This window comes from Streptomyces niphimycinicus (genome assembly GCF_018883605.1).
Classification (GTDB): Bacteria; Actinomycetota; Actinomycetes; order Streptomycetales; family Streptomycetaceae; genus Streptomyces; species Streptomyces niphimycinicus.
The window spans coordinates 1-50,801 of the sequence record NZ_JAHLEM010000028.1; the positions used below are offsets into that span (position 1 = coordinate 1).

Here is a 50,801-nt window from a genome sequence, read left to right on the forward strand (position 1 = left end):
ACGCCCGAATCGCACCGGACTTCATCGAGGCCGCTTAGCCCTCCGGGCTTGTCTCCTCGCGGATGATCCGCTGGGCCACGGCGAAGGCGGAGTTCGCGGTCGGCACCCCGCAGTAGACGCCGGTGTGCAGCAGCACCTCCTTGATCTCGGTGGGGGTCAGCCCGTTGCGCAGCGCGGCGCGGGTGTGGAAGGCGAGTTCGTCGAGGTGGCCGCGGGCGGCGAGGGCGGTGAGGGTGACCACGCTGCGGGTGCGCCGGTCGATTCCGGGCCGGGTCCACACCTCGCCCCAGGCGTAGCGGGTGATGAAGTCCTGGAAGTCGCCGGTGAACTCGTCGGTCAGGGATTGCGCGCGGTCCACATGGGCGTCGCCGAGCACCTCGCGGCGCACCTTGATGCCCTGGTCGTACGCGTCGGAGCGGGCGTCCAGCAGCGGCTCGGGCACATTGTGGCCGCCGTATTCGACGATCTCGGCGCCGGGCGGTACCGGCGAGAGCACGGGCTTGACCGGGGGCGCGGGGATCGCGGTCATCCCGGTCGGGTGGTCCGGGGACTGCCAGGAGCTGGAGAAGTGGCGCACCAGCAGATCGGTGACGGCCATCGGCTGTTCGACGGGGGTGAGATGGGAGGCGCCGGGGACGAGCGCGAGCCGGGCGTCGGCGATGCCGGCGACCAGGACGCGGGCGTCGGCGGCCGGGGTGACCTGGTCGTCGGCGCCGACCACCACGAGGGTGGGGATGCCGATCCGGCTCAGCTCGGCGCGGATGTCGAAGGCGGCGAGGGCCTCGCAGGCGGCGATGTAGCAGCCGGGGTCGGTGGTGCGGACCATCTGGACGGCCCAGTCGACGATGGCGGGCTGCGCGGCGGCGAAGGCGGGGGTGAACCAGCGCTCGGGGGTGGCGCGGGCGATCGGGTCGAGGCCGTTGGTGCGGACCACGACGCCGCGCTGCCGGAAGGAGTCGGCGGTGCCGAAGCGCGGGGAGGCGGAGACGAGGGCGAGTGAGCCCACTCTATGGGGATGTCGGAGCGCGAGTTCGGCGCCGATGGCCCCGCCGATCGAGCAGCCCGCGTAGCCGAAGCGCTCGATCTCGAGCTGGTCGAGGGTGGCCAGCAGCCGGGCGGCCAGCTCGGCCACGGAGGGGGCCGGATGGGCGGGCGCGCCGCCGTGGCCGGGGAGGTCGAAGCGGAGGACGCGCCAGTGGCGGGAGAGCTCGGGTATCTGGCGGTCCCACATATGCCATGTAGCGCCGAGGGAGGGACCCAAGACCAGGACCGGAGCCTCTTCTGGCCCGTTGACCAGGTATTTCAAGGTGGTCCTGTCTTCTTCACTCACGCTCACACGCTCCCACATCTCACAGCCGTCTCACACACCGCCGTCCTGGGCACTGTGGAGACCGCCCCATGTGGTGGCCGCTCCACGAAGATCCTCAACGTCCGGTTTCACGTACCAACGCTTGGTGGTCTTGACATTGGTGTGCCCCGCCCATCGTGCCAGGAGGTGATCCGGCACGCCATTATTGGCCAGGTAGGTGAAGCACGACGCACGGGCGTCGTAGAGGCGCACACGACGTAGCCCGGATTCCTCCATGAGCTTGTATGCACGGGTGCGGAGTTGCCTGGTGGTGTGGACTTCTCCGACGGCATTTACGCACATGTAGCCGGAGTCCACGCAGCCCGTTCCCAGGGTCAATTTCTCAGCCGCCTGGAGAGCCTTGAACTTCTTCAAGGCATCCTTTACCGGGATGGGCAGAGGGAGAATGCGTTCCCCCGCCATGGACTTGGTGTCCTTCTCCACCACTGTCTTGTTGCCCATCATCGTGCGCGTGTTGGCCACGGTAAGGGTGTCGTTGTTCAGGTCGATATCCAACCATCGGAGTGCAACCAATTCCGCCGGACGGAGTCCCATGAGGGAGAGAAGGAGCGGAGCATAGAGTCTGTCTCCACTCACCCCCTGTACGAACGTGTGAACTTCCGAGACGTTCCACGGAATGATTTCAGCCTTAACCTTCCGCTCAGCCTTTCGAGCCTTACGGGGAATACTGAGTTCCGATGCAACGTTCACGTTCACGAGTCGCTTAGTCTTGGCTCGATTCAGAACGTCTTTGAGCCGCGCAAGGCTCATGTCCACGCTCGTTACTCCGAGACCTGTTCCGGCCTTTGGCCCCCGAACACGACCGCACCGGAGAGCCCAGAGAATCCATGCTTCTACGTCTTCCTCGGTAAGCTCTTGGAGCTTGATGCTTCCGAGCTTTCCCCGAACCCTGTCCAGAGTGGTTCGGTAGTTGTAGATGGTGGTCTCTTCCAGATCTTCCGCCTTCTTTTCCAACCACTGATCAATCCACTGATTGACCGTAAGCAGATGGGGTGGAACGAAGGTTCCCGTGTTCTTTTCGTTCTCGATACGGGAGATCTCCGCCTTTACCTCTTTCGACGTGTCCTTAGTGATGGTGAGTTGCTTACGCTTCCCGTTATCGTGAAAGCCGATGTCGATTACCGCTCGATACCGGATCTTCCCGGAAGCTAGGACGATCTTCTTCGGTTCGGGCATGCCCCCACCTCTCAGAGTCTATGTAGTACCAGGCAGAGAGTACGGGCCATCTCACAGCTTCTACAAACTTTGGCCGCTCAAATCCCCCTGATCTGCGAATTCTTGAGCACAATCGTGTTGGACCAAACCGGACTACCACGAGTACCGGCAAGGGGTCCCTTATAGACCAAGTCCTACAAGCTCGTAACAGAATCTTGTTGAGTCGCTCTGATCGGGCGTGATCGACGTGCTGCCTCGACCGTTCGCGTCGTGTGACGACTCAACCGTGGATCGTGGACGACAGCTTGCGGGCGCTGATCGAACCGTTGCTGCCGCCCTGGCCCGAGCGGCCACCCGAGGCCGAAACCGGTACCGGACCGGCTATGCCTGCAAGGCATCTTGCACGTCCTGCACCGGGAGATCGTCTGGCAACCCCTACCCTTGAAGCTGAAGTTCGGCTCCGGACAGACCTGCTGGCGCCGCCTGGGCCGCTGGCAGAAGGTTTGGGTCTACGAGCGTCTCCGCTGCATCCTGCTCGCCGAACTGAACGCGGCCGGCGAACTCGACTGGACCCGCGCGTGCGTAGATGACTCTCACGTGCGTGCGAAAGAGGGGGATTCTACGACCGGCCCGTCACCGGTCGACCGGCGGAAGACGGGCAGCAACTACCAGTGTTGCCGGACGCTGATGCTCAACTCAGCTGCGGCATCTCGCTGCTTGATGTCTCTCGCATGTCGTGCGTTTACCAGAAACTTGGAGAGACTTGGGGCCAGCGGAAGCTCGTGCTGATCGTCGCCTGTTCCCTCTGCACGGTTGGCCATGGGCATTGTCGTCTCAGTTCCCGTCATCGGCATGCGCAGCACCGATACCCTACGCGGTGACCGACGGTTGGTGAGAACCGGAGTCGAAGGCATGCTTACGGTGATGGGTTCGTGTTTGAGCAGTGGCTGAGTTCGAGCAACAGGTGGTCGAGGGCGGTTCGGCTGGTTTGCGTGCTGGCGCTTAGCGGGAGCCCACGAGTCCGTACTCATAGTTGAGGATTTCCGGGCCAGGCCAGTTACGGCTCGGCCAACGCCTTCCTGGACGCCCTGGCGCACCACCGCGGTGACACCACGAGCTTCGGCTGGACCTCCTGGCGCGGCCAGGGCATGGCGGTGAACGAGGTCGTGGACCTGGAGCTGCGCGAGCGGGGCGTCACGACATCTCGCTGCCGGAGGCGTTTGCGGCGTGGGACCACGCGGCGCGCCGGGGGACCGGGCACTTCCCGGTGCTGCGCACGATCCCGCTGGAGGCCGGCACCGAACCGCTGCCGCTGCTGCGGGAGATCGGCACGGCGGAGCCCGCGGCGGCCGGTGCGGACCAGGGAGGCGACCTCTTCGCGGGGCTGTCGGACGAGGAACTGCACGCGCGGCTGACCGAGGAGATCGTCGGGCAGATCGCCGGCGAGATGCGGCTGCCGGTGGCGTCGTTCGACGTGCGCCGCTCGCTGGTGGAGGCAGGGCCTCGACTCGGTGATGACAATGGTCATCCGCAGGCGGCTGGAGAAGCGGTTCGGCCACAAGCTGCCTGCCACGCCGCTGTGGCACCAGCCGACGGTGGTGGCGATCAGCGAACACGTCGCGGAGTTGCTGTCGGCGCGATGACCCACCGCACGCCGAACTGCCCCCTCTCCGGCCGGAGAGGGGGCAGTTTCAGTCGGGTGCCGGAGTGAGCGGGCCCGTCACCAGATTCCGCACTGGTGGATCCACTTGCTGTCGAGCACGTTGCCCTGGGTGTCGCGGACCTCGACCGTGTAGTCCCAGCCGCCGAAGGGCCTCTCGTCGACACGCCAGGTCCCGTCGGCCTTGACGACGAGGGTGTCCTCCGCCACCGGATAGTCGCCGAGGTGGCGGACGACGATGGTCTGGCCCGGCATGTAGCCGCTGCCCCACGCGTCCACCGAGTACGAGTAGCAGTCCAGGTAGCCGTCCGTCTTCAGCGCTGACGCCGACGCCGGGGTCGCGGCGAAGCCCGTCAGGGCCAGGGCCGCCGCCGCGGCGATGCCGGCCGCTTTGATGGTGCCTAACATCCGAGAACTCCTTCTTCGAGACTCCGGGAAAGTGTGCGCCGGGATCGTAAACCCCTGTCCCGGAATGTCAGGGCGTGGTCGGGTGAATTGCACCGGATTGCGGTCGGTGAAGCACTGCGTATCACCTGCGACTTTCACTGGTCGCTTAAGGGCCTTCCGGGGGTTTCGCCGCGAACCTAGTACTCCAGCCGCAACACCGTTGATTTAGCGCTTTGACCTGGCTTTCAAGCCGTCTTCCATCACCGTGACCTCGGCTTCGAGGGTGTAGTGCTGAGCGGTGGCGGGGTGCTGGAGGGAGTTCTTGCTGTACTTGCTGGTCGGGTTCTTTCAGGTTCGGGCCTTGGCTCGCTGCTGGCGGCGGGCGGGAAGGAGGCTGTCCAGGACGGCGTGGCCGATCGCACCGACCAGGGTGACCTCCCTGGGAAGGATCCCAGCGGCAGTGGTGACCTGGTCGCGGGCGGTCTCCAGCGCGATGGTGAAGCTGATCCGGTCCGGGTCGAGAGTCGGCCGGCTGGCGGCGGCGTCGGCGGTGATCCGTATGAGGGCCTGGTAGGCGGTCAACAGGGCGTACACCTCCTGGTCGACCTCCCGCGGGCGGTGCGAGCGCAGGACGCGGCTGTCCAGCATCGTGGCCTTGATCAAGAAGTACGTGGTCTCGGCCTGCCACCTCTCGTGGTAGAGAGCGACGAGTTCGCGGGCGGGGTAGCGGGCGGGGTCCGTGAGGCTGGTCGCCAGGCGCCACTGCTCGCGGCGGACCGTGCCGTCGGCGTAGGTCACGGTGATCCAGGCTTCGACAATCCGCACCGGCAGCTTCCCCATGCCGAAGGTCGACAGGTAGGAGCCGTCAGGCAGCCGCTTGATGATCAGCGGGATGCGCCTGGCTCCGGACCGGCACAGGAACTCTGCTCCGGTGGACCGGAGTTGGAGCAGGAAGGGGTAACCGTCGAAGCCGGTGTCCAGCAGTACAAGCATCCCGCTGGTCAGCCGATCGAGCATCCGCTCGGCGTAGGTGGTCTCGCCTGTGGTCTCCGGGCCGAAGGCGGCGGCGAGCACCGCCCGGGTGCCGCACTCGATGAGTACGAGCAGTCGCAGCAGCGGGTAGCCGAACTCCACGTCCTCGCCCTTGCGCTTGCGTTTGGCGTGCCGGGCGGCGATCGGTTCGCTGTCGGGAAGGTGCAGGCTGGTGCCGTCGATGGCCACCAGCCGCAGGCCCCGCCAGAACGCGCCGGGAGTACGTGGTCCGGCTACCGGCCCGGCCAGCGTCTCAAACAATGCCTGGAACGGTGCGGCTCCCACCCGGCGACGTGCCCGGCACAGCGCCGAGGTACACGGCCGCACCAGGGCGAGGGCGTCCAGGCTCGCGACGAGTTTGCTCCACACCGCTCGGTAGCTGCACCGCTCGAACAGTGCCAGCGCCAGGACGAAGTACACCACCACTCGCGAGGGCAGCAGCCTGACCCGCTTCTGGACCGTGCCGGTCTCTTCCAGTACCGCATCGACCAGGGCGAAGTCCACCACCTGGGTCAACTCCCCGAGGTGTCCCGGCGCGAACACGCCCTTGGCTACCGCGATCTCACGGGTGATGACAGACTGCTCCTGCAACGGAACTCCTTGATCAACTCTCTTGGCAGAAGGTTGATCTATCGGAGTTCCGTTGCGTCGTTCAACCCCCTTGACACGTCACCGCCAGGCCAAAGTCAACGGTGTTGCGGCTGGAGTACTAGTCTCGAATTCTGTCCGGCCTTTGCGGCCCAACTCGATGGGAGATGCACGCATGCTCAACAGAGTCGTGATCGTGGGAGGCGGTACGGCGGGTTGGATGACCGCCTCCTATCTCAAGGCCGCTTTCGGCGACCGGATCGACATCACGCTGGTCGAGTCCGGGAAAGTCGGCACCATCGGCGTTGGGGGAGGCGACTTTCAGCGACATCCGGCACTTCTTCGAGTTCCTGGGGCTCAAGGAGAAGGACTGGATGCCGGCCTGCAACGCCACGTACAAACTGGCGGTGCGGTTCGAGAACTGGCGGGAGAAGGGCCATTACTTCTAACCCGTTCGAGCAGATGCGGTCGGTCAACGGCCATCCGCTGACCGACTGGTGGCTCCAGGGCGGTCCCACCGGACGGTTCGACAAGGACTGCTTCGTGATGGCCTCGGTCATCGACGCCGGGCTGAGCCCCCGCAGGCTCGACGGCACCCTGCTCGACACCCCGTTCGACGAGAACGCGGAGGAAATGCAGGGCCTGACGATGTCCGAGCACCAGGGCAGGACGCAGTTCCCGTACGCGTACCACTTCGAGGCCGCGCTGCTGGCCAAGTACCTGACGAGGTACGCCGTGGAGCGCGGTGTCCGGCATGTGATCGACGACGTCGAGGAAGTGGACCTCGACGAACGGGGCTGGATCAGGTCGGTCCGTACGGCCGGGCACGGTGCGCTCACCGGTGATCTGTTCGTCGACTGCACCGGCTTCCGCGGCCTGCTGCTGAACAAGGCCCTCGAGGAGCCGTTCATCTCCTACCAGGACACCCTGCCCAACGACAGCGCTGTCGCGCTCCAGGTCCCTATGGACATGGAGCGGCGCGGTATACGTCCGTGCACCACGGCCACCGCCCAGGACGCCGGCTGGATCTGGACGATCCCGCTGACGGGCCGGGTCGGCACCGGCTACGTCTACGCCAGGGACTACGTCTCCCCCGAGGAGGCCGAGCGCACCCTGCGCGAGTTCGTCGGCCCCGCGGCGGCCGACGTCGAGGCCAACCACATCCGGATGCGCATCGGCCGCAGCCGCAACTCCTGGGTGAACAACTGCGTCGCCGTCGGGCTGGCCAGCGGGTTCGTCGAGCCGCTGGAGTCGACCGGCATCTTCTTCATCCACCACGCGATCGACCAGCTCACCAAGAACTTCCCCGGCGCCGACTGGCACCCCACCCACCGCGACCGGTACAACGACGCCGTCGCCCACGTCATGGACGGCGTACGGGAGTTCCTGGCCGTGCACTACGCCTCGGCCAAGCGGTCGGACACGCAGTACTGGCGTGACACCAAGACGCGCCCGCTGCCGGACGGGCTCGCCGAGCGCATCGAGAAGTGGCGCACCCAACTGCCGGACAGCGAGACGGTGTACCCCTACTACCACGGGCTGCCGCCGTACTCGTACATGTGCATCCTGCTCGGCATGGGCGGCATCGACCTCAAGCCGTCGCCCGCGCTCGCCCTCGCCGATCCCAGCGCGGCGCATCTGGAGTTCGAGGCGATCCGGGAAAAGACCGAGCAGCTCACCAGGACGTTGCCCGCGGCCTACGACTACTTCTCCCAGCTTGGCTGACGCTCCGTGGCGGGCCCGCCACGGCGGGCCTCTCGCGGGCGGCCGTACGGCAGGAAGCGGAGCGCGATGAGCGAATCGACCATCCGGACCGAGCTCTTGGCGACCCCCGACGCGTTCCGGACGCTGATGAGCGGCTTTCCCACGGGGGTCGCCGTTGTCACCACGACCGACGCGGCCGGCGTACAGCGCGGAATGACCTGTTCGTCCCTGTGCGGAGTGTCGTTGGAGCCGCCGGTGCTGCTGGTGTGCCTGCGGGCCGGCAGCCCCACGCTGGAGGGGGTGCTGGACTCCCGGACCTTCGCGGTGAACCTGCTGCACGCCGACGCCCGGCCGACGGCCGAGCTGTTCGCCTCAGGTGATGCGCAGCGCTTCACCAAGGTCGCCTGGCAGGCGGACCCGCAGGCCGCGGGGCCGCATCTGGTGCGGGACGCGCACACCGTCGCGGACTGCGCGGTGCTGTCGGCCCAGCCGGTGGGCGACCATGTGACGGTGTACGGGGAGATCCGCAGGGTCACCCGGCGAGGTGACCGGATCCCGCTGCTGTAGGCCTGAGGCAGTTCCGGCCATGGCCGGAGCACTGACCGCCGGCGTCCGCTCGCACAGCCGGCCGCCGAGCAGCGCCAGGCCCAGGGGCGTCACCGTGTGCAGCACTTTGTTCCGTAGCCGACGCGTGGTGATCAGCCCCGACTGGCGCAGTACGGCCGCGTGCTGGCTGGCGCCCGCCGACGAGATGCCCAGGCGGGTGGGAGCTGGCCGGTGGTGCAGGCGGCCGTCATCAGCACCCGCAGCGCGGCCGCCCGGGTCTGGCCGACCAGGGCGCCGAGGGCCTGCACGTCGGGCTCCGGGCCGCCCCACAGATCGGCGGCCCGGTTGCCGACGGGCGGGGCGGCGAAGACGAGCGCCGCCATGCCGGTGCCGGGTCGCACTCGACGACCCGGCCGACCTTGCCGGGCAGGAACACGGAGGGACACAACAACATGCCCCGGCCGTCGAGACGGATCTCGCGGTCGGGGCCGTCGGGTATCTCCAGGGCCGAGCCGGTCCACACGATTCTGGGATGCAGCGTGGCGAGCAGCTCCTCGACGCCGCCGGTCATGATGATCCGGCCGCGTGCCTCGCACTCGGCTTCAAGCCGTTCGCCGATGCGGTCCCAGTACGGGACGATCGCCGCCCGCCACACGTCCACGGCCAGCCGGAACGCGTCCGCGCGGGTCAGCCCCACAGGCGGCCCGCCGCTCGTCACCGGCCTGCGCTCCAGCAGGAACAGCAGGTCGTCCGGGGCGTCGACGGTGCGCGTCAGCCGGGCCGAGGTCGTCCAGGGCGGGGTCTGCAACGGCAGACGGCGACGGGCCTCGTCACGCCACCGCGCATAGCCGGCATGGCCGGATCCGGTCAGCACACCGAGCGCGAAGGCTCCCTCGGCGACCGGGCCGAGCGTGCTCCGCAGCCGGGTGCGGGCCAGGTCCGCCGCGGGGAAGTGAACTCTCTGCATGCTCGCCCCTGGTGGTGGTGATGAGCGGGCCGCCCGCGGACGACCCGCTCGGTCAGAAGCCGGGTGCCGACGCCGGGGCCCGGAGGGTGCCGAGGTAGGGATGCCACAGATGGCCGGGGTTGCCCTCCACCTCCGCAACGATCTCCCGCATCGCCGCGAGGGCCTTGGGCTCCTCCCCGTCGTAGACGTCGCCCTGGAGCATCTTCAGCACGTCGACGCGGTAGCGCGGGTCCTGGACGAAGGCGGTGTCGAAGCCCGCGCCCCCAAGACCAACCGGGTCCGCTTCGACAGGTACTCCGGCCCGGGCTTCACCGACCTGGCCCGATGATCACGGTCCCCGGCCGCGCGGCGGGCTCTCACCGCTGGACGCGGGCTGGTCCGACCCTGCTCGACGCGTCGTCCACGGCGCGCGGAGGGGCGAACGCCGCAGACGACGACACGGCTGGGCCGTAGCTTCGCGAACCCGGATCTCCTCAACCGGCGGACGGAGCTACGACGCATGCTCCCTCACATGCGCGCCGCGAACGTCGGGGTGGCGAATAGCTGGATGTACACCCCCGCAGCCCACAGAGTGCCATCCGGGGCACCGGAGAGTTCGTACACGTTCGTCACGTAGTAGCCGGTCGTCTCGGGGACACGGGTGACCTCTTGCCACCCGGTGCCGGTCCAGCGCAGGATTCCGGAGCTGCTGTTGCTGCTGCCCAGTCGGAGCCCGGCGTACAACGTCCCCTTGGCCCAGGCCAGTTCCCCGATCCCGGTCGCACCCGGCACCGTCACATCCGCGCCGCCGGTCCAGGCGGTGCCGTTCCAGCGCAGCACCGTCGTGCCCGCGGTGGCCCACACCTCGCCCGACGGACCGGCTGCGATCTCCTCGATGGCGGCGGTGCCGGACGGAACCGGCACTTCCCTCCACGACGTGCCGTTGTAGCGGGTGACGTAGCCGCGGCAGTTGCTGCCGCCCACGGTCGTGCAGGTCCGACCGGCGGCCCAGATCTCGTTGGCCGATTTCACGTACAAGGAAGTGAGTTCGGTCTTGCTGCCGGACGTGGGAGTTATCTTGGTGACCTGCCAGCTGCTGCCGGTCCAGTGGCCGATCGTGCCCGGGAGCGCGGACGCCGACGACGCATCGGTTCCGCCGACCGCCCAGACGTCGGTGGCCGATACGGCCTTGATGGCCTGGAAGCTCACCGTCGCGTCGGCGGGCGAGCGGGTCTCCCAGGCCGTGCCGTTCCAGTGGTTGCCGACGCTGGCCGCACTCACACTCTGGCCGATGACCCAGAAGTCGTTTGCGGACGTGGCGGTCCAGACCCCGTCGTCGTTCGTCTCGATGTTCTGGCTCGAGGACAGGGCCGGGAGTAACGTCCATGAGTTTCCGTCACGGTGCCAGAATCTGGCGACCTCGCCCGATCCGGGATCACCGCCGGGGTAGCTGCCGCTGCGGGCGAACACCGTGTCACCGTCGCCGGCGAGGAAGGCGTCGAACCATCGCGAGCTGTCCGGGTCGGCGACCGCCGTCCAGGTGTCGGCCGCCGCCGTGGGGCCCGCGGCGAGGGCCATGGCCGCACCTGCCGCCGCCAACAGGACCGTTGCCCTGCGCAGCCTGGCGACCACGCCTCGCATGTGACTGGATCGTCGAGTGAACACTGCTTTCCTCCTTGATGGGGCCTGAGTCGGGGCGGCGCCACGGGCTCTAGCCCGGGCCGCCCTCGTCCGGGCCGATCTTTCGGACACTTGCTACGTGCCGCCTATAGGAACTCCTGCATGCGGCGCCGTCAGTGCACCCCTTTCGGCTCGCGGTCCCCACCCACGGGGACGTCCTCGCTCCGCGAGCGCAGGCGGAGTTGTTCCTCCTCGGTGTACTCGACGCGCCTCATGGCCAGCCGCAGCAGCGGCGGGGCCATCACCGAGGTCACCACGGCGATCAGGACCACGATGGTGTACGTGGCGGCGTCCATGATGCCCAGCCGCAGGCCGACCATCGCGACGATCACCTCGATGACGCCTCGGGCGTTCATCCCGGCGCCGAGTGCCAGCGCTTCCCACTTGCTCAGCCGGCTCAGCCATGCGCCCAGGTAGGCGCCGGCGAACTTGCCGAGGACCGCGATGACGAGCACGAGCAGAGCCGCACCCAGCACCTCGGGACGGGACAGCGCCCTGAGGTCGACCCTCAGTCCCGCGGTCGCGAAGAACAGCGGAGCCAGTGCCGCGAGGACGACGGTGCGGAGCGCGGCCGTGCGCGCGGCGGTGAACTCCTTGCTGGAACCGATGAGCGTGCCGCACACGAAGGCCCCGAAGACCGCCTCGAGTTTCAGCGACTGGGTACCGGCGGCGGCGAGCAGGATCAGCGCGGTGACCACCGCGACGGTCTGCTCGGCGGAACCGCTGCTGAGCCGCAGAGCGGTGCGGACCAGGGGACGCCCGATCACCACCGCCACGAGCAGCACGATCAGCATGCGCACCAGCGTTAGGGCGATGTCGTCGGCGCCGAGACCGCCCACGGCCATCGCGGAGACGATCGACAGCATGAACCACCCGAAGGCGTCGTCGATCACGCCGGCCATGAGCGTCAGCTGGCCCACGTTGCGATGAATGAGGTTCATGTCCATGAGCGTCTTGGCGATGACGGGGATCGCGCTCACGCACATGGCGACGCCCAGGAAGAGCGCGAAGACCGTGGTGTCGGATCTGTCCGGAGCCAGCACATGCGCCAGCGGGTACCCGACGGCGACGCCGAGCCCGAGGGGGATGAGCAGTCCGGACAGGCTGATCTGCAGCGCCGCCCGGCCACGGCGGCGCATCGACGCGAGGTCCATCTCGGCACCGGTGAGTCCGACCAGGAGCAGGACGGCGATCTGACCGACGGCATCGAGCAGATGCATCTGCTCCGGGTCGGCCGGCAGCAGCCAGCCGGAGATGTCCGGAGCCAGCCACCCCATCAGCGAGGGCCCCAGCAGGACGCCCGCGGTCAGCTCCCCCATGATCGCGGGCATGCCCATACGGGCGGTGAGGCGGCCCAGCACGACAGCCGCGAACAGGAGCACGCCCACTTGGAGCAGGAAGACGAGAAGCATATGGGATTCCATGGAAGGTACCGGTGCCGCCATCGAAACTCCTCTGAAATGTCTTCACCCCATGGGGCCCGTACCTGAATCAGCCGAACGCCTCGGAGACCCATTTTTCGTCGTAGATGGTGTCCAGATAGTGGTGGCCCAGATCCGGTGAAATGGCGACTGCCGTCAATTTCTCCGACGCATCGTTGGCCGTCAGCCAGTCGAGTGCGCCATGGACCACGGTTCCGGTGGAACCACCGAGCAGAAAGCCATGTCGGACCAGCTCGTGACATGTTCGGATCGTGTCGGCCTCGGAGACGTGCACCACCGCGTCGACGCACGAGGTGTCCAGGATGGCGGGGCGGACGCTGGTGCCGAGCCCCGGAATCATGCGGCGCTCTTCGGGCTCTCCGAATGTCACCGAACCGACGCTGTCGATGGCCACGATCGTGACGGAAGGACGCGTCTCCCGGAAATACCTGGCACAACCCATCAGCGTGCCGGTGGTGCCCGCTCCGATGAAGAGCACGTCGATTTCGGGGAAAGCCTTGGCTATCTCCTGGGCCGTGGTCCTGTAGTGCCCCATCCAGTTGCCCGCGTTGGCGTACTGGTTCAGCCATCTGTAATCGGGACGATCCGCGCACAGCCGCCGGACGTGGGCGAGCCGGGCCCCGAGGAATCCGTTCTGCGGATCCGGGTCGGTGACGACGTACACCTCGGCGCCCAAGGCTTCCATCACCTGCCGCGCCGAGCGGTTGCAGCGGGTGTCCGTGACGCAGATGAACCGGTAGCCCCGCCGCGCGGCCACGATGCTCAGCGCCACGCCCATGTTTCCCGAAGAGGATTCCACCAGGGTGTCGCCGGGGGCGAACCGGCCCTCCCGCTCCCCCTCGTCGACCATCTCAACGGCCGCTTTGATCTTTATCGAGCCTGCAAAGTTGAACCCTTCACACTTGAGCATGATCCGACGACCGGTCATTTCAAGGAGGTCGATGTAAAGGTCGCCGACGTTGAACCCCAGTGGATTTGAGACAATCATGGTCACGTCGACATCGTCCCGCCCGGCTCCATAGAGAAGCTATACGAACGCAGCGGATAGACATGGTAGGGAGAAAATATAGACCCCCCGGGCAGCGTGGGTCCCCAGCCTTTTCCAAGGAAGGGAGAGACCGATGGTCGGCGACCGGGAATGGTCCCCCCTGGAGCTCACTCCGAACGCGATCGGGGTCTCTCCGGGGCCGGAAGGACTGGTGGAGTACCTGGCGGCCACCGACCTTCGCGAACAGCTGGTGAAGGCCAAGGCAATCGTGTTCCGGGATTTTCGTCTCAGTCCACGCGATCTCGAATCGAAACTGGATCTCTTCCTGCCCAATCGACTGGCCTATGTGCACGGGAACTCGCCGCGAACCAAGGTGGGAAAGAACGTCTACACCTCCACCGAGTACCCCGCGGAATTCACCATCTCCATGCACAACGAACTGTCCTACTCGCACCACTGGCCCACCCGGCTGCTCTTCTTCTGCGAGCAGGCGCCGGCCATCGGCGGTGCCACTCCGGTGGTGGACAGCACACGGTGGCTGGCCGCCCTGGACGACGATGTGCGCGACGCCTTCCGCGGCGGTGTCCGCTACACACAGAACCTCCACGGCGGCGCGGGCCTGGGCAAGAGCTGGCAGGACACGTTCGAGACCGGGAAGCCGGACGAAGTGGAGGAGTTCCTCGCCCAGGCCGACGCGTCGTGGGTGTGGAAGCCCGACGGCGGCCTTCGCGTCAGCCAACTGCGCCCTTCGACCCGCAAGCACCCCGTCACCGGCGACGAGGTCTGGTTCAACCAGGCGGACCAGTGGCATGCGGCCGGCCTGGGCGACGAGACGGCCGCCGCGCTGCGGGCCATCCTGCCGGAGGAGGACCTGCCCCAGTCGGTCACCTTCGCCGACGGCTCCCCGATCCCCGAGGAGTACGTCGTCCAGATCCGTGACCGAGGGCTGAGCAACGCCGTCGACGTGTACTGGCAGGCCGGTGACGTCCTGCTCGTCGACAACCTTCTGGTCGGGCACGGCCGGCGCCCATTCTCCGGAAACCGCCGGGTCCTCGTGGCCATGTCGGACTGACTCGGAGATGACTGCTCCCGCGCAGGATCAGGAGCTCGCCGAGTCCGTGCGACGCGCCGCCCGACGGTCCGTCACCGGCGTGACGATCGTGGCGGTCAGGCACGCCGACGACACCCACGCGATGACCGCCAACTCGTTCGTGACGCTCTCGCTGCGGCCCGCGCTGGTCGGCATCTGTGTGACCCCGGAAGGACGGATGAGGCCGCACATGCGCCCGGGCCGCAGGTTCGGCATCAGCGTTCTGAACGAAGCCGAGGCCGACTACGCCCGGCACTTCGCCGACCGGCGACGGCCGGGCACCATGCCTCCGCTGGACCAGTTGACCCCGGGCGGGCCTCCCCTCGTGCCGGCCTGTGCCGCCTACTTCGTCTGCGACGTCGCGTACACCCACGCGGTCGGCGACCACGACCTCCTCGTCGGGTCCGTCGTCGACTGCGGCGTACGGTCCACGGGCACCCCGCTCACCTTCCTGGACGGCGAATTCGGAGGCAGCGGGTAACGCGCCTGACAGCACAGGCCGGAACGGGACGTGTCACCACCGGCCCCCTCCCGTGATGCCGCCGGACACCCTCTGAGGATGTGAAGCGCTATGACCGACCTCGCACGGATCCCCCTTTCCGCGGCACAGCGGGGGGTGTGGTTCGCCCATCTGCTCGACCCCTCGCAACAGACTTTCAACTGCGCCGAGTACCTCGCCGTCGACGGGGCACTGGACATCCGGCTCCTGCGCTCGGCCTGGGCCCGGCTACGGGCCGAGGCCGACGTGGTGCGGGTCCGGTCGATCGACTCGGCCGACGGACTGTGGCAGTTGGTCGAGCCGCCGGACGACACGGAACTCCCGCTGATCGACTGCTCGGGCAGCCGTGACCCGGAGGCCGCGGCACACGACTGGATGCAGGCCGACCTCACCCGCCCCGTCGACCTGTCGCGCCCGCCCGTCTCGGCCTTCGCCCTGCTCGAACTGGCCCCGGACCGCTACTACTTCTACTACCGGATGCACCACGCCCTCGTCGACGGCTACAGCATCCGGATGATCGGGAAACGGCTGGCGGCCCTCTACTCCGCGCTGGCCGACGGCCGACCGGATCCGGGCCCGAAGTTCGCCCCGCTCACCGTGCTCATCGACGAGGACCGCGACTACCGGGCTTCCGCGCAGTTCCAGCGCGACCGGGAGTACTGGACCGAGCGCTTCGCCGACCGGCCCGGGGCCACCCGCCTGCCCGGCTGGCCCCGGGCCTCCGAAGGAGACGGTCCACGACGGCTCACCGCCCCCGGGGCACTGACCGCGTCGGAAGTCGACGGCCTGCACGCGATCGCGGCTGCCGCTGGAGTGACCTGGCAGATCGTGCTGGTGGCCGCAATCGCCGCCTACACCCGTCGGGTGACCGGTCAGCGGGAGGTGATCCTCGGCCTGCCCGTGGCCGGACGCCGCAGCGGCGCGTCCCGCCGTACGCCCGGGATGGCCACCAACTCCATCGCGCTGCGTCTGCGCGTCGACGCCTCGCGGAGTCTGGCCAACCTGGTGGCGCAGGTCGCGGAGGAGGTCCGGGGCGCACTGCGGCACGAGCGGTACCGCGCCGAGGACCTGCGCCGCGATCTCGAACTGGAGGAGAACGGGCGCCCGTTCATCGGGCCGATGATCAACTTCATGCCGGGCGACCCGACTCTGCGCTTCGGGGAACATCCGGCGACCGCCCACAACCTCGCTTCCGGCCCCATCGTCGACCTCTCGGTCAGTGTCGCCGAGAGCGGCGACGCGACGGGCCTGACGCTGGTCTTCGAAGCGAATCCGGACAGCCACGACGAACGCGGGTTCCTCGACCACCGCGACCGTCTGATGGCCTTCCTCAAGAAGGCGGCAGCCGCGCCCGACCGCTCCCTGTCACGCGTCGACACCCTGCTGCCCAAGGAACGGCAGCACCTCTTGACCGAGCGGAACCGCACCACCCGGTACGTACCGCCACAGACAGTGCCGCAGCTGTTCGCCCGGCAGGCGGCTCGCACACCGGACGCGTCAGCGGTGCGGCACGACGGGCGCTCGTGGACGTACGCGGAACTCGACGCGTGGTCGAACGCACTGGCGACCGACCTGCGTGCACAGGGGCTGGGGCCCGAGGAGTTCGCGGCGATCCGCCTGGGCCGCTCGCCCGAGCTGATCGTGGCGATGCTCGCCGTCCTGAAGAGCGGTGCGGCGTACGTACCCGTGGACCCGGACTACCCCGCCGAACGGATCGAGTACATGCTCTCGGACCTGGCACCGGGCTGCGTGATCTCGGCGGTGGCCCCGCCTCCGGACGAGCCCGTAGAGGCCCCCGTCACCGCCGCGACGGTCGACCCCGCGCACCCCGCCTATCTGATCTACACATCCGGCTCCACCGGCAGACCGAAGGCGGTGGCGGTCCCGCACTCCGCGATGCGCAACTTCGTCCTGGACCACGCACGGCGCTTCGGGCTCAACGAGACGAGCCGCGCACTGCAGTTCGTCTCTCCGAGCTTCGACGTCGCCACGGGCGACATCTGGCCGACGCTGCTGACGGGCGGCTGCCTGGTGCTCGCCCCCGAGGCGCGCACCATGGGCGCCGAGACCCTGCTGACACTGCTCGCCGCAGAGCGGATCACCCATGCGACGATCCCCCCGGCGATGCTCGCCCAACTGCCCCACCCGGAACTGCCGGATCTGGCCGTCCTGATCACCGGTGGCGAGCGGGTGGACCCGGAGGTCGTCCGGCGGTGGGGCGCGGGACGACGAATGGTGAACGTGTACGGCGTCACCGAGGCCGCCGTCGCCACCACGACGAGCACGCTGGTCCCCGGCACGCAGGCCGCCATCGGACGCCCCATCGACAACTCCCAGGTGTACGTGCTGGATTCCGGGCTGCAGCCGCTTCCGGCGGGCGCGCCGGGACAGCTGTTCATCGCCGGCACCGGCCTGGCGCGCGGCTATGTGCGACGGCCGGGCCCGACGGCCGAGCGCTTCCTGCCCTGCCCCTACGGGCTACCGGGCTCGCGTATGTACGCCACCGGCGATCTCGTGCAGTGGCGGGGCGACGGCGAGCTGGAGTTCCTCGGCCGCATCGACGACCAGGTCAAGGTGCGCGGTTTCCGGATCGAACCCGGTGAGATCGAGGCGGCACTGATGGCCAACCCGGGTGTCCGTACGGCGGTCGTCATCGTCCGTGAGGATCAGCCGGGGCGCCCGCGTCTGATCGCCTTCGTACAGCCGTTCCCGGACCACGGAACGACGCCGATCCAGCTGCGCCGGTTCCTGGGCCAGTCGCTGCCGGAGTACATGGTGCCGTCCGCCGTGGTCCTCCTCGAAGAGATACCGCTCACCCCCAACGGAAAGGTCGACCGCCGGGCACTGACCATGCCGGTGCGGACAGCGGAGAAGGCCGACGAGCCGACCGCGGGCTCTCTGGAGTCCGCCCTGTGCGCCCTGTTCGCCGAGGTGCTGGGAGTGGAGCGGGTCAGCGTGCACGACTCGTTCTTCGACCTCGGCGGAGACAGCATCGCGGTGGTTCCCCTGGTCAGCCGGGCACGGGCCGAGAACATCGAGTTCTCCGCGCGCGACGTCTTCCGGCATCCGACGATCGGCCAGTTGGCGTCGGTGGCGGCCGGCATCGCCCCGACCGAGGTCACCGAGCTCACGAGCGCCGTCGTCGACCTCACGACGGAGCAACGGGCGGCGCTCCGCACGGCGCATCCGTCCATGACCGAGGTGCTGCCGGTGTCCCCGCTGCAGGAGGGCTTTCTCTTCCACTCCCTGCTGACCGGGCCGTCGTCGGACGCCTACGCCTCCCAGCTGACGTTCGACCTCGAGGGCCCGTTGGACACCCGGGCCCTTCGGGCGGCCGGCGAGCAACTGCTCGTGCGCCACTCCAATCTGCGCGTGGCGTTCGCCCACGCGGAGCTGCCCGAAGCCGTTCAGGTGGTGTACGCGGATGTGGCGCTGCCCTGGGACCAGGTCGATCTGGCCGCTCAGCCGGACGAGAAGAGGGCGGCCGAGGCACGGCGGCTGGCCGCCGCGGACCGCGACAAGGGGTTCGACCTCGCTGCTCCGCCGCTGCTGCGTTTCCTCCTGCTCAGGCTCTCCCCCACCTCGTACCGGCTGGTGCTGACCGCGCACCACATCCTCTGGGACGGATGGTCGACGTCCACGCTGGTCCAGGAGCTGTTCACGCTGTACTCCGGCGGTGCGCTGCCGCCGGTCGTGCCGTATCGCGGGTACCTGGGCTGGCTGGCCGCCCAGGACCGGAACGCCTCCCGGCGCGCGTGGTCCAGCGCCCTCGACGGGCTGGCCGCGCCCACCCTCGTGGCTCCCGGTGCGCCGCCGGCCGACCGCCATCATCAGGTCCGTTGCGATCTGAGCCCTGCTCTCGCCGAATCCGTGAACGCGTACGCGCGCACCCACGGAGTCACCGTGAACACACTGGTGCAGGTCGCCTGGGCCACCGTGCTGGGCCAGTTGACCGGGCTCGACGACGTGGTCTTCGGATGTTCGGTCTCGGGACGGGCGCCGGAGTTGCCGGGCAGTCAGCACATGGTCGGCCTGCTCACCAACACGATCCCGGTCCGCGTGCGCCGACGGCCGGACGAACCTCTCTCCGCGCTGGTCGGCCGGCTCCAGGCCGACCAGGCCGAGCTGATGCCCCATCACTACCTGGGCCTCGGCGACATCCTGCGCAGCACCGACCTCGGCCCCGACCTCTTCGACAGCGCGATCATGTTCGTCAACTACTCCTTCGACCCGACCCGTTGGGCAGCGCCCCTCACCGATCTGAAGCTCACGGCCTTCGAGGTCGAGGACGACACCCACTACCCGCTGCGGCTGGCCGTGGTGCCCGGCCCGCCCTTCCACCTGCGGCTGGGGTACCACCCGGAGCTGTTCCGGCGCACGGACGCAGACCGCATGCTGTCGCGGCTGATCAGCGCCTTCGAGTCGATCGTCGCCGACGGGCCGGGCCGGCCGACGGACAGGCCCTAGACAAGGTGGTTCTCGGTTGAATGTCACAGGCGTGTACCTCAAGAGCATCGGGGCGCACGTGCCGCGCCCCGTCAGCATCGCGACCGCGGTCGAGGAGGGCCGCTACCCCGCCCAGGAGGCCGAGCTCCACGAGCTCGGCGGGGCCGCCGTCGCCGGCGACGTCCCGGCCCCCGAACTGGCCCTGCTCGCGGCACGCCAGGCGTTCGAGCGCGCCGGGCACCCTCCACAGGACGTCGACCTGCTCCTCTACGCGAGCTCCTGGCACCAGGGGCCCGACGGCTGGCAGCCGCAGTATCTGCTGCAACGCCGTCTCGTCGGCGCGGACGTGCTCGCAGTCGAGGTCAGACAGGGCTGCAACGGGATGTTCGCCGCCCTGGAACTCGCCGCGGGCTACCTCGGCGGCAGCGACCGGGCACGCCACGCCCTGCTCGTCGCGGCCGACAACTTCGGCACACCCCTCATCGACAGATGGCGGATGGGCCCCGGCTATGTAGCGGGCGACGGGGCCAGCGCCGTGCTGCTCACCACCGAGCCGTCCTTCGCCCGGCTTCTGGCCGTGGGATCGATCTCGGTCCCGGAGGCGGAGCAGATGCACCGGGGCGCCGAGCCGCTCTTCCCTCCGGGGCCGACGCTGGGCCGCCGCCTGGACTTCGCGGCACGCAACGCCGACTACAAACGTCAGGCGATCGGCGACGGGGTCGGGACCGCGGCGCTGATCCGCATCCACCAACAGACCCTGACCGTGGTCGAGCGCACGCTGGCCGAGGCCGGCGTCGGCATCGGTGACATCACGCGGGTCGCCTACATGAACTACTCCCGGGAGATCGTCGAGCAGCGGTGCATGGCCGCACTCGGGCTGGCCATGTCCCGCTCCACCTGGGAGTTCGGCCGGACCGTCGGCCATCTGGGCGCCAGCGACCAGATCATCTCGCTCGACCACCTGCTGGAGCAGGGCGGGCTGAAGCCGGGCGACCACATACTCATGCTGGGCGTCGGCCCCGGAGTGACCATCTCCTGCGCCGTCGTGGAGATCGTCGAACCGGCCCCGTGGCACAGCTGAACGCGCAGTACACGACAACGTCGCAGGAGGCTAGGAGTCCAGATGGAGCGCCATTCACCCGCATCGGAAGAAGACCGGGAGCCGGTGGCCATCATCGGCCTCGCGTGCCGGTTCGCCGGTGACGCCGAGTCACCCGAGGCGTTCTGGGACATGCTGATCACGGGCCGGGACGGCATTACGAACGCGCCCGCGGAGCGCTGGGAGTCCTACCGGGGTCTGGGCCCGGACTACGCGTCGGCGGTACGGCAGGCCGACGTGCCCGGAGGGTTTCTCGGCGACATCGCGGGGTTCGACTCGGCGTTCTTCGGGCTGACCCCCCGTGAGGCCGAACTCATGGACCCGCAGCAGCGACTGCTGCTGGAACTGGCCTGGGAAGCCCTGGAGCACGCGGGTGTCCCACCGCGGGACCTGGCCGGTGGCGACACCGGGGTGTTCGTCGGTATCGGGTCCGACGACTACGGCCGACGCATGCTGGAGGACCTGCCGAGCATCGAGGCATGGACCGGGATCGGCAGTTCGATGTGCGCGGCGGCCAACCGCATCTCGCACCTGCTCGATCTGCGCGGTCCGAGTCTGGCTGTCGACACCGCGTGCTCCGCGTCGCTGGTCGCCACACACCTGGCGTGCCAGAGCCTCCGCGCGGGCGAGTGCTCACTGGCGCTCGTCGGCGGCGTCAACCTCATCATCTCGCCGGGGCTGACCCTGACCCTGCGGGCCGCCGGAGCCACGGCCTCCGATGGACGCTGCAAGCCGTTCGACGCGTCGGCCGACGGGTACGGGCGCGGCGAGGGTGGCGGGCTGCTCGTACTCAAGACGCTGTCCGCGGCCCAGCGGGACGGCGATCGTGTGCTCGCGGTGATCCGCGGCGGAGCCGTCCAGCAGGACGGCCACACCAACGGGATCATGGCACCCAGCGGTGACGCCCAGCGCGCCCTCGTCGCCGAGGCGTGTCGGCGGGCCGGGGTCACCCCCGAATCCGTGGGCTACGTCGAGGCGCACGGCACCGGCACCGGTCTCGGAGACCCGCTCGAGGCCGGGGCGCTCAGCGCCGTATACGGACGCGGCCGCCCGTCCGGCAGGCCCTGCCTGATCGGGTCGGTGAAGCCGAACATCGGCCATCTGGAGGCCGGCGCCGGAGTGGCGAGCCTGATCAAGGCGACGCTCGCCCTGGCGAACGAGGAGATTCCGCCCAGCCTGAACTTCAGCACGGGCAACCCTGCCATCGGCTGGGACGGCTCCGGGCTGAGTGTCGTCACCCGGCGCACGCGCTGGCCCCGGACCGACCGGCCACGCCGCGCCGGGGTCTCCGGTTTCGGCTACGGCGGAACGATCAGTCACCTTCTGCTGGAAGAGGCGCCCCTGCCGTCCGAGTACACCGAACGTCAGGAACTGGCTGCCGGCGTATGGACGTTGTACCCGCTGTCGGCCGCATCCGAGACGGCACTGCGGGCCACGGCCGAGCGGCTGGCGGAGGTGATCGCCGGGGCGGAGCCGCCGCTCGGCGCCGTGGGGCACACTCTCGCACGACGCAGATCCCATCTGGAGCACCGGGCCGCGATCGTGGCGGCCGACCGGGCGGATCTCGTCGGCAAGCTGCACGCGGTCGCCGAGGGGACACCCGCGCGCGGGACCATGGGCGGCACCAGCGACGACGGCCGTGACACGGGTGTGGTGTGGGTCTTCTCCGGACACGGCTCGCAGTGGCCCGGCATGGGACGCGAACTCCTGGCCTCCGAGCCCGCCTTCGCCTCGGCCCTGGACGAACTGGATCCGGTTTTCGTCGAAGAGGCCGGCCTCTCCGCACGGGATCTGATCCTCTCCGACGACCTGAGCGGCGTCGACCGCATCCAGATGGCGATCTTCGTGATGCAGGTGGGCCTAACGGCAGTCTGGCGCGCCTACGGCGTCGCTCCGGCCGCGGTGATCGGGCACTCCGTGGGCGAGATCGCGGCCGCCGTCGCCTGCGGCGGTCTGTCCCCGCAGGACGGCGCCCGGCTGAGCTGCCGCCGGTCCGGGCTGCTGCGCAAGGTGGCGGGCGCGGGGGCGATGGCGATGGCGAGCCTGCCGTTCGCGACGGCACACGAGCGGCTCGCCGGCCGTACGGACGTGGTGGCCGCCATCTCGGCCTCCTCCGGTTCGACGGTGATCTCGGGCAGTCCTGACGCGGTCGAGAAGCTGATCGAGCAGTGGAGCGACGACACGGTCCAGATGCGGCGAGTCGCCTCGGACGTGGCCTTTCACAGCCCCCAGATGGACGACTTGGTCGACGAGTTGGCGGCCGCCGCCGATCTGTCGCCCCGGCGGCCGCAGGTGCCGATGTACCGCACGGCCATGCCCGACCCGCGTGCCGCCGACGAGCTGAACGGCGCCTACTGGGCGGCGAACCTGCGCAACCCCGTACTGCTGACCAGCGCCACGCTTGCCGCGGTCGAGGACGGCCACCGGACCTTCATCGAGATCTCGCCGCACCCGGTGGTCGCGCACTCGGTGCGCGAAACGCTCGCCGAGCACGACGCGGACAACGGCTTCGTCGGGAGCACCCTGCGCCGCGACACGAACGAACGGGAGTCGCTGCTGACCGCCCTGGGGGCGGCACACTGCCGCGGCGTCGACATCGACTGGTCCCGGCTGCACCCGTCCCGGGAGCTGGTCATGCTGCCGCCGGTCGCCTGGCGGCGACAGCGCCACTGGCACGGTGCGGAGGTCACCGCGGTGGGGCAGGGGCTCCAGCACGATGTCGACTCGGGTGCCCTGCTCGGGTCCGAGGTACCGGTGGCCGGCCGGTCGTTGCGGCTGTGGCGCACCCTCCTGGACGAGGCCGCCCGCCCCTACCCGGGCCACCACACCGTCAACGGGACCGAGATCGTACCGGCCGCGGTGGTGCTCGCCACCTTCATGGCCGCGGCGGACAGCACGGCCCTCGACGATGTCGTGCTCAGACTGCCGCTCGTCGTGGCGGAGCGCCGCGAGGTCCAAGTGACCGCCGAGGGGAACGAGGTGCAGCTGGCTTCGGCGACGGACGACGGTGGCTGGCTGACCCATTCGACGGCCGTCGCGTCCGAAGGCGGCCCGGAGGCGGCCGCCCGGGTACGGGGGCTGCGGGCCGCCGACCCCGAGGAGGTTGTCCGCCGCCTCGCCCAGGTCGGCGTGCCCACCATGGCGTTCTCCTGGACCGTCGAGGAACTGCTGCGCGGTGACGCGGGGCTGCGGGCCCGCGTCCAGGTCGGCCCGGCGACGTCCTGGGCGCCTGTGCTCGACGCGGCGCTGTCGGTCGCCCCCGCCGTCTACGCCGGCGACCCGACCCTGCGCATGGTGGCGGGCATAGGGCTGGTACGCACCGGCCCACAGCCGCCGGAGACCGTCGACATCGAGGTCACCGAGCAGGACGAGGTGCTCGACGTGGTGATACGGGACCCCTCCGGTGAGGTGGTGGCCCGGCTGTCCCAGGTGCGTTATGCGGCGGTGAACGCCCGCACCACCCGTCCGCTGGACCTGGTGCACGAAGTGACCTGGCAGCCACTGGAGTTGCCGGACCCCACGCCAGAACGCGAGCTGGTGCTGCTCGATGTCGAGCCCGGTCTGGTGGCGGCGTTGCGCGCGTCCGGTGCGCACTGCCGGGTCGTGCACGGCCCCGACGAACTGGCGGAACTCGGCGGCCCCGTCGACGTCGTGGTGCAGGCCGCCGCGCCGGAGGCGGGCGTGTCCGTGCCCGAGGCGGCCGCACGTTCCGCGTGGCGTCTACTGGACACCGTCCAGCAGACGCCCGGATCGAGCGGCGCGCGGCTGTGGTGCGTCACCGTCGGGGTGCGTGAGAGCGTAGCCGCGGGGCACATCGCGCAGGCGCCGCTGTGGGGCCTGGGCCGGGTACTGGCAACGGAGTACGGCGACACATGGGGCGGGATCGTCGACCTCCCGGCAGACCGTCCGGCCGATGCGGCGGCGACACTGCTTCAGGTCGTGCGCTGCGCGCCGCGGCAGGACGTGATCGGGTTGCGCGCGGGAGTGGTGACCACGGCCGAGCTGCGGCGCACCGAAGCCGCGCGGAGCCTGCGCCCGCTGGCGTGCAGGCCCGAAGGGACCTATCTGATCACAGGCGGGCTGGGACGGCTCGGCCTGGAAGTTGCCCGGTGGCTGGCCGAGCGGGGCGCCCGGCGACTCGTACTGGCGGGACGCCGGGGGCTGCCGGACCGGCCGGAGTGGGACGCGGCGCACGAGCCCGATGTCCGCCGGCAGATCGAGGGCGTCCGTGCGTTGGAGGCGATGGGGGTCACGGTGCGCGTCGTGGCGCTCGACGTGGCCGACTCCGCGTCGGTGGCGCACGCCCTGCTGGAGTCGCCCGAGGCCCGGGGGCTGCCACCCATCAGCGGCGTCGTGCACGCCGCCGGTGTCCTGGACAACCGTATGGCGGCCCATGTCGACGAAGCGTCCGTACGGTCGGTGCTGCGCCCCAAGGTCGACGGGGCCTGGGTCCTGCACACGTTCTTTCCACCCGGGACCGTCGACTTCTTCGTCCTGTTCTCCTCCTGCGGCCACCTGTTGGGGCTGCCGGGGCAGGCGGCCTACGGGGCGGCCAACGCCTTTCTCGACGCTCTGGCGGCACACCGGGGCGACGCCCTCAGCCTGGGCTGGACGTCCTGGCAGGGGCTGGGCATGGCGGTCAACGACCAGGTCGACCGCGGCCTGCGGGCGCAGGGCGTCACCACCGTCTCCGCGTCCGAGGCGTTCGCCGCCTGGGACATCGCCGCTCAGATCGGCCCCGGGCACTACCCGGTACTGGGCACCCTGCCACTCGAGGCCGGCATGGACCGCGCGCCGGTCCTGAGCGGGTTGTCCGAGGTACCCGTGGACGACGCGCCGGCGGGGCTGCCGGACAGCCTGGCCGATCTGCCCGCCGACGCCCTTCGGGAGCGGGTGCTGGAGATCGTCGGGGAGCAGATAACCGAGGAGATGCGGCTGGCCGCGGCCGTGCTCGATGTCCGACGGCCGCTCGTGGAGCAGGGCATGGACTCCGTGATGACCATCATGGTCCGGCGACGGCTGGAGAAGCGGTTCGGGCAGACGCTGCCGTCGGCACTGCTGTGGCAGCAGCCGACCGTGACCGCCATCACCGAACACCTGGTGGAGCGGCTCTCCGCCGGCTGATGCGGGACACACGAATGGGGCCCGGCCGTTCGGACACTGTTGGCAAATAGTTCGGCCCCTGTGCGTGACGTCGGCCTTCATCACCTGGTTGTGGGTGGTGAAGGCCGATGGTGCGTTGTGGGGAGGGTGTCGGTGTCGCTGCGGGAACCGGGGCTGGGTGAGATTCCGGCGGAGACGGAGCGGGTGGCTCGGGCAGTGTGTCCGGACGGCACGCTGGCGATGCGGCTGCGCGATGAGTTCGCGGAGGTCTTCTCCGGGGAGGCGTTCGCCTCCCTGTTCCCATGCCGGGGTCGTCCAGCGGTCCCGCCGAGGGCATTAGCGCTGGTCACGGTGTTGCAATTCGCTGAAGGACTGTCGGATCGGCAGGCCGCTACCGCGGTGCGGGTGAGGATCGACTGGAAGTACGCGCTCGGGCTGGAGCTGACCGATACCGGCTTCGACTACTCGGTACTCAGCGAGTTCCGAGCCCGCCTGGTGAAGGGCCAGATGGCCGATGAACTCTTCGAGCAGGTGCTCCGGGCGGCCAAGGACCGGGGGCTGCTGAAGACATCGGGCCGGGCCCGGACCGATTCTGCCCGGGTCCTGGCGGCGATCCGGGCGGTCAACCATGCGGAGATGGTCGGGGAGACACTGCGGGCGGCCTTGAACGCGCTCGCCGCAGCGTGCCCGCGGTGGCTGGCCGCGCAGGTGGATACGGAGTGGTTCGACCGCTATGGGCACCGGGTGGAAGAAGCGAGGCTGCCCCGGAGCAAGGATAAGCGCGAGGCGTGGGTCGGGCAGGCCGGGGCCGACGGGATGCGCCTGTTGGAAGCGGTCTTCTCCCCGCAGGCTCCGCGCGAGGCACGATCGCTGGAGGCGGTCGAACTGCTGCGGCAGATCTGGGTGCACAACTTCCAGATCGTTGACGGCGCCGTCCGCCGACGGGACGCGAAGAACGTGCCTCCGGGCCGGTTACGGCCCTTCTCACCATACGACACCGACGCTCGCGCCGGCGCCAAGCGAGGCACCATCTGGACCGGCTACCTGGTGCAGCTGACCGAGACATGCGAGCCGGACGCGCCCAACTTGATCACGCATGTCGCCACCACCAACGCGTCCGTGAACGACGTGAAAATGATCGATGCCATCCACGCTGACCTGCGTGCTCACGGCAGGCTCCCCGCCGTGCACCTCGTCGACGCGAACTACATCGACGCCCAGGGCCTGGCCGACGCCGAAGAAGCGGGCATCAAACTCGTGGGGCCGATCCAGCACAACACCACCGCCCAGTCATCCGGCACCTTCGCCACCGACGCCTTCACCGTGGACTGGGAGAACAAGCGAGTCACCTGCCCCAACGGCAAGGCCGCCGACCACTGGTATCCGCGTGTCTCCTCGCACGGAATCCCAGTGATCCGGGTCCGGTTTCCCGCAGCCACCTGCCGGTCCTGCCCGGACGTGAACGACTGCGCGCCGTCCAAGGCCGGCAGGGGCCGGGAGATCATGCTGCGGGAGAAGGCCGCTCACGAGGCCATGAGGAAGAACCGTGCTGCCCAGCGGGACCCCGAGTGGTGGAGCGTCTACCAGCACCGACAGGGCATCGAGGCCACCGTCTCCCAAGGCGTCCGGGCCTTCGGCCTCCGGCGGTCCCGCTACCGGGGCCACCCCAAAACCCGGCTTCAGCACCTCTTCACCGCCGCCGCGATGAACCTCGCCCGGCTCGATGCCTGGACCACCGGAACCCCCAGAGCCGGAACCCGTACCTCCCGCTTCGAACGACTGCGTCCCGCTACCTGACGGCAGCGGGACGCAGTCGGGGGCCTCAATTGCCAACAGTGTCCGTTCGGCCGGGCCCCATTCGTGTGTACGGCCTCCGTGTCTACGGCTTCCTCGTCGCCTCAGAAGACCGGGGCCGAGGCGGGTGCCCGGAGGGTGCCCAGATAGGGGTGCCACAGGTGGTCGGGGTTGTTCTCCACGGCCTCCACCACCTCCCGCATCGCGCGCAGCGCCTTGGGCTCCTCGTCGTCGTACACGTCGCCCTGGAGCATCTTGAGCACCCCGGTCCGGTACTCGGGGTCCTGCACGAAGGCGGTGAACAGCACGTTCAGCCGGTAGTAGACGGAGATGAACTCGTACCAGTACCGCACCGCCCGCCGGAGCTTGCCCTCGTACGTGGCGAAGCGCGCTCGGCCGTAGTCGCCCGCCTTGTGCGCGGCGATGATGTCCTTGGCCGCCAGCCGCGCGCTGTTGAGGGCCACGCTGACGCCGCTGGAGAAGATCGGGTCGACGAACCGGGCCGCGTCGCCGATCAGCACGAACCGGTCCCCGCAGATCTGCTTCATCGCGTAGCTGTAGTCGCCCTCGGCCTTGAACGGCCGTGTCTGCCGGCATCCACGCAGCGCGTCGTGCAGATCGGGGCGGCTGCCCACGAGGTCCCAGAAGAAGCCGGCCCGGTCGGTGGCCGCCTCGCGGAATCGCGCCTTCTGCGTGACGACACCGATGCTGGTGATGTCGTCGGTGATCGGGATCTGCCAGACCCAGGTGTTCTCGACGGGCAGGAAGTGGACGAAGATGTGGTCGGCCTGCTGGACGTCGCCGGCCAGCTGCAGCCGGTCGAGTCCTTCGAACCAGGTGTGGACGACGTACTGGTCGAACACCGGGTCCGCGACCTTCACCTTGAGCTGCCGGCCGAGCATGGTCTGGCGGCCGGAAGCGTCGACGACCATCTTCGCCGTCACGTCGATCTCCGCGGGGCCGACCCGGCAGGAGAGCCGGACCAGTTCGGGGTCGGAGAAGTCCACTTGGCGCACCCGCGCCCCGTTGATCACGGTGGCCCCCTGCTCGGCGGCGTGCGCCAGCAGGATCGAGTCGAACCGGCTGCGGTCGACATGGAAGGTGTAGTCGCGGTCGACCCCGGGCTGGTCGCGCTCGACGAACTGCACATCGGCCGTCCAACCGTGGTTCAGGCCGCCGTAGCCGAGCAGCGGGATGTCACGGGTCTCGGCGGATGTCCACGAAGCGCCGTACTTCTTGGGGAAGTTCGCCTCGTCGATCTTCGGCAGGGCGCCGATCTCCGCGAGCACGGGGGTGGTGGCGGGAACGAGCGACTCCCCGACGTGTTCCCTGGGGAAGGTCTCGCTCTCCAGCACGCACACGCTCAGCCCGGCCCGGGCGAGATAGCTGCCCATGGTGGATCCGGCGGGACCGCCACCGATCACCGCGACGTCGTAGTCCGTCGTCATCCCCTTGCCCCCTCACGTGCGGCCGGCTCCGCGGTCTCGATCAGGACGCGGGCTATGGACCCGATGTCGGCGAAGGTCCGCGCGTCGATCCGGGCCAGCGGAACGGCCAGACCGAGTCTGTCCCGGATGAACCCCAGCAGCACGGCGATCCTGAGCGAATCCAGCACGCCGGACTCGACGAGCGGTGTCGTCTCGGTCAGGGCCGCGTGCTCATCGTCCGGCAGGAACTCCTGCTCGATGAATTCCTTGAGCGCGGAACGTATTTCTTCCTCTGTCATTCGACTGACTCCTCTTCTCCCTGGAGTGTGGCCGCCATCAGTTCCTCGTCCGACATCCGATCGACCTCCGCTTGGAACGCCTCCTCCACCGCCGCCGCCAGCTCCGCCACGGTCCCCCGCTCGAGCACGGTCCGCATCGGCACGTTCACCTCGAAATCGGCCTGGATCGCCGCGGCCAGCCGGATGGCGAGAATGGAATTGCCGCCGCAGCCGAAGAAGTTGCTGTGCGCCCCCACCGGGACACCGAGCAAGGTGGTGAAGAGCTCCGCGATGCGCTCCTCCACGATCCCGTTCGGTGCGGCGAGCGGGACGGCCTGCGCGGCAGGCAGCGCGGCCCGGTCGAGCTTGCCGTTGGGCGTCAGCGGCACAGCGTCGATGGCCACCACGTGGACCGGCACCATGTAGGGCGGCAGGTGCCGTGCGCAGTACGCGATCAGATCCTGCGCCGGCACCGCCCGGGCGGTCACCACGTAGCCGGTCAGCCCGCTCTCGGCGACCGTCACCACGGCGTCGCGCACCTCTGGGTGACCCCGCAGCACGGCGGCGATCTCACCGGGTTCGACGCGGTAGCCGCGGATCTTGATCTGCTCGTCCCGGCGTCCGACGAAGTCGATGTCTCCGCCCGGCAGCACGCGTGCGAGGTCACCGGTGCGGTACATCCGGGCGCCGGCCACACCGTAGGGGTCGGGAAGGAAGCGTTCGGCGGTCAGCGCGGGGCTGTTCGCGTATGCCTGGGCGACACCCGCCCCGCCCACGTACAGCTCGCCGACCGCTTCCACCGGCGCCTGACGCGATGACTCGTCGAGGACCCGCAGCGTGACACCGGGGAGAGGGCGGCCGATCGGCACGGTCGTGCCGTCCACCGGAGCGGTCACCGGGAAGACGCAGGCACCCACCGTGCCCTCGGTCGGCCCGTACTCGTTGATGAGCCGGCCGGGTCCCAGCGCCTGCCGCCACCATTCGGCCGACACCGGCGGCAGTGCCTCGCCCGCGACGACGATGGTGCCGGTCAGCTCCGGCACCCGCTCCCGCGGGATCTGCTCGGCGAGGATCTCCAGATGCCCCGGGGTCAGCTTGATGAAGGCGAACGGGGCGGCGGACAGCAGGTGGGCTCCCAGCTCCGCCAGATCCAGGTCCTGCGGAAGCAGGTGGAGCGGGCGGCCGGCCACCAGAGCGGCCCAGAGGTTGGGCACCACGAGGTCGAAGGCGACCGAGGAGAACAGCGGGGCCCCGCCGGTCCCGGGGCCGGCCAGCTCGTCGACCGCCCAGCGCACATGGCCCGCGAGGCCGGCGTGGGTGACCACGACGCCCTTGGGGCGGCCCGTGGAACCGGAGGTGTAGATCACGTACGCGGGCAGATCGGGGGCGTCCGTGCGCGCGAGCCGGACGGGCGGAGCGTCGCCGGGCCGGCTCGCGTGGACCACCTCGGCGTCGTGGACCCCGCCGAGACGTCGCTCGTGCTTCTCCTCGGTCACCAGGATGCGGGCCCCGGCATCCCTCAGCATGTAGCCCACCCGGTCGGCCGGGAACTCCGGATCCAGCGGCAGATACGCGGCGCCGGTCTTCCAGACGGCGAGCAGGGCGACGGGCAGGTCCACCCCGCGGTCCAGCAGTACGCCCACCACGGCGCCCGGGCCCGCGCCCCGGGCGCGCAACTGTCCGGCCAGCCCATCCGCGCGCCGATCCGTCTCGGCGAAGGACAGGCTGGTGCCGGCGGCACACAGCGCGAGGGCGTCGGGCGTACGGGCCGCCCGCCGCTCGAAGAGGTCGAGGACGGTCCCGGCGAACGGCGGCGCGGGGGTCTCGCTCCACCGGGCGAGGTCCTGTCGCTCCGCGTCGGGCGTGATGTCCAGGGCGTCGAGCCGGATGCCGGGGTCGGCCGCGACGGAACGCAGCAACAGCCGGAAGCGCTCGGCGAGCCGAGTGACGGTCGCCTCGTCGTACAGCGCGGTGGCGTACTCGAACAGGGCGAGCATGCTGCCGTCGGGCCGGCGCCTGAGGTAGAGGGTGAGATCGGTCTTGGCGACCCGTGACGCGTCGAGCATGACGGCCAGATCGGCGTCGTCGTCGGGCGCGCCCGTGAGTTCGGCACCGTGAAAGTCCAGTGCCACCTGGTACAGCGGAGTACGTGACAGGTCGCGGTCCGGGGCCAGGTCGGCCACCAGCCGGTCGAACGGGAGGCCCTGGTGGGCGAAGGCGTCGGCGCACACGTCGCGCACGGCCGCCAGGGACTCGGCGAACGTACGCCAGCGAGCAAGCCGGCAGCGCAGCACGAGGCTGTTGAGGAAGAAGCCGACCACGCCCTCGAGTTCCGGCCGTTCGCGCCCGGCGACCGGGGCCCCGACCGGAACGTCCCACTGGGCGGTGTGCCGGGCCAGCAGGGTCGCGTACGCCGTCAGCATCGTCATGAACGGTGTCGCGCCCGTGCCCTGGGCGAGGGCGTCCAGCGCCTCGACGACGGACGGGGGGATCGTGAGGCCCACCACCGCTCCGCGCGCGTCACGGTGGCGGGGCCGAGGCCGGTCCGGGTGCGGTGAGAGCGGCACGGACCCGTCCAGCGCCTGCCGCCAATGGTCCAGTTCGGCTGTCAGCACGTCGTCGGTGAGCTGCTCGCGCTGCCATACGGCGAAGTCGGCGTACTGCACCGCCAGAGCCCTCAGCGGCTCGGGCCGTCCCGCGAGGAGACCAGTCAGCTGGTGCTGGAACTCGCGCTCCAGCACAGCCGACGACCAGCCGTCGCACGCGATGTGGTGGATCAGCAGGACGAGGGTCGGCGGGCCGGACGGCACGCGGAACAGCAGGGCCCGCAGCAGCGGCCCGTGCTCCAGGTCGAAGCCCCGGCGGGCTTCCCCGTCGAGCACGGCGCCTACGCGGTCGCGAGCGCCGTCGACCACCCGCAGCTCCACGGGCGCCGGTGGATCGACGTACTGGACGGGCTCACCCGCCTCGACCACGAACCGTGTCCGCAGTGCCTCGTGTCGCTCGACCAGTCCGTCGAGAGCGACGCGGATCGTGCCGTGCCCGGCTCCTTCCGGAACCGGCAGGAAGATGCCCGACACCCATTCGCGGCCGGTATCGTCCATCGCGTGCTGCAGCCAGATGCGGTGCTGCCCGAACGACAGCGGCAGCGCGGCGTCGCGTCCCACCGGCCGCACCGCCTCCGCCCGCGCCGTGGTCTCCTCCAGCAGCGCGGCCTGCGCGGCCACCGTCGTCGCCGACAGCAGATCGGCGGGCCGCACGCTGCGCCCGGTGGCCTCGGTCAGCCGGTTGGCCAGCCTGACCAACTGGAGGGAAGAGCCTCCGAGTTGGAAGTAGCCGTCGTTGCGCCCGATGTCCTGCACGCCGAGCAGTTCGCGCCACAGGCCGGCCACGAGTTCCTCGCTCGCGGCCGATGCCCGGCGGTCGCCGCCGTGCTCCACGGCGGGCAGTGCGCCCTGGTCGACCTTGCCGCTCGACGTGGTGGGCAGGGCGTCGAGTTCCACGAACGCCGCCGGTACGAAGGAGGCCGGCAGTCGCCCCCGCAGGAACCCCGCGAGTTCGTCGGCCGCCGTCCCCGCGCGGAGGCGGACGTACGCGGCCAGCCTCGTGGCGCCGTTGGGAGCCTGGTAGGCGGTGACGGCGGCCTGGAGCACACCCGGGTGCTCGACCAGTGCGGTCGTGACCTCGCCCGGTTCGATCCGGACGCCGTCGATCTTGACCTGGTGGTCGACCCGGCCGAGGTAGTCGAGTCCGCCGTCGGCCCGCCGCCGTCCCAGATCGCCGGTCCGGTACAGCCGGGTGCCGGGCCGTCCGGTCGGGTCGGGGACGAAGCGCTCCGCGGTGAGCGCGGGACTGCCCCGGTATCCCTGCGCCACACCGGGGCCACCCGCGCGGATCTCCCCGTCCTCGTCGACGACCACGTGCATTCCGGCGATCGGCGCACCGATCGGTACGAGCCCGGCTCGCTGCAAGGGGTCGAACCGGTGTGCGGTAATGTCGATGCAGCACTCGGTCGGCCCGTAGGTGTTCCACACCTCCACGTCTCCCGCACCGCCCTCGACGGCGCGAAGGAAGCGCTGGGCCAGTTCCGCGTGCAGCGGTTCCCCCGCCGAGGACAGGACACGCAAGTCAGCGCAGTCGTCCCAGCCGGGTTCCTCCACCAGCGCCCGGAGCACGGACGGCACTACCTGGAGCACGGTGATGCGCTGCTCGGCGACCGCGCGCACCATGGCGGCGGGGTCGCGCTCGGCGCCCGGCGGCGCCAGGACGACCGTACCGCCGCTGACCAGCGGGGCGAAGATCTCCCAGCCTGCGGCGTCGAAGGTCAGCGGCGTCTTCTGCAGGATCCGGTCCTGCCGTGTCAGCCGATGGGTGGCGACCCGCCAGCGCACCGTGTTGGCGATGGCGTCGTGGCTGATCACCACGGCCTTGGGACGGCCGGTGGAGCCGGAGGTGCAGATCAGGTAGGCGGGATGGTCACCGGATGCGCGGCCGGCCGGGGCGAGGGGCGCGAGATCGGCGTCGGCCACCGGTTCCGTGCCGAGCAGCAGGATGGCGCAGCCCGGGACCGTGCGCTCGGGACACTCGTGGACCAGCAGCACGCCCGCCCCGCTGTCGGCGAGCACCGTCTCCGTGCGGTTCCAGGGGTCCGCGGGATCGAGCGGCACGTACGCCGCGGCCGCCTTCCAGGACGCCAGGAGGGCGACGACCATGCCGTGCCCGCGCGGCAGCCTGACGCCGACGGGGCTGTCGGGCCCCGCGCCGGCCCGGGCGAGCAGCCGGGCCACCCGGTCGGCCCGCCGGTCGAGTTCTCGGTAGGTGAGTTCGCTCGATCCGTCCACCACCGCGACCGCGTCGGGGGTCGAGGCCGCCTGTCGCGCGACGAGTTCGTGGATCAGCAATGCGCACGCTCCAGTCCGGTTTCCCAGTCTCCGAGCACGCGCGCCAGCTCCGGCAGCGTGTCATCGAAGTAGAAATGGCCTCCGGGCAGCACCCGGGTTTCGAACGGGCCGACCGTGAGCTCGGCCCACCGGGCCGCCTCCGTCGGCGTGGCCGTCTCGTCCCGGTCCCCGGCGATCGCGGTGACGGGACACGCCAGCGGCGCTCCGGGCACGTACTCGTAGGCCTGGATGAGGTCGAAGTCGAGGCGCAGGGTGGGCAGCACCAGCCGCCACACTTCCTCGTCGTCCAGGACCGCCGCCACATCGGCCTTGTCCAGGGACCGCACGTACGCGCGTAGGTCGTCGTCACCCAGAGTGTCCTGGCCGAGGGGCCGGCGCGCGAACGGAGCGCGTGATGCCGAGACGAACAGCCGCGTCAGCGGCGACGGGTAGCGGGGGCGCAGACGCCGGGCGGTCTCGAAGGCGACGGTCGCCCCCATGCTGTGTCCGAAGAACGCCGTGGGGCGGTGCAGCCGCCCGGCCAGCGACTCGGCGATCTCGTCCGCCAGCGCCGCCAAGGCGGTCGGCATCGGATCCGTCAGGCGGTCCTGCCGTCCTGGGTACTGGACCGCGACCAGTTCCACGGACGGCGGCAACAGCTGCGACCAGCTCCGGAACACGCTGGCCGAGCCCCCGGCGTAGGGGAAGCAGACCAGTTGGGCCGTCGCCTCGGGCCGGGGGTCGAAGGTGCGCAGCCACCGGGGCTCCGCCATCTGGTTCCCTCCAGATCAGTGTGCGGGTGTGAACCGGATCGGCAGACTCCGCAGAAAGCGGAAGTTGGCGCTGTCCAGCCAGTCCTGCTCCGGTGTTGCCACCTGAAGGTCGTCGGTCCTGCGCAACAGCGTCGCGATGGCGATCTCGGTTTCCATGACGGCGAGGGCGGCGCCGAGGCAGTAGTGGATCCCGTATCCGAAGGACAGGTGGTCGTGCGCTCTGCGCCGTACGTCCAGCCGGTCGGGGTCCGGGTAGTGCAGCGGGTCCCGGTTGCCCGAACCGAGGACCAGCGCCACCGACTCCCCCGCCCTGATCCGCTGCCCGCCCACCTCGATGTCGGCGAGCGCCACGCGCGAGGTGAACTGCACCGGACTGTCGAACCGGAGGAATTCATGCGCGGCCCCCACGCCGAGCGCCGGGTCCTCACGGAGAATGCGCAATTGATCCGGCGAATTGATGAGGGCCAGTACGGCATTACCGATGAGGTGGGTGGTCGTCGCCTGCCCGGCATCGATGAGCAGGAGAAAATTGGCGAAGATCTCGTTCTCGCTGTAGTCGGCACCGTCGAGCTGGCCGGAGATCATCCGGCTGAACAGGTCGGTGGCCGTCCCGTCGCGGCGGGCGCGTTCCCCCTCGGCGAACGAGTCGCGCAGGGCGTTGATCCGGGGAATCTCCGCCTGGGACTGGGTGAAGAACTCGTGCAGCAGCCCCTGCCAGTTCTCGAGGAGATGGGAGTGACGCTCGTCCACCCCCGCCAGCTGCCGAATGACGTCGCGGGTCAGCGGCTCGGAGAAGTCGTGGATGACATCCATGCGGCCGCCGGGCACCGCACGGTCGAGCAGGTCGTTCACCGTCGCTTCGACGACCGGGCGCATCTCCCGGATGAAGCGCGGCGTGAGTCCGGGCCGGATGAGCCGGCGCAACTCGCCGTGCCGCGGTGGCTCGTTGAAGAGCATCATGTCGGCGAGCGCGTCCCGCAGCGGGGCGAGGCCCACCTTGGTGGCGCCGGGCAGCTGCTCGTAGAAACTGTCGATACGCGCACCGGAGAGCCTGCTGTCCTTGGACAACGTGGTGATCTCCGCGTGCCCCAGGACGATCCACGTCCGCATCCAACTGTCCCACTGGACGGGTCCGGCCTCACGCAGGGCACGGTACAGCTCGTATGGATCGCTCCATTCACTGTCGAAGAGTCGAAGCAGGCTGGGAGAACGCACGGAATCCACCTCGTCGATACTCCAGGGGAATCTATATTTCGCCCCTACCCCGGCTATTCCGGCGGGTCCGGAGCTCCACGTATAGAGCCGCCATAGCAGACGCCCGGAGGATTCGGGGAATTACATCTCGAGAGAAGGACGGCTCATGACCGAGGTCGACGTCCGAGTTCTTGACAATTCAGAGCGCAGAGCCGCACACGACGTGGCCAGAGGAGCCCAGCACCTCGCCGCGGTCTCCGACGGCGAGTGGGCGTACGTACGAGATCTTCATGAGCACGGGCCGGTTCTCGGCGCCTTCCTCGGTGAGTCGTTGGCCGGCACCGTCCGCCTCATTCCCTCGGGACTCGCGCTGCCCGGCGGTGTCACGGTGCCCATGGCCGCGACGACGGGCAGCGGCGTTCGTGCCGACCGCACAGGGCGCGGTGTCTTCACCGGACTGAGGCGCGAGAGTCTTCGGCTGGCCGCGGAACAGGGTTTTCCCGTCATGGGGAACCTGGTCACCGGGGCGATGCTCTACGGCCGGTTCGGTCACGGCGTCGGCACGCGGTCCCGCGCCGTGCGCCTGAACCCCCGGGAGGCCCGGCTGCGGCCCGAGGTGCCCACCGACGGAGACGTACGGCTGGTCGACCCCGAGGCCTCGATCGGTCTGCTGCCCCGGCTGTACGAAGGGCTGGGCCCCTACCGGCCCGGCGTGATGGATCGTTCCGCCCACTGGTGGAGGGCCAAGTGGGAGCGGCTGGTGCGCGCCGGGAAGTCCCCCTCGGTCGCGGTCCACCGTGGTCCGGACGGCGACGACGGCTTCGCCGTGTACGAGGCGAAGCGCAGCGGACCCGGCCCGCGTGTCACCTTGATGGTGACCGACTTCCACGCGGCCCGTCCGGAGGCCGTCGCGGGCCTGTGGCGTTTCCTGCTCGGCATCGACCTGGTCGAGGAGGTGTGCGCGCGGCGTCGGCCGACCGACGAACTCGTCGAGGGAATGCTCGTGAACTGGCGGGCCTGCCGGACCCATGCGCTCGACGACGACCTGTGGCTGCGACTCGTCGATCTGCCGAAGGCGCTGGACGCACGCGCCTATGGGGACGGCGACCCGCTGGTGGTCGGCGTCGTCGACGACGTGCTGCCCGGCAACTCCGCGAACTACCTGATCTCACCGGCCGGGGCGGCGCCGACGGAAGAGCGGCCGCAGCTCACCCTGAGCGTGCAGGCATTGGCCATGGCCTACCTGGGCACGATGAGTTTCGCGGCCCTGGCCTCGGTCGGCAGCGTGCGAGTGCTCGACGACAAGGCTCTGCCGGGCGCGGACCGGCTGTTCGGCGCGCGACCGGCGGCCTTCTGCGGAACCCTCTTCTGAGGGCGGCCACGGCGCGCGTCAGCGCACGGCCCCGGGGCGCACGCCGCGGCACCATTCGAGCACGGCCATCGCGCTGTGCATCTTGTTCTCCGCCTGGTCCATCGCGATGCTCATCGGGCCGTCCAGCACGTCGGCCGTCACCTCTTCGCCGCGGTGCGCGGGAAGATCGTGCATGAACACGGCCTCGGGGCTGTCCTGCCAGAACCGGGAGGTCACCTGGAACGGGGCGAAGGTCTCCCGCCAGTTGGGCGTGGGCTTGCTCGTCCCGGTGGTCTGCCAGCGCGTGGTGTAGACGACGTCGAGTGATCGCGGCGGCGTGTCGAGGTCGTGACGCTCCACGAACGACGACCCGCAGGCGGCCGCGATGGCCGCGGCCCGCGCCGCGATCTCGGGGCGCAGACCGTAGCCGGGCGGGGTCCGCATCTCCAGCACGACGCCGGGATACCGCGGCAGCGCCAACGCGATTGCGGCCGCCGTGTTGTTGCCCTCCCCGACGTAGCAGACGCGCAGGCCCTCGATGGTGCCGAACCGCTGCTGCATGGTGACCAGGTCGGTGAGCGCCTGGGTGGGATGCTGGTCCTGTGTCATGGCGTTGACCGTGCCCATGGTCTTCTGCGCGACCCAGGCCGCCAGTTCGCTCTGCGGCCGACCGGTGCGGATCACCATCACGTCCAGCATGCGCGCGAGCACCTGGCCGGTGTCGTCGAAGGACTCTCCCGTGTTGGTCTGCAGGTCCCCTGGGCCGAAGGAGATGATCTGGGCCCCGAGCCGCAGGGCACCGGCGGAGAACGCGGTGCGCGTGCGGGTCGACGTCATCTCGAAGTACAGGCCGACGACGTCACCCGCCAGCGACCGCGAGGGTGCGGCGCGGCTCGTGGCGTGCTCGACGCCCCGGTCGACGATTTCCCGCAGGTCGACATCTGACAGGTCCTCCGTCGAGACGAGGCTTCGGTACGCGCGTTCCATGTCCGGTGTTCTCCTTCGGGTTCGGCGGATCAGCAGGTCAGCAGGTCCGGCAGTGGTCAGGGTGCGGAGGCGTCCGGCGTCTTCAGGCGTGCCGCACGGATCGGCCGGCTCAGCAGCGCGGTCACCGTGACCGCGGCCATAACCACGCTCAGACAGAGCACGGTCCTCGAGCCGCCGACCGAGGCGAGCAGCAGACCGGCCAGCAGTGGGCCCATCGAATTGGCGCCGGAGCTGATCAGGCTCGCGACACTGCCGACCCGGCCCTGCAGCTCGTCCGGGGTCACCTGGACCTGGTAAACCCCGGCGATCACGTTGATCAGCGCGCCCGCGAACAGCATCACCGACATCAGCGCGCCCAGGAAGACCGGCTGGGACGTCATCGCCACCAACGGCATGGCGCACGTCCAGACGGCGAACACACCGGTGATGACCGCACCCGGATGAAAGCGCCGGACCATCAGCGGCCCCAGCATCGCGCCGCTGATGCCGCCCACTCCGGAGAGGACCCCGATGACTCCCATGAACGCCGGCGATCCACCGTGCTCGTTGATGATCACGACGATGGCGAGCCGGAGTGCCTGGAACAGCACATTGGTGACCGAGACCAGCAGTATCGCGGTGCGCAGGAACTCCTGCCGGAACACCCAGCCGATGCCCTCGGCGACCTCGGTGCGCAGCCTGCGTCGGCGTGGGGCCCGGTCGCTCTGGAACCGCGACTTGATGAAGAGGAGGTTGACGAGCGCCACCAGGTGCAGCACCGCCGTGAACAGGAAGGGCGCCCAACGGGCAAGGACGAACAGCGAGCTGCCCGTGGGCTGCCCGGCCAGCCCTGCGGCCCGGCCCCTGGCCTGGTTCTGCGCCATCGCGGTGGGGAGTTGGTCGGGGTGGACCACGTTGACCACAGCGGCGCGCTCGGAGAGCCGGTAGAAGACGAACGCGCTGCCCTCCGCGAAGGCGACGATCATCAGATGCGGCAGCCACAGCCGGCCGAAGAGCAGCGCCACCCCCACACTCGCCAGGGACACCGCGCACACCGCGTTGCACACGACCATCGTGCGCCGCCTGTCCCACCGGTCCACGAACACCCCGGCGGGCAGCTGAACGAGCAGCACCGGCAGCAGTCCGGCAAAGCCCACGAGCCCGGCCGCCGAGGCGGAACCGCCGTTCCAGATCAGAAGCAGCGGGTACGCGGCGGAGGTGACCGCGTTGCCCCAGGTGGCGACGCCCACGCCGGTCCACAGGAACCAGAAGTCGCGGTTGCGTCGCAGCGGGACCTTCTGCTCCGCCTCGACGGCCCCCGTCACTGGCCGGCCTCGTCGGCGAGGCGCGCGTTGACGAAGATCCGTACGGCGTCCTGGCCCGCGAACCCGTTGGTCAGCACGACCCACCCGTCGCCGCTGCGCAATCCGCAGGTGACCAGGGCGTGGTAGCCGATCGGTGAGCCACCGTGGCCGAACTGCGGGTCGCCGCCGCTCGCGTCGACCACGGCACCGAGGCCGTAGGAACTGTCCGCGGCGGGCGTCAGCATCTGCTGGACGGTGTCCACCTCGAGCAGGGCCGACTGCCGCCCCAGCCAGGAGCGCCTGATCTCGACCGTCAGTCGGGCGATGTCCGCCGCGGTGGTCCACAGCCCCGCCGCCGCCATGTCCGGGCGGACCAGCCACCCGCCGTCGACGGGAGTGCCGTCGGCGTGATGGCCGAGCGCCACCGGCGCGGGGGCCCGGTTCGGGTACGACTGGTCGAAGTCGCTGTCCGTCATGCCCAGCGGCTCGAACACAAGGCGCCGCATCAGCTCCGGGAAGGGCTCCCCGGTCGCGTCGACCATCAACTGCTGGACCACGGAGAAGTGCACGTTCGCCTTGCGGAAAGAACCCGGCGGCTGTTCCCGCGCCACCGGCGCGTTCCGCGCCGGAGCCCGGCCGTGGAGCACCTCGAGCAGCGTGGGCGCCGACGTGGCGGGGTAGCCCTTCCCCTCGTTCGGCGTCAGTCCGGAACGATGGCCGAGCAGCCGGCGCAGCGAGATCGGTGCATCGCCCACGCCGTCCGGCACCCGCCAGTCCTTGAGGTAGGTGTTGACGTCCTCGTCGAGGTCCAGAACCCCCTCGTCCACCAGCCGCAACGCGCCGACGGCACTGACGTACTTGCTCATCGAGCCGACCTGGAACACCGACCGCGGGGTGACCTGGTCGGTGCCGCCCGCGGCGAGCGTCCCGAAGCACCTGACGGCCACCAGCTCGCCGCCCCGCAGCAGGGCCACGCTCACACCGGGGGTGCGGCCGGCGCGCATCGCCTCGTCCGGCGAGGGGAGGGGCCAGCTCTCCGAGCCGGCCGGCAGGGTCGGACGGGACGGGCTCTCGGTGTCGAGCGCCCCGGCGAGTTCGCGCAGTGTGCGGTACTGGTAGAGGCCGAAGAGCGTCAACGGCAGACCGGCCGCCTGTGCCTCGGCCACCAGCCGGATGGCCAGGATGGAGTGACCGCCGAGATCGAAGAACGAGTCCTCCGTCCCGACCTCGCGGACCGCGAGCAGGTCGCACCACAAGCGGGTGAGCAGACGCTCGGTCGGCGTGCGGGGCTCTGTGCGATCGCGGGCCGGTGCCCGCCGGGGCCGCGGCAGGGCGTGTTCGTCCACCTTGCCGTTGGCGTTGAGCGGCAGTTCGTCCAGGACGACCACGTGTGAGGGAACCAGATAACCCGGCAGCCGCTGCCCGAGGTGGGCTCGGACGGCCTCGCCGTCGTCGTGGGCGGCCTCCAGGTAGGCGACCAGCCGACGATCACCGGGCTCGTCCTCGCGGAGCACCACCCGCGCCCGGGAGACGTCCGGGTGTTCCAGGAGGACCGCCTCGATCTCGCCGAGTTCGATCCGATGCCCGTGGAGTTTGACCTGCCGGTCGACCCGCCGCAGGAACTCGATGGTCCCGTCCACCAGCATCCTCACCAGGTCGCCGGTGCGGTACAGCCGCGAGCCGGGCGGACCAAAGGGGTCCGGCACAAAGCGCTCGGCGGTCGCCCCGGGCCGGTTCGCATACCCTCGTGCGACTCCCGTGCCACCGACGTGAAGCTCACCAGCAACACCCATTGGCACAGGGACCATCCCGTGGTTGAGGACGTACACCGTCGCGTTGGGCAGGGGACGCCCGATCGGGACGACCGCCATGGAACTCGACGCGTCGTCCACCGGGTGCACGGTCGTTCCGACGGAGGCCTCCGTCGGGCCGTACTCGTTGATCAGCCGCACCGCCGGAGCCAGCCTCCGCCATGCTTCGACGGTACGAGCGGACAACGCCTCGCCCGCCACCACCAGGACGTTCGTCAGTCCGGCGGCCTGCTCGGCCGACAACTGCCGGGTCAGGATGTCGAGATGGGCCGGGGTGAGCTTCACGAAGGCGTACGGGCTCGCCTCGACCAGCGCCTCGCCGAGCCGGTCCAGGTCCGCGTCCAGAACGGTGACCGGGCGGCCCGCCAGAAGCGGGGCCCACAGGTTCGGCACCACCAGGTCGAAGGCGACCGACGAGAACAGCGGGGCCCCGCCGGGGTGGTCGGACACCAACTCCTCGACGGCCCAGCGCAGATGGTTGGCCACACCCCGATGGGTAACCTGAACCCCCTTGGGCCGGCCGGTCGAGCCCGAGGTGTAGATCACGTAGGCCGTCGCGTCCAGGTCCCGGGGCACGACCGGGGGCGTCTCCGCCCCGACCGTGACCGACTGTGCCGTCACGACCGACCCGTCGAACACGGTGGCCAGGCCGGCTGCCCGGTCGGGGTCGGTCACGACCACCGGTGCGTGTGCGTCGTCCAGCATGGCCGAGATCCGCTCCAGCGGGTGCGAGGGCTCGAGCGGCAGGTAGGCGGCGCCCGCCTTCCACACGCCCAGCAGCCACGGGATCAGCTCGACCCCCCGGGGCAGCAGCACCCCGACCACCGTCTCGGGACCCGCCCCGAGCTCCCGCAGCCGACGCCCGTACCCGTTCGCCTTCACCTCCAGTTCCGCGAAGGTCAGCACGCCGTCGTGCGCGCGGACCGCGACGGCGTCCGGCACTGCCTTGGCCTGTCGCTCGAACAGCTCCAAGGCGGTGCACTCGGGCTCCGGCGCCGGGTTCGACGCCCAGGCGCCGAAGAGCAGTTCGCTCTCCTCGTCGGGGACCAGCAGCGTGCGCGGGTGCCCCTCCGCGTCGGCGGCCATCGCGGCCAGGACGAGTCGGTACAGCTCCGCGAGCCGCTCCCCGTTGACCGGGCTCACCGCGGTGGCGTCGAGCGTCAGGACCAGGCGGGCGCCGGCCGTCGACACGGCGAAGGGGAACTCGGTCCGGCTGAAGCCCAGGCCCTCGGTCGGCTCCTCCTCCGAGCGGCCGAAGTCCTGGTAGCTGAAGCGCACGTCGACGAGCCGGTCGCCCCGGGCGAACTCCTGCTGGATGGCCGCCATCGGGTAGTGGCGGTGCGGCCACATCCGCATTTCCTGCGCGAACACCTCCGCGACCAGCTCCCGCCAGGTGCCCGCGGAGATCTCCGCGGGGAACGGCAGCGTGTTCAGGTGCAGGCCGTAGACCTGCTCGGCGCCTTCCAGCTCCGGCCTGGTGTGCGTGACCAGACCCGAGTGGAACCTGCGTTCGCCGGTGAGCTGGCCGAGCACCTTCAGGTGCGCGGCGAACAGCACGCTCTTCATCGGCACGCACGCCGCCGTGGCCAGGGCCCGCAGCCCCTCGGACACCTCGTCCAGTTCCACCGCGATCCGGTAGGTGGGGCCTTCTCCCCCCCAGTTCCGGGGCAGTTCGAACTTGGCGTGGTCCGTCACCGTGTCCCGCCAGAACGCGCGGTCCTCCGCCGAGTCCAGTGCCCGCAGCTCGGTCGCCACGGCGTCGGCGAACCGTGCCCTGCCCAGTCGGCTCGGCGGCAGCGGGTCCCCGTCCCGCACCGCGCGGAACAGGTCGAGCAGCTCGCCACGGAGCATGCTGAACGTCCAGCCGTCCATGATCAGATGCGACTGGGTGAGCGTGAGATGCCAGCTGCCGTCCGCGGCGGTGTGCACGCACACCCGCAGCAGGGGAGCCGACTCGTGCGGCAGGACGGCCTCGCTCTCGGCCGCCACGAACTCCCGCAGCTCCCGCTCACCGACGAAATCCATGACGCGCGGCGCGAGGGGTGCCTCGGCGTGGACGAGCTGTACCGGGACGGAGCAGGTGTCGAGGTCGATCGACGTACGCAGCACCTCGTGGCGTGCCACCAGTTCCGTGAGCGCGTGCCGCAGCGCCTCGGCGGAGAAGGGCTCGCTCGCCGGGAAGGGTGCGGAGACGACGCGGTGGTACAACCGCGGTCCGTCGGCCGCCATCATCTCCACGAGCATGCCGAGCTGCACCCGCGTCAGCGGATAGGCGTCCACGAGCCCCACCGGCACCCTGTCCCGGTCCTCGGGGCTCAACAGCCCGAACGGCGGCGTGAGTCGCCGCGGGGCGACCGCAGACCGCGCGGACAGGCCGATGCTCAGCGCGCCGATCGTCTGCTGCTCCAGGATGTCCCGCGCGGTGACGTCGACCCCGGCCTCCCTCAGCCGCCCCGCGATCATGACGGCCCGGATCGAGTCGCCGCCCAGGTCGAACAAGGGATCCGCGGTGCCGATCCGGTCCACGCCGAGTACGGCCTGCCAGACGGCCACCAGCCGCTCCTCCAGCGGCGTGGCCGCGGGCACGAAGCGGGACCCGGCGTACGCGGACCGACCGGGGGCGGGCAGCGCGCGCCGGTCCAGTTTGCCGTTGGCCGTCAATGGAATCCGGTCGAGCACGACGTACGCCGCCGGGACCATGTAGTCGGGAAGGGTGTCGCCCAGACATGTCCGCAGGGCGGCCGGATCGAGCTCGGCGGCGCCGGTCGGCACCACGTAGGCCGTCAGACTGCGGTCGCCGGAGTCCCCGTCCCGCACGACGACGACGGCTTCCCGCACCCCCGGCTCGTCGAGCAGGGCGGTCTCTATCTCACCGAGTTCGACGCGGTAGCCGCGGATCTTGACCTGGTCGTCGATCCGGCCGACGAACTCCAGCACACCGTCCTCCCCGCGCCGCGCGAGGTCACCGGTGCGGTACAGCCGGGACCCGGGCGGTCCGAACGGGTCGGGGACGAACCGCTCCGCGGTCAGTCCGGGACGGTCGAGGTAGCCGCGGGCCACAGCGGGACCGCCGACACAGATCTCGCCCGGCACCCCGAGGGGCACGAGATGGCCCAGGGCGTCCAGCAGATACATGGACAGGTCGGCCAGCGGACGTCCGATCCGGTTACCGGCGCCCGGTGCGAAGTCCCGCTTGGAGTAGCGGTGGTACGTGGTGTACACGGTGGTCTCGGTCGGCCCGTACATGTTCGTCAGCGCGACCCTGCCCAGGCCCGCCCTGTCGACCCAGGGGCGGAGTTCCGCCGGCTCGACCTTCTCGCCGGCGAGCACCACCGCTCGCAGGGCCAGCCGCGAGCCCCGGGGGTCGTCATCCGCGAGCGCTCCCACCAGGGACCGGAACGCCGAAGGGGTCTGGCAGACCATCGTCACCTGCCGCTCGACCAGCAGACCGAGGTAATCGTCCGGGGAACGGAGCACGGCCCGCTCCACCATCACCAGCGTTCCGCCGTGCAGCAGGGCCCCCCACATCTCGAACACGGAGACGTCGAAGGCGAAGGTGTGGGACAGGGCCCACACGTCCGACTCGTCGAAGGCGAAATGCTCCTCCGCGACGTCCATCAGGCGCACCACGTTGGCGTGGCTGACCGCGACTCCCTTGGGACGTCCGGTCGAGCCCGAGGTGTAGATCACGTAAACGAGGTTGTCCGGCTCGCCGAGCGGGGCGGGCGGGGTCGGCAGCTGTGTCCCGAAGCTCTCCTGGTCGAGCACGACGAGATTCCCGTCGTGGACCTCCCCGATCGCCGGGGCGGTCCGGGAGTCGGCCAGTACGGTGCGCACGCCGGCATCACGGAGCATGAAGCCGAGCCGGTCGGGCGGGTTGGCCGGGTCGAGCGGCAGATACGCCGCGCCCGACTTCATCACGCCCAGGAGCGCCGGCATCAGCTCGGCCCCCGGCGGCAGGCACACGCCGACCACGGTCTCCGGGCGGGCGCCCAGCCCGCGCAGATGCCGGGCGATCCGGTTCGCCCGCGCGTCCACCTCCGCATAGGTCCATGTGTCGTCGCCGAAGACCACCGCGACGGCGTCGGGGGTCCTGCGGGCCTGTGCCTCGAACAACTCGTGCACGCGTCCGTCGACGCGCCCGCGGGCACCGCTCCCGGCCGCCTGGCCCAGCAGCTGCTCCCGCTCCCCGGCCGGGAGACGGACCGCGCGCGCGTCGCCCTCGGGCCCGGCGGCCATGGCCTCCAGCACCGCCCGGTACATGCCGGCCAGGCGCCGCATGTGGGCCTTGCTGACCACCCTTTCGTTCGAGTTCACCCACAGGACGTCGCCGCGGTTGTAGACGGACAGGGCGAACTCGTGCGGCCCGATGTTGGTGCGGGTCCCGGCCGCCACCCGGTCGGTGTCCACCTGCCGGAAGTCGAGATAGTTGAACATCACGTCGATGAGCCGTCGCCCGCCCCATTCCCGCTGAATGACCGGCATGGGGTAGCGCCGGTGCGCCCACAGCTCGACCTCGCGCTCAAAGACCTGGGTGAGCAGCTCCCGCCAGGTTCGGGCGCTGCGGTCGACCGCGACCGGCAGGGTGTTCAGGAACATGCCCAGCACCTGGTCGGCGCCCGTCACCTCGGGACGGATGTCACAGACCAGACCCGTGTGGTAGGCGGGTTTGTCGGTGATCTGTCCCATCACCTTCAGATGCGCGGCCAGCAGCACGCTCTTCATGGACACACCGACGGTGCTCGCCAGTGCTCGCAGGTCACCCGCAATGTCCTCGAAGGACAGCGGGACGTAGACACGTTCGTCGGAGTCACCCGCCAGTTCCGCGGGAATCCGGACCGGCTCGTACGTGGCGGCGATCCCTCGCCAGTACTCGGCATCCTCGTCGGCGGCCAGCGAGCGCAGCTCGCCCGCGATCGCGTCGGCGAACCGTACCTCGGGCGCCTGGTACGGCGGGACCGGCAGGCCGTCACGGATCCCCTGGTAGCAGTCCAGCAGCTGCTCCAGCAACAGGTGGTAACTCCAGCCCTCGGTGATCACATGCGTCTGGGTGAAGGTCACCCACCACGCCTCGTCGCTCTCGATGTGCGCGGTGATCCTCATCAGCGGTGCGCGCTCCAGGTCGAAGACGTGGGCGCGCTGCTCCGCGGCGAGTTCCGCCCGAACCTGTCCGAGCTCCTCCTCGTCGCAGCCCCGCACGTCCCGGATGTCCACCGGGATTCGGGCGGTGGCGTGCACCAGCTGGAGCGGCGCGGAGAAGCCGTTGAGCCGGATGGAGGTGCGCAGGACCTCGTGCCGTTCGGCCAGCACGGCCGCGGCGGCCCGGAGGGCTTCGGGGTCGAACGGCCCGCCGTCGGTGACCCGGAAGGTGTTGATGATGTGGTATGGGTTGCGGGCCCGGTCGGCCAGCAGCTCGATGATCATTCCGAGCTGTGTGCGCCCCAGCGGATAGGCGTCGACGACGCCGTCCGGGAGCTGGGCCCGGTCCTCCTCGGAGATCAGCTCGAAGGGTGCCACCAGGTCGTCGTCGGCGGCCGGAGCCCGGTCCGCGATCAGCGCACACAGACGCTCCACGGTCCGGGCCTCGAACACATCGCGCACCGTGACGTCCAGGCCTTCGGCGCGCAGCGCTCCGGTAACCGCCACCGCGCGGATGGAGTCCCCGCCGAGATCGAAGAAGCCGTCGCTGACCCCGACCCTGGCGACGTCCAGGGCACCGCGCCAGATCTCGGCGACCTTGGACTCCAGCGGGGTGCGGGGCGCCAGGTAGTCCCCGGCCGTGAATGCGTCGTCCCCGGGGTCGGGCAACGCGCGTCGGTCCACCTTGCCGTTGGGTGTCAGCGGAATGCGTTCGAGCGTCACGAACGCCGCGGGCACCATGTACTCGGGCAGCTTCTGCGCGAGCCGCTCCCGCAGTTCGGCGGGTTCCACCGGTGCGCCGACCAGTGTGCAGTAGGCCACGAGACGTTCGCCGCGCAGCACGACGACTGCTTGGACGACCCCGGGATGGTCGCCCAACTCGGCCTCGATCTCGCCGAGTTCGATGCGGTGACCACGCACCTTCACCTGGTCGTCGCGACGGCCGAGGAAGTCCAGCGCGCCGTCCGGCCGCCGGGTCACCAGGTCGCCCGTCCGGTACATGCGTGTTCCCGCGGGGCCGTACGGATCCGGTACGAACTGCCGGGCCGTCAGCTCCGGTCGGCCGAGGTAGCCGCGCCCCACACCGATGCCGGCGACGTGCAGTTCGCCGGGAACACCGACCGGCACCGGTTCGAGCCGCTCGTCCAGCACGTACAGCGCGGTGTTGCGGACGGACGAGCCGATCGGAACCCGGACCAGTTCGTCGGCCGTGGCGATCCTGGCGTGTGTGACGTCGTCCGAGCACTCGGTCGGTCCGTACGCGTTGACCAGGGGAACGCCGAGGAACCGACGCAGCCACCGGTGGCACAGCGTCGCGGGCAACGCTTCGCCGGTCACGACGAGATGGCGCAACGCCGGCAGCTGCGGAGCCCGGCCGTCGAGGTCCCACGCGTCCAACGCCGCCCTGAGCAACGAGGGCACGACCTCCAGGGTGGAGATGCCCTCCTCGGCCACCAGCCCGAACAGCGCTCTGGGGTCGAGGGCGGTGTCCCCGTCCACGGCACGCACCCGGCCTCCGACGACGAGCGGCGCCAGCATCTGCCACACGGAGATGTCGAACGCGGGGGACGCGTTCTGCACGACACAGTCGGTGGCGCCCAGACCTAGGTCCTCGATCTTGGCCAGGAGGTGATTGCCCATGCCCGCACGGCTCACCATGGCGCCCTTGGGGCGTCCGGTCGACCCCGAGGTGTAAATCACGTACGCCAGGGCGTCCGGTGCGGGATCCGGCAGGGAGGGAACGTGTCGTCCGTCGGCCGGGAGCTCCAGCCGGTCCAGCAGGACGGCCCGTTCCGCGTCGGCGGCGACGTCCGAACGGGTCAGGAGGAACCGGGCCCCGGCATCGTCGAGCATGAAGTCCCTGCGCTGCGCCGGTGATTCGGGATCGAGCGGCAGGTAGGCGGCCCCGGCCTTGAGGACCGAGAGGACGGCGAGCACCAGCTCGGCCGACCGGTGCAGGCAGATGCCCACCACGGTCTCCGGCCCCGCACCGAGACCCCGCAGGCGCTCGGCCAGCAGGTCGGACCGCGCGTCGAGTTCCGCGTACGTCAGCTCGGCGTCGGGACCGGACACGGCGACGGACCCGGGCGTCCGTCCGGCCCAGTTCCGGAAACGATCCGGTACGGACACGAAGGCGGGCTCGCTCGGTGACGGCTGCGCCACCAGCCGTTCCCGCTCGTCGCCGGGCAGGTGGGTGGCGCGAGCGTCCCCGTCGGGATCGGCTGCCATCGACTCGAGAACCGCGCGGTACATGCCGCCCAGGCGCTGCCCCGCCTCGCGGCTCAGGGCCCGGGTGGACGTGCTCAGACTCAGCCGGTTCCCACGGGAGTGGAGCGTCAGGTCGAACTCCGTCAGCGAAGCGCCGAGCGCTGCCTCGGCGCGCACCGCCGGCGCCTCGTCCTTGAGCAGGTCCACGTAGTTGAACGCCACGTTGAGCAGGCGCTCACCGCGCCATCGCTGCATGGCGGGCAGCGGATACCTGCGGTGCTGCCACAGCTCCACCTCCTGCTCGAAGACCTGCAGCACCAGGTCGCGCCAGGACGCCGCGGCGCGGGTCACCGGGAACGGAACGGTGTTGAGGTGCATGCCGTACACCCGGTCGGCGCCGTCCAGCTCCGGTCGCGCGTCGCACACCAGTCCTACATGGAACCGGCGCGCCTCGGTGAGCTGACTCATCACCTTGACGTGCGCCGCGAGCAGCACGCTCTTGACGGACACCCGCAGCTGGGCGGCGAGGTCGCGCAGCGGCGCCTCGATGTCGTCGATCGGCACTCGCACGTCGTACGGCTCGCCCGGCCCATCGCCCGCCCAGTCGTCCGGGAGCACCACGGGGGTGTGGGTGTCCACGACGCGCCGCCAGTAGGAGGCGTCCTCGCCGGACTCCAGGGAGCGTAGCTCGGCGGCGATGTGGTCCGCGTACCGCGCTGCGGGCGCTTCGTAGGGCGCCGGTTCGAGGCCGTCGCGCAGCCGCTGGTAGCAGCTGATCAGTTCCGACCTCAGCCAGTTGTGGCTCCACCCCTCGGTCACGGCGTGCGGCCGGCTGAGCGAGAGCCACCAGGTCCGCTCGTCCTCGATGAAGACGGCGATGCGCAGCAGCGGCGGGGAGTCCAGGTCGAAGGGCGCGTCGCGTTCCTCCGCGAGCATACCCATCAACAGGTCTCGATCACCGTGCACTTCGTGCACCGGGACCCCGGGCTCGGCTTCCGCATGCACCACCTGCATCGGGACCGAGTAGGCGTGCAGGTCGAACGAGGTGCGCAACAGGTCGTGCCGGCCGATCACGATGGACGCAGCGCGCCGCAGGGCGTCCGCGGAGAAGGGCCGGTCGTCCGAGACCCGGTAGGAGGCGAAGCTCCGGTAGGTGTGGCTCCCGGTCAGCATCTCGACGACCATGCCCAGCTGAACCTGTGACATGGGGTAGGCGTCCGCGGCCGTGGCGGGCAGCAGGGCCCTGTCCGCGGCGTCGACGAGGGCGAACGGCTCGACCGGCTGTTCGGTGCCGACCAGCGCGTCCCTGCCGTCGAGAAGGTCCGCGAGGCCCGCGACGGTTCGCTGTGCGAAGACGTCCTTCACTCCGACGTCCATCCCGCCCGCACGCAGCGCGCCGACCAGCCGGACGGCCTTGATGGAGTCGCCGCCGAGTTCGAAGAACCCGTCGTGAAGGCCCACCCGCTCCCGGTCCAGGACGCTCTGCCACACGGCCGCGATCCGGTTCTCCAGGGGTGAGCGGGGTGCGACGTACTCGTCCTGGGTGAGGGCCGAGAGGCCGGGCGCAGGCAACGCGCTCAGGTCGAGCCTGCCGCGTTCGTCCGCCGGTTCCCTTTCGAGCTCGACGAACGAGGACGGCACCATGTGGTCGGGCAGGTACTGCCCGCAGTGGACGGCCAGTTCCGTGGCGTCCGCCGACTCTCGCACGGGCACGCAGTAGGCCACCAGTGTCCTGCCCGCGTGTGCGTCCTCGTGGGCCACCACCGTGGCGGCGCGCACGTCGGGGTGCCTCACGAGTACGGCCTCGACCGCGGCGGGGGCGATCCAGTGGCCGCGCACCATGAGGTGACCGTCCCTGTGGCCCAGGAACTCAAGCGAGCCGTCGGCTCGTTGGCGCACGAGCTCACCGGAACGGTACGCACGGCTGCCCGCGGGGCCGAAC

28 protein-coding genes and 2 pseudogenes are annotated in these 50,801 nt (G+C 70.1%); 13 read left to right on the forward strand and 17 right to left on the reverse strand.

The features are described from left to right. Positions 1-34 precede the first annotated feature (34 nt). Both pcaDC and KN815_RS03580 read right to left on the reverse strand, forming a co-directional pair. Positions 35-1,348 carry a bifunctional 3-oxoadipate enol-lactonase/4-carboxymuconolactone decarboxylase PcaDC gene (gene pcaDC / locus KN815_RS03575; RefSeq protein ID WP_216340084.1) on the reverse strand — a complete coding sequence of 438 codons (1,314 nt, stop codon included), beginning with the start codon at positions 1,346-1,348 and terminating at the stop codon, positions 35-37. A 12-nt stretch (positions 1,349-1,360) separates the two neighbouring features. After that, positions 1,361-2,545, reverse strand: coding sequence for a tyrosine-type recombinase/integrase (locus tag KN815_RS03580; RefSeq protein WP_216340086.1), 1,185 nt, complete (start codon positions 2,543-2,545; stop codon positions 1,361-1,363). Positions 2,546-2,884: 339 nt separating this feature from the next. Between KN815_RS03580 and KN815_RS52040 the strand changes: the two are divergent. The 3 genes and pseudogenes from KN815_RS52040 to KN815_RS52530 all read left to right on the forward strand — a co-directional run. After that, a pseudogene (locus KN815_RS52040) lies at positions 2,885-3,313 on the forward strand (transposase); the annotation flags it as partial. 260 nt (positions 3,314-3,573) lie between these two features. After that, a pseudogene (locus KN815_RS52525) lies at positions 3,574-3,651 on the forward strand (hypothetical protein); the annotation flags it as partial. Between the two features lie 140 nt (positions 3,652-3,791). After that, positions 3,792-4,235, forward strand: a complete 444-nt coding sequence (locus tag KN815_RS52530; protein ID WP_253208732.1) for a hypothetical protein — start codon at positions 3,792-3,794, stop codon at positions 4,233-4,235. 9 nt (positions 4,236-4,244) lie between these two features. Here the strand turns inward: KN815_RS52530 and KN815_RS03600 are convergent, their stop codons facing one another. Together KN815_RS03600 and KN815_RS03605 are read right to left on the reverse strand one after the other, a co-directional pair. Further along, a complete protein-coding gene (locus tag KN815_RS03600; RefSeq protein ID WP_216340089.1) occupies positions 4,245-4,592 on the reverse strand; it encodes a hypothetical protein in 348 nt (115 codons plus the stop codon). Positions 4,593-4,919: 327 nt separating this feature from the next. Next, positions 4,920-6,194 (reverse strand): IS4 family transposase, encoded by a 1,275-nt coding sequence (locus KN815_RS03605; protein WP_216340091.1) that lies wholly within the window; start codon positions 6,192-6,194, stop codon positions 4,920-4,922. A 302-nt stretch (positions 6,195-6,496) separates the two neighbouring features. Between KN815_RS03605 and KN815_RS51840 the strand changes: the two genes are divergently transcribed. The 3 genes from KN815_RS51840 (at position 6,497) to KN815_RS03615 (ending at position 8,462) form a co-directional block, all read left to right on the forward strand. Then, positions 6,497-6,640 (forward strand): tryptophan 7-halogenase, encoded by a 144-nt coding sequence (locus KN815_RS51840; protein WP_308403631.1) that lies wholly within the window; start codon positions 6,497-6,499, stop codon positions 6,638-6,640. 13 nt (positions 6,641-6,653) lie between these two features. Beyond that, on the forward strand, positions 6,654-7,916 hold the full coding sequence (locus tag KN815_RS03610) for a tryptophan halogenase family protein (RefSeq protein ID WP_308403632.1): 1,263 nt from the start codon (positions 6,654-6,656) through the stop codon (positions 7,914-7,916). 66 nt (positions 7,917-7,982) lie between these two features. Beyond that, positions 7,983-8,462 carry a flavin reductase family protein gene (locus tag KN815_RS03615; RefSeq protein WP_253208733.1) on the forward strand — a complete coding sequence of 160 codons (480 nt, stop codon included), beginning with the start codon at positions 7,983-7,985 and terminating at the stop codon, positions 8,460-8,462. Between the two features lie 229 nt (positions 8,463-8,691). Here KN815_RS03615 and KN815_RS03620 read toward each other — a convergent pair whose 3' ends face one another. The 5 genes from KN815_RS03620 to sbnA all read right to left on the reverse strand — a co-directional run bounded on the left by KN815_RS03620 (position 8,692) and on the right by sbnA (position 13,497). Next, a complete protein-coding gene (locus tag KN815_RS03620) occupies positions 8,692-9,408 on the reverse strand; it encodes a hypothetical protein (RefSeq protein WP_253208734.1) in 717 nt (238 codons plus the stop codon). Between the two features lie 52 nt (positions 9,409-9,460). Continuing rightward, entirely contained in the window at positions 9,461-9,619 is a 159-nt protein-coding gene (locus tag KN815_RS03625; RefSeq protein ID WP_308403633.1) for a hypothetical protein, read from the reverse strand. 296 nt (positions 9,620-9,915) lie between these two features. Continuing rightward, on the reverse strand, positions 9,916-11,028 hold the full coding sequence (locus tag KN815_RS03630) for a hypothetical protein (RefSeq protein ID WP_216340093.1): 1,113 nt from the start codon (positions 11,026-11,028) through the stop codon (positions 9,916-9,918). A 152-nt stretch (positions 11,029-11,180) separates the two neighbouring features. After that, positions 11,181-12,512, reverse strand: coding sequence for a cation:proton antiporter (locus KN815_RS03635; RefSeq protein ID WP_216340095.1), 1,332 nt, complete (start codon positions 12,510-12,512; stop codon positions 11,181-11,183). Between the two features lie 46 nt (positions 12,513-12,558). Next, a complete protein-coding gene (sbnA, locus tag KN815_RS03640; RefSeq protein WP_216340130.1) occupies positions 12,559-13,497 on the reverse strand; it encodes a 2,3-diaminopropionate biosynthesis protein SbnA in 939 nt (312 codons plus the stop codon). Positions 13,498-13,630: 133 nt separating this feature from the next. Between sbnA and KN815_RS03645 the strand changes: the two genes are divergently transcribed. The 6 genes from KN815_RS03645 to KN815_RS03670 all read left to right on the forward strand — a co-directional run bounded on the left by KN815_RS03645 (position 13,631) and on the right by KN815_RS03670 (position 27,531). Beyond that, positions 13,631-14,569 carry a TauD/TfdA family dioxygenase gene (locus KN815_RS03645; RefSeq protein ID WP_216340096.1) on the forward strand — a complete coding sequence of 313 codons (939 nt, stop codon included), beginning with the start codon at positions 13,631-13,633 and terminating at the stop codon, positions 14,567-14,569. Between the two features lie 7 nt (positions 14,570-14,576). Continuing rightward, positions 14,577-15,068 (forward strand): flavin reductase family protein, encoded by a 492-nt coding sequence (locus KN815_RS03650; RefSeq protein WP_216340098.1) that lies wholly within the window; start codon positions 14,577-14,579, stop codon positions 15,066-15,068. 90 nt (positions 15,069-15,158) lie between these two features. Further along, positions 15,159-19,553, forward strand: a complete 4,395-nt coding sequence (locus KN815_RS03655; protein WP_216340099.1) for a non-ribosomal peptide synthetase — start codon at positions 15,159-15,161, stop codon at positions 19,551-19,553. Positions 19,554-19,569: 16 nt separating this feature from the next. Further along, a complete protein-coding gene (locus tag KN815_RS03660; protein WP_216340101.1) occupies positions 19,570-20,613 on the forward strand; it encodes a ketoacyl-ACP synthase III family protein in 1,044 nt (347 codons plus the stop codon). Between the two features lie 42 nt (positions 20,614-20,655). Further along, complete coding sequence (locus KN815_RS03665; RefSeq protein WP_216340103.1) at positions 20,656-25,755, forward strand: type I polyketide synthase; 5,100 nt, start codon at positions 20,656-20,658, stop codon at positions 25,753-25,755. Positions 25,756-25,887: 132 nt separating this feature from the next. Then, entirely contained in the window at positions 25,888-27,531 is a 1,644-nt protein-coding gene (locus KN815_RS03670; protein ID WP_216340105.1) for an IS1182 family transposase, read from the forward strand. 101 nt (positions 27,532-27,632) lie between these two features. Here the strand turns inward: KN815_RS03670 and KN815_RS03675 are convergent, their stop codons facing one another. From KN815_RS03675 to KN815_RS03695, 5 genes are read right to left on the reverse strand one after another with little or no spacing between them, the layout of a single operon-like run. After that, entirely contained in the window at positions 27,633-28,976 is a 1,344-nt protein-coding gene (locus KN815_RS03675; protein WP_216340108.1) for an NAD(P)/FAD-dependent oxidoreductase, read from the reverse strand. Then, a complete protein-coding gene (locus tag KN815_RS03680; protein WP_216340110.1) occupies positions 28,973-29,254 on the reverse strand; it encodes a phosphopantetheine-binding protein in 282 nt (93 codons plus the stop codon). The genes KN815_RS03675 and KN815_RS03680 overlap by 4 nt, the downstream gene beginning before the upstream one ends. Beyond that, the gene (locus KN815_RS03685) at positions 29,251-34,134 is read right to left on the reverse strand and encodes a non-ribosomal peptide synthetase (protein ID WP_216340113.1); all 4,884 of its coding nucleotides are present in this window, start codon (positions 34,132-34,134) and stop codon (positions 29,251-29,253) included. Before KN815_RS03685 ends, KN815_RS03680 begins: the two co-directional genes overlap by 4 nt. Beyond that, positions 34,128-34,886, reverse strand: coding sequence for a thioesterase II family protein (locus KN815_RS03690; protein ID WP_216340115.1), 759 nt, complete (start codon positions 34,884-34,886; stop codon positions 34,128-34,130). The genes KN815_RS03685 and KN815_RS03690 overlap by 7 nt, the downstream gene beginning before the upstream one ends. Before the next feature lie 15 nt (positions 34,887-34,901). Beyond that, entirely contained in the window at positions 34,902-36,101 is a 1,200-nt protein-coding gene (locus KN815_RS03695) for a cytochrome P450 (protein WP_216340117.1), read from the reverse strand. Between the two features lie 145 nt (positions 36,102-36,246). Here KN815_RS03695 and KN815_RS03700 point away from each other — a divergent pair, with 145 nt between their 5' ends. Then, entirely contained in the window at positions 36,247-37,452 is a 1,206-nt protein-coding gene (locus KN815_RS03700; RefSeq protein WP_216340119.1) for a GNAT family N-acetyltransferase, read from the forward strand. An 18-nt stretch (positions 37,453-37,470) separates the two neighbouring features. Here KN815_RS03700 and KN815_RS03705 read toward each other — a convergent pair whose 3' ends face one another. Genes KN815_RS03705 through KN815_RS03715 form a run of 3 tightly spaced genes read right to left on the reverse strand, consistent with a single transcriptional unit; the run spans position 37,471 to position 50,758 of the window. Continuing rightward, positions 37,471-38,418 (reverse strand): ornithine carbamoyltransferase, encoded by a 948-nt coding sequence (locus tag KN815_RS03705; RefSeq protein WP_216340121.1) that lies wholly within the window; start codon positions 38,416-38,418, stop codon positions 37,471-37,473. 56 nt (positions 38,419-38,474) lie between these two features. Then, on the reverse strand, positions 38,475-39,722 hold the full coding sequence (locus KN815_RS03710; RefSeq protein WP_216340123.1) for an MFS transporter: 1,248 nt from the start codon (positions 39,720-39,722) through the stop codon (positions 38,475-38,477). Then, positions 39,719-50,758 carry a non-ribosomal peptide synthetase gene (locus KN815_RS03715; protein WP_216340126.1) on the reverse strand — a complete coding sequence of 3,680 codons (11,040 nt, stop codon included), beginning with the start codon at positions 50,756-50,758 and terminating at the stop codon, positions 39,719-39,721. The genes KN815_RS03710 and KN815_RS03715 overlap by 4 nt, the downstream gene beginning before the upstream one ends. Positions 50,759-50,801 lie beyond the last annotated feature (43 nt).

Bases quoted from the DNA above. Each gene is read 5' to 3' on its own strand.
- pcaDC (WP_216340084.1), bottom strand. From the start codon at position 1,348: ATGTGGGAGCGTGTGAGCGTGAGTGAAGAAGACAGGACCACCTTGAAA.
- KN815_RS03580 (WP_216340086.1), bottom strand. From the start codon at position 2,545: ATGCCCGAACCGAAGAAGATCGTCCTAGCTTCCGGGAAGATCCGGTAT.
- KN815_RS03600 (WP_216340089.1), bottom strand. From the start codon at position 4,592: ATGTTAGGCACCATCAAAGCGGCCGGCATCGCCGCGGCGGCGGCCCTG.
- KN815_RS03610 (WP_308403632.1), top strand. From the start codon at position 6,654: ATGCGGTCGGTCAACGGCCATCCGCTGACCGACTGGTGGCTCCAGGGC.
- KN815_RS03615 (WP_253208733.1), top strand. From the start codon at position 7,983: ATGAGCGAATCGACCATCCGGACCGAGCTCTTGGCGACCCCCGACGCG.
- KN815_RS03620 (WP_253208734.1), bottom strand. From the start codon at position 9,408: ATGCAGAGAGTTCACTTCCCCGCGGCGGACCTGGCCCGCACCCGGCTG.
- KN815_RS03630 (WP_216340093.1), bottom strand. From the start codon at position 11,028: ATGCGAGGCGTGGTCGCCAGGCTGCGCAGGGCAACGGTCCTGTTGGCG.
- KN815_RS03635 (WP_216340095.1), bottom strand. From the start codon at position 12,512: ATGGCGGCACCGGTACCTTCCATGGAATCCCATATGCTTCTCGTCTTC.
- sbnA (WP_216340130.1), bottom strand. From the start codon at position 13,497: ATGATTGTCTCAAATCCACTGGGGTTCAACGTCGGCGACCTTTACATC.
- KN815_RS03645 (WP_216340096.1), top strand. From the start codon at position 13,631: ATGGTCGGCGACCGGGAATGGTCCCCCCTGGAGCTCACTCCGAACGCG.
- KN815_RS03650 (WP_216340098.1), top strand. From the start codon at position 14,577: ATGACTGCTCCCGCGCAGGATCAGGAGCTCGCCGAGTCCGTGCGACGC.
- KN815_RS03655 (WP_216340099.1), top strand. From the start codon at position 15,159: ATGACCGACCTCGCACGGATCCCCCTTTCCGCGGCACAGCGGGGGGTG.
- KN815_RS03665 (WP_216340103.1), top strand. From the start codon at position 20,656: ATGGAGCGCCATTCACCCGCATCGGAAGAAGACCGGGAGCCGGTGGCC.
- KN815_RS03675 (WP_216340108.1), bottom strand. From the start codon at position 28,976: ATGACGACGGACTACGACGTCGCGGTGATCGGTGGCGGTCCCGCCGGA.
- KN815_RS03680 (WP_216340110.1), bottom strand. From the start codon at position 29,254: ATGACAGAGGAAGAAATACGTTCCGCGCTCAAGGAATTCATCGAGCAG.
- KN815_RS03690 (WP_216340115.1), bottom strand. From the start codon at position 34,886: ATGGCGGAGCCCCGGTGGCTGCGCACCTTCGACCCCCGGCCCGAGGCG.
- KN815_RS03700 (WP_216340119.1), top strand. From the start codon at position 36,247: ATGACCGAGGTCGACGTCCGAGTTCTTGACAATTCAGAGCGCAGAGCC.
- KN815_RS03705 (WP_216340121.1), bottom strand. From the start codon at position 38,418: ATGGAACGCGCGTACCGAAGCCTCGTCTCGACGGAGGACCTGTCAGAT.